Source organism: Streptomyces sp. NPDC088812 (genome assembly GCF_044750285.1).
Taxonomy (GTDB): Bacteria; Actinomycetota; Actinomycetes; order Streptomycetales; family Streptomycetaceae; genus Streptomyces.
Genome location: NZ_JBIVJP010000022.1, coordinates 1 through 56651, shown reverse-complemented (window position 1 = coordinate 56651; position 56651 = coordinate 1). Strand labels below are relative to the sequence as shown.

Annotated in this window: 44 protein-coding genes; 14 read left to right on the top strand and 30 right to left on the bottom strand. The window is 72.6% G+C overall.

Annotated features, from left to right (window positions below; genetic code table 11):
- Positions 1-461: 461 nt before the first annotated feature.
- The 4 genes from ACIP67_RS32405 to ACIP67_RS32390 form a co-directional block, all read right to left on the bottom strand.
- Positions 462-1142, bottom strand: a complete 681-nt coding sequence (locus ACIP67_RS32405) for an AAA family ATPase (protein WP_401696540.1) — start codon at positions 1140-1142, stop codon at positions 462-464.
- A 34-nt stretch (positions 1143-1176) separates the two neighbouring features.
- The gene (locus tag ACIP67_RS32400) at positions 1177-2001 is read right to left on the bottom strand and encodes an ABC transporter permease (protein WP_401696538.1); all 825 of its coding nucleotides are present in this window, start codon (positions 1999-2001) and stop codon (positions 1177-1179) included.
- A gap of 73 nt (positions 2002-2074) precedes the next feature.
- Positions 2075-3049: an ABC transporter ATP-binding protein gene (locus tag ACIP67_RS32395; RefSeq protein WP_401696698.1), complete on the bottom strand. Its 975-nt coding sequence runs from the start codon at positions 3047-3049 to the stop codon at positions 2075-2077.
- A 108-nt stretch (positions 3050-3157) separates the two neighbouring features.
- On the bottom strand, positions 3158-4387 hold the full coding sequence (locus ACIP67_RS32390) for an NYN domain-containing protein (RefSeq protein WP_401696536.1): 1230 nt from the start codon (positions 4385-4387) through the stop codon (positions 3158-3160).
- A 224-nt stretch (positions 4388-4611) separates the two neighbouring features.
- Between ACIP67_RS32390 and ACIP67_RS32385 the strand changes: the two genes are divergently transcribed.
- Positions 4612-4779: a hypothetical protein gene (locus tag ACIP67_RS32385; protein ID WP_401696534.1), complete on the top strand. Its 168-nt coding sequence runs from the start codon at positions 4612-4614 to the stop codon at positions 4777-4779.
- Positions 4780-4862: 83 nt separating this feature from the next.
- Here ACIP67_RS32385 and dnaE read toward each other — a convergent pair whose 3' ends face one another.
- Positions 4863-8402 carry a DNA polymerase III subunit alpha gene (gene dnaE / locus ACIP67_RS32380; protein ID WP_401696532.1) on the bottom strand — a complete coding sequence of 1180 codons (3540 nt, stop codon included), beginning with the start codon at positions 8400-8402 and terminating at the stop codon, positions 4863-4865.
- Positions 8403-8606: 204 nt separating this feature from the next.
- Here dnaE and ACIP67_RS32375 point away from each other — a divergent pair, with 204 nt between their 5' ends.
- From ACIP67_RS32375 to ACIP67_RS32360, 4 genes are all read left to right on the top strand, one after another.
- Complete coding sequence (locus ACIP67_RS32375; RefSeq protein WP_401696530.1) at positions 8607-9956, top strand: DUF2252 domain-containing protein; 1350 nt, start codon at positions 8607-8609, stop codon at positions 9954-9956.
- Between the two features lie 68 nt (positions 9957-10024).
- A complete protein-coding gene (locus ACIP67_RS32370; RefSeq protein WP_401696527.1) occupies positions 10025-10717 on the top strand; it encodes a hypothetical protein in 693 nt (230 codons plus the stop codon).
- Positions 10718-10827: 110 nt separating this feature from the next.
- Entirely contained in the window at positions 10828-11640 is an 813-nt protein-coding gene (locus ACIP67_RS32365; protein ID WP_401696525.1) for a thioredoxin domain-containing protein, read from the top strand.
- Between the two features lie 81 nt (positions 11641-11721).
- Positions 11722-13401 carry an alkaline phosphatase D family protein gene (locus ACIP67_RS32360; RefSeq protein ID WP_401696523.1) on the top strand — a complete coding sequence of 560 codons (1680 nt, stop codon included), beginning with the start codon at positions 11722-11724 and terminating at the stop codon, positions 13399-13401.
- Between the two features lie 10 nt (positions 13402-13411).
- Here the strand turns inward: ACIP67_RS32360 and ACIP67_RS32355 are convergent, their stop codons facing one another.
- Positions 13412-13981, bottom strand: coding sequence for a dienelactone hydrolase family protein (locus tag ACIP67_RS32355; RefSeq protein ID WP_401696521.1), 570 nt, complete (start codon positions 13979-13981; stop codon positions 13412-13414).
- Positions 13982-14103: 122 nt separating this feature from the next.
- Here ACIP67_RS32355 and ACIP67_RS32350 point away from each other — a divergent pair, with 122 nt between their 5' ends.
- Complete coding sequence (locus ACIP67_RS32350; RefSeq protein ID WP_401696520.1) at positions 14104-15225, top strand: mechanosensitive ion channel family protein; 1122 nt, start codon at positions 14104-14106, stop codon at positions 15223-15225.
- 226 nt (positions 15226-15451) lie between these two features.
- On the opposite strand, the gene ACIP67_RS32345 is transcribed toward ACIP67_RS32350, so the two are convergent.
- From ACIP67_RS32345 to ACIP67_RS32325, 5 genes are all read right to left on the bottom strand, one after another.
- On the bottom strand, positions 15452-17038 hold the full coding sequence (locus ACIP67_RS32345; RefSeq protein WP_401696519.1) for a Na+/H+ antiporter: 1587 nt from the start codon (positions 17036-17038) through the stop codon (positions 15452-15454).
- 162 nt (positions 17039-17200) lie between these two features.
- A complete protein-coding gene (locus ACIP67_RS32340) occupies positions 17201-17677 on the bottom strand; it encodes a GNAT family N-acetyltransferase (protein ID WP_401696517.1) in 477 nt (158 codons plus the stop codon).
- Positions 17674-18618: an RluA family pseudouridine synthase gene (locus ACIP67_RS32335; protein WP_389511571.1), complete on the bottom strand. Its 945-nt coding sequence runs from the start codon at positions 18616-18618 to the stop codon at positions 17674-17676. The genes ACIP67_RS32340 and ACIP67_RS32335 overlap by 4 nt, the downstream gene beginning before the upstream one ends.
- Before the next feature lie 154 nt (positions 18619-18772).
- Positions 18773-19432, bottom strand: a complete 660-nt coding sequence (lspA, locus tag ACIP67_RS32330; protein WP_401696516.1) for a signal peptidase II — start codon at positions 19430-19432, stop codon at positions 18773-18775.
- Positions 19433-19499: 67 nt separating this feature from the next.
- A complete protein-coding gene (locus ACIP67_RS32325; protein WP_401696514.1) occupies positions 19500-21014 on the bottom strand; it encodes a TraR/DksA C4-type zinc finger protein in 1515 nt (504 codons plus the stop codon).
- A 622-nt stretch (positions 21015-21636) separates the two neighbouring features.
- Between ACIP67_RS32325 and ileS the strand changes: the two genes are divergently transcribed.
- Positions 21637-24768: an isoleucine--tRNA ligase gene (gene ileS, locus ACIP67_RS32320; protein ID WP_401696513.1), complete on the top strand. Its 3132-nt coding sequence runs from the start codon at positions 21637-21639 to the stop codon at positions 24766-24768.
- A 464-nt stretch (positions 24769-25232) separates the two neighbouring features.
- Here the strand turns inward: ileS and ACIP67_RS32315 are convergent, their stop codons facing one another.
- The 16 genes from ACIP67_RS32315 to rsmH all read right to left on the bottom strand — a co-directional run bounded on the left by ACIP67_RS32315 (position 25233) and on the right by rsmH (position 43313).
- Positions 25233-26480: a DivIVA domain-containing protein gene (locus tag ACIP67_RS32315; RefSeq protein WP_401696512.1), complete on the bottom strand. Its 1248-nt coding sequence runs from the start codon at positions 26478-26480 to the stop codon at positions 25233-25235.
- Positions 26481-26533: 53 nt separating this feature from the next.
- A complete protein-coding gene (locus ACIP67_RS32310; RefSeq protein ID WP_020129925.1) occupies positions 26534-26818 on the bottom strand; it encodes a YggT family protein in 285 nt (94 codons plus the stop codon).
- A gap of 65 nt (positions 26819-26883) precedes the next feature.
- Complete coding sequence (locus ACIP67_RS32305) at positions 26884-27525, bottom strand: cell division protein SepF (protein WP_401696510.1); 642 nt, start codon at positions 27523-27525, stop codon at positions 26884-26886.
- Between the two features lie 128 nt (positions 27526-27653).
- Positions 27654-28373 carry a YggS family pyridoxal phosphate-dependent enzyme gene (locus ACIP67_RS32300; RefSeq protein WP_401696508.1) on the bottom strand — a complete coding sequence of 240 codons (720 nt, stop codon included), beginning with the start codon at positions 28371-28373 and terminating at the stop codon, positions 27654-27656.
- Between the two features lie 6 nt (positions 28374-28379).
- Complete coding sequence (gene pgeF / locus ACIP67_RS32295) at positions 28380-29108, bottom strand: peptidoglycan editing factor PgeF (RefSeq protein ID WP_401696507.1); 729 nt, start codon at positions 29106-29108, stop codon at positions 28380-28382.
- Positions 29105-30304, bottom strand: a complete 1200-nt coding sequence (ftsZ, locus tag ACIP67_RS32290; protein ID WP_401696505.1) for a cell division protein FtsZ — start codon at positions 30302-30304, stop codon at positions 29105-29107. Before ftsZ ends, pgeF begins: the two co-directional genes overlap by 4 nt.
- 278 nt (positions 30305-30582) lie before the next feature.
- The gene (locus ACIP67_RS32285; RefSeq protein WP_401696504.1) at positions 30583-31377 is read right to left on the bottom strand and encodes a cell division protein FtsQ/DivIB; all 795 of its coding nucleotides are present in this window, start codon (positions 31375-31377) and stop codon (positions 30583-30585) included.
- 39 nt (positions 31378-31416) lie between these two features.
- Positions 31417-32505: an undecaprenyldiphospho-muramoylpentapeptide beta-N-acetylglucosaminyltransferase gene (gene murG, locus ACIP67_RS32280; RefSeq protein ID WP_401696502.1), complete on the bottom strand. Its 1089-nt coding sequence runs from the start codon at positions 32503-32505 to the stop codon at positions 31417-31419.
- 6 nt (positions 32506-32511) lie between these two features.
- The gene (ftsW, locus tag ACIP67_RS32275) at positions 32512-33864 is read right to left on the bottom strand and encodes a putative lipid II flippase FtsW (protein ID WP_401696500.1); all 1353 of its coding nucleotides are present in this window, start codon (positions 33862-33864) and stop codon (positions 32512-32514) included.
- A 130-nt stretch (positions 33865-33994) separates the two neighbouring features.
- Positions 33995-35419, bottom strand: a complete 1425-nt coding sequence (gene murD / locus ACIP67_RS32270; protein WP_401696499.1) for a UDP-N-acetylmuramoyl-L-alanine--D-glutamate ligase — start codon at positions 35417-35419, stop codon at positions 33995-33997.
- Entirely contained in the window at positions 35401-36474 is a 1074-nt protein-coding gene (gene mraY, locus ACIP67_RS32265) for a phospho-N-acetylmuramoyl-pentapeptide-transferase (RefSeq protein ID WP_385078426.1), read from the bottom strand. The genes murD and mraY overlap by 19 nt, the downstream gene beginning before the upstream one ends.
- On the bottom strand, positions 36471-37886 hold the full coding sequence (gene murF, locus ACIP67_RS32260; RefSeq protein WP_401696497.1) for a UDP-N-acetylmuramoyl-tripeptide--D-alanyl-D-alanine ligase: 1416 nt from the start codon (positions 37884-37886) through the stop codon (positions 36471-36473). The genes mraY and murF overlap by 4 nt, the downstream gene beginning before the upstream one ends.
- A 4-nt stretch (positions 37887-37890) precedes the next feature.
- Positions 37891-39618, bottom strand: a complete 1728-nt coding sequence (locus ACIP67_RS32255) for a UDP-N-acetylmuramoyl-L-alanyl-D-glutamate--2,6-diaminopimelate ligase (protein WP_401696494.1) — start codon at positions 39616-39618, stop codon at positions 37891-37893.
- Positions 39619-39713: 95 nt separating this feature from the next.
- Positions 39714-41684: a peptidoglycan D,D-transpeptidase FtsI family protein gene (locus ACIP67_RS32250; protein ID WP_401696492.1), complete on the bottom strand. Its 1971-nt coding sequence runs from the start codon at positions 41682-41684 to the stop codon at positions 39714-39716.
- 5 nt (positions 41685-41689) lie between these two features.
- Positions 41690-42235, bottom strand: a complete 546-nt coding sequence (locus ACIP67_RS32245) for a septum formation initiator family protein (protein ID WP_401696490.1) — start codon at positions 42233-42235, stop codon at positions 41690-41692.
- Between the two features lie 73 nt (positions 42236-42308).
- Positions 42309-43313, bottom strand: a complete 1005-nt coding sequence (gene rsmH, locus ACIP67_RS32240) for a 16S rRNA (cytosine(1402)-N(4))-methyltransferase RsmH (protein WP_401696488.1) — start codon at positions 43311-43313, stop codon at positions 42309-42311.
- Between the two features lie 446 nt (positions 43314-43759).
- Here rsmH and ACIP67_RS32235 point away from each other — a divergent pair, with 446 nt between their 5' ends.
- The 4 genes from ACIP67_RS32235 to ACIP67_RS32220 all read left to right on the top strand — a co-directional run bounded on the left by ACIP67_RS32235 (position 43760) and on the right by ACIP67_RS32220 (position 49409).
- Positions 43760-44314: a beta-class carbonic anhydrase gene (locus ACIP67_RS32235; RefSeq protein ID WP_401696486.1), complete on the top strand. Its 555-nt coding sequence runs from the start codon at positions 43760-43762 to the stop codon at positions 44312-44314.
- Positions 44315-44482: 168 nt separating this feature from the next.
- Positions 44483-45520 (top strand): AAA family ATPase, encoded by a 1038-nt coding sequence (locus tag ACIP67_RS32230; RefSeq protein ID WP_401696485.1) that lies wholly within the window; start codon positions 44483-44485, stop codon positions 45518-45520.
- On the top strand, positions 45520-46896 hold the full coding sequence (locus ACIP67_RS32225; protein ID WP_401696484.1) for a DUF58 domain-containing protein: 1377 nt from the start codon (positions 45520-45522) through the stop codon (positions 46894-46896). The genes ACIP67_RS32230 and ACIP67_RS32225 overlap by 1 nt, the downstream gene beginning before the upstream one ends.
- A complete protein-coding gene (locus ACIP67_RS32220) occupies positions 46893-49409 on the top strand; it encodes a DUF3488 and DUF4129 domain-containing transglutaminase family protein (RefSeq protein ID WP_401696482.1) in 2517 nt (838 codons plus the stop codon). The genes ACIP67_RS32225 and ACIP67_RS32220 overlap by 4 nt, the downstream gene beginning before the upstream one ends.
- Before the next feature lie 582 nt (positions 49410-49991).
- Here the strand turns inward: ACIP67_RS32220 and ACIP67_RS32215 are convergent.
- The 3 genes from ACIP67_RS32215 to ACIP67_RS32205 form a co-directional block, all read right to left on the bottom strand.
- Positions 49992-50390 (bottom strand): DUF3040 domain-containing protein, encoded by a 399-nt coding sequence (locus ACIP67_RS32215; protein WP_385076169.1) that lies wholly within the window; start codon positions 50388-50390, stop codon positions 49992-49994.
- 277 nt (positions 50391-50667) lie between these two features.
- On the bottom strand, positions 50668-51438 hold the full coding sequence (locus ACIP67_RS32210) for a methyltransferase (RefSeq protein WP_401696480.1): 771 nt from the start codon (positions 51436-51438) through the stop codon (positions 50668-50670).
- A gap of 245 nt (positions 51439-51683) precedes the next feature.
- The gene (locus ACIP67_RS32205) at positions 51684-52274 is read right to left on the bottom strand and encodes an SAV_6107 family HEPN domain-containing protein (protein WP_401696479.1); all 591 of its coding nucleotides are present in this window, start codon (positions 52272-52274) and stop codon (positions 51684-51686) included.
- A gap of 173 nt (positions 52275-52447) precedes the next feature.
- On the opposite strand from ACIP67_RS32205, the gene ACIP67_RS32200 reads away from it, so the two are divergent.
- The 3 genes from ACIP67_RS32200 to ACIP67_RS32190 are packed head-to-tail and all read left to right on the top strand — an operon-like array spanning position 52448 to position 56053.
- Positions 52448-53320, top strand: coding sequence for an ATP-binding cassette domain-containing protein (locus ACIP67_RS32200; RefSeq protein ID WP_401696478.1), 873 nt, complete (start codon positions 52448-52450; stop codon positions 53318-53320).
- The gene (locus ACIP67_RS32195; RefSeq protein WP_401696477.1) at positions 53292-55376 is read left to right on the top strand and encodes a YhgE/Pip family protein; all 2085 of its coding nucleotides are present in this window, start codon (positions 53292-53294) and stop codon (positions 55374-55376) included. The genes ACIP67_RS32200 and ACIP67_RS32195 overlap by 29 nt, the downstream gene beginning before the upstream one ends.
- Positions 55377-55426: 50 nt before the next feature.
- The gene (locus ACIP67_RS32190; protein WP_385076155.1) at positions 55427-56053 is read left to right on the top strand and encodes a TetR/AcrR family transcriptional regulator; all 627 of its coding nucleotides are present in this window, start codon (positions 55427-55429) and stop codon (positions 56051-56053) included.
- Positions 56054-56651: the final 598 nt, after the last annotated feature.

The following is a 56651-nucleotide window of genomic DNA, read 5'->3' as shown; positions in this document are numbered from 1 at the left end:
CGGCGCGAGGCCCGGCTCCGGCGCGGGGCCCGGCTCCGGCGCGGGGCCCGGCTCCGGCTTAGGCCGGCCTCTGCGAACGCCCGCAGCGCACTGTCCGAGCGTCCGAGCGGGCTCGACGCCGGCCCGGCACGGGCTCGGCTCGCCCCGGCACCAGCCCGGCACGGGTCCAGCTCGGCGCCCGCAGGGGGCCCGGCTCGGCATGGCTGCCGGACGGTGGCCGCCGGCGTGGCGCCGGGTCCGCCCGTGTACCGCGGCAGCGGCCGCCGCTCAGCTCGTCGAGGACGAGCAGTGAGTCGTCCGCCCAGACAGCCGCGCCCCCGGGCGTCCCGGCCGGGCGGCCGGGGCTACCGGGCTACCCGGCTACCCGGCTACCCGGCTACCCGGCCGGCGTCCCCCGGGGCGTCCGCACACCGCGTCCCGCCGCCGAAGGTCCCCGGCTGCGCCCGGTCGGCGTCCGGTCCTTACGCGGACGGTCCCTGGTACGGCTTCGGGTGCGGCCCCTGTCCGTCGTAGGGCTCCGGGTCGCGCGGCCCGAACAGGGCCAAGAGGCCGAGGTGGACCAGCAGTGCGGCGACCGACCAGGTCAGAAGCGCGCTCTTCGCCGCCAGCTCGAGGGGGGCCGGGAAGGTCACGCCCTTGCCCGCCTCCTTCGCCTGGGCGAGGACGTCGTCGGCGGGGCCCAGCCAGACGCCCAGGCGCCAGGCCAGGAGCGAGCCGAGCAGACCGCCCAGGGCCAGCCCGACCACCAGCGGCACGCCGCCGCGCCGCCGCCACGCGAACACGGCCAGCGCGCTCACGGCGCCGCAGGCCAGCGCCAGCAGCGTGAACGTACCGTCCACGCCGACGGCCTGCTCGCCCTCGCTGTCCTTGAGGTAGACGACCCAGTCGCCGTCCACCACGTCCCCCACCAGCGGCACCCGCGGCGCGAGCCACACCCACAGCAGGCCGAGCAGCACACCGCCGAGCGCGACCAGCACCGTGACCACGGCGGCTTCCCGCACCTCGGTCCTCATCCCGGGCCCGTCCTGGCCGTACGCGGCGGGCGGCCCGGCCGTCCCCGGGTGGCCGCCGGGCGCCGGTGGCCAGGCCTGGTGCGGGGAGGGTTCGTGCGGGGGCGGCGGCGGGGTCAGCGGTGCGGTCACCCTGACATCGTGCCAGGCCCGCCCCGGCGGCGCGTCACCGGACGGCGGCCCGGCGGTAGGCCCAGGTGGCGACGGCCAGCGAGACGACGCCGACACCCGCGCAGACCGCGAGGTCGCCCAGGACGAACGCCCAGTCGGGGCTCGGCCGGAAGGTCCGCGCGAAGGCCTCGACGCCGTACGTCGACGGCAGCAGGTCACGGGTGAAGCGCACCGGCTCCGGCATCCGGTCGGGCGGCAGCACGCCGAGGAGCAGCGCCGCCGACATCCCCAGCTGCCCCAGCACGGTGGCCAGCTCCGGACGGGGCGCCAGCAGCCCGAAGGCCGCGCCGAGTCCGGACAGCGCGGCGCCCGCCAGCGGGATCACCGCCGCGAGCACCCACAGATGGGTCAGCGGCAGCCCGAACAGCACACACCCGAAGACGGCCGTCACCAGCGTCCCCGGCACGGTGAAGGAGGCGTACGCGCCGGCCGCGCCCAGCACCACGGCCGCGGGCGGCACGGGGAGCGTCGCGTAGTGGTCCAGCCCCCCGCTCGCCCGGAGCTGCCCGAAGTACTGCGCGAGCAGGTTCAGCGCGACGAAGGCGACGACGAGGACCGCCGAGCCGGCCACCACGGCCTCCGCCTCGCGCCCGCCGTCCACGACCCCCCGCATCATGATCAGGATGCCGACCGACTGGAACGTCGCCACGAACAGCAGCGGAATGCGTGCCACGCGCGCGCGGGACAGCTGCGCCCGGTACACGGCGACCAGCGACGGCCACAGCCGCGCACGCGGCGCGAGCTCGGCCGCCGCCCGGACCGGCTGCTCGTCCACGGCCCGGACGCCGCCCGGCAGAACCTCTGCGGGTACGACACTCACGTCGCGTTGCTCTCCCTCTCGGAGTTCACTCCGTCAGTCGTCCTGTTCGGTACGGATGCGATGGCCGCCGTGCTCACGCCCTCACCAGTCCCTGTCCCGCGGCGCCGCCCAGCGCCAGATAGACGTCCTCCAGGCTCGGCGTCGCCAGGGTGAAGTCGTCCAGCGCGGCGAAGGCGGCGCCGCCGGTGACGGTGGCGACGACCGCGCGGGCCTCCTCGGGGGCCAGCCGCAGTGTCCAGCGGCGCCCGGACTCCACGGCGCGTTCACGCAGCGCGGCGACCTCGGGCACGTCCAGCGGTGCCCGCTCCCGCCACACCAGCTCCACCCGTACCTCGCCCGCGACCTGTTCCTTGAGCCCGGCGGGCGTGTCACAGGCGATGACCCGGCCCCGGTCGAGGACGGCGACCCGGTCGAGGACGGTCTCGGCCTCGATGACGTTGTGGGTGACGAGCAGGACGGTCGTGCCGCGCTCGGCGCGCCGCCGGTCCACGGCGGACCACACCGCCCGCCGGGCGACGGGGTCCATGCCCGTGGTCGGCTCGTCCAGCACCAGCAGCGGCCGTTCCCCCACCAGGGCGGTCGCGAAGCAGGCCAGCCGCCGCTGGCCGCCGGACAGCTTGCGCAGCGGCCGCCCGGCGATCGGGGTCAGCCCGAGTTCGTCGAGCACCGCGTCCCGCTCCCGGCGCGCCTGCCGCACGTCGAGCCCGCGCAGACGTGCGGTGGTCTCGGCGGCGAGGGAGACGGTGAGCTCGTCGAGGGCGGTGGACTCCTGGCCGAGGTAGGCGAGGATGCGCGCGGCCCGCTCGGGGTGGCGCACGATGTCGTGCCCGAGGATCTCCACACTGCCCGTGTCGGGCCGCATCAGCCCGGTCATCTGCCGGACCAGGGTGGACTTGCCGGCCCCGTTCGGCCCGAGCAGCCCGAAGATCTCCCCGCGCCGGACCTCCAGCCGTACGTCGTCGGTGGCGCGTACCTCGGGGGTGGCGGGGGCGCCGCGCCGGGCCCGCACCGCCGGGTAGGTCTTGGTCAGACCGCGCACGGCACACACGACCTCGCCCCTGGGCCGGACTGCCGGTGCCGCGCGCGTACTCACAAAGGACGAGACTAAGGGGTCGGCGACCGCCGCTCGCGTCGGGGGGCGTCCCGAGTGCCCCGTTCAGTCCCCGGCGGGCGCGTGCTCGGCGGCCGTGCGCACGTCGACCTCCCGCCAGAAACCCGCCCGGATGGCGTAGCGGTCGTGCTCGTCGATCTGGTCGTCCTTGTGCGCGAGCAGGCCGAAGCGGGCCGCGTACCGCAGCAGCTCGCCGTCGATGCGGTGGGGGATGCGCGGATACATCCCGGAGAGCTTCTGGAGGTGGCTCTGGTCGCCGAGCCGCTCCATCCACCGCCGGGCGAAGACCTGTCCCACCTCGTACGGGTCGCCGCCGACAGTGGTGATGTCCTCCTCGCGGTCGGCCCACCGCTGCTCGGCGGTGGTGAGCTGGGCGAGGGTGGGCATCGAGGCGGCCTCGGAGGGTTCGGCGGCGACGCCGGGCCGGTCGACCCAGCCCTTGTCGGAGGACCAGCGCAGGGTGGCGGTCGCCGGGTGCTGGACGGCCTGCGGGCCGGGGGCGCGCAGCGCGGCGAGGTCCTTGGGGGTGGGGACGCCCTTGGGGGCGGGGACGCGTTCCTGCGGCGCGTCGGCGGGGGCCGCGGGTGCGTGGTCGCTCTCCTCGGACGGGCGGCCGTCGGCGTGGCGGCCGTCGGCGTGGCCGAGCCCGGAGTCGGGCAGCGGCGCGGAGAGGATCGCGGCGATCTCGGGGCGGGGCACGGGCGGCGGCGCGCAGATCCCGCCGAGGTCCTTGGCGCGGACGGCCTTGGTGATCCACGTACGGTCCAGGACGCGCCGCTCGTCGGCCTCGGCGACGAGGTCCTCGGACTGGTTGTAGTCGCCGTCGGCGGCCTGGACGGCCCACAGGTGGACGGCGACGCCGTGCTCCTTGGCAGCCATCATGCCGGGCAGCAGATCGCCGTCACCGGTGACGAGGACGACGTCGGAACAGGCGCGGTTGCGGGCCAGCTCGGTCAGTTCGGCGTGCATGGCGGCGTCGACGCCCTTCTGCGCCCAGCGGCCGTCGCTGCGGGTCAGGGCGCCCAGCCGGACGGTCACCCGGGGCATCACGCGCAGCCTGCGGTGCTCGGGCTGGGGGACGCGGTCGGGGGCGCCGTCGAACCAGTAGATGCGCAGCAGCGGCCGTTGTGTCTCGGACTCGGCCTGTTCGCGCAGTCCCTGGACGAGGGCGGCGTGGTCGACGGTGATCCGGGACCGCGACGGCTCTCCGGCGAGGAGACTCGCGGCGGCCCCCAGCAGATACCCGGCGTCCACCAGGACGATGCAGCGGTCCACACGACTCACCCTCTTCCTGGGAGGTTTGCTCAGGGCCTGCTTCGAGTCTGCCCGACGGCGCGGAGGTTAACGGTCCGAACTCGATCTTCGGCGTGGCGTTTCGGCGTCGTTCACCCCGACCACCCCTGTCACAGACGGTAATTATCCGACATGCGCGGTAAGTCGGGCTGTGTGAATCTGAATCCGGCCCTGGCCCCTAGACCCCCAACAGGAGGCAGATCCCCATGGCCAAGAACAAGAACCGTGACCGTAAGCAGCCGCAGCCCGAGCGCACCGGCCAGAGCGGCCAGCAGACCACGCTGGAGCCGCAGGACGAACAGCGCACCACCCAGGTGACCTCCGGTGACGTCACCCACGGCAAGGGGCGCGGCAAGCGCTTCGGTCACAACTAGCGTCTGAGTGACGGGCCTTGTGGCCGCCCGGATACCGAGGGGCGCACCCGGAGCCGGGTGCGCCCCTCGCGCGTGTCGTCCGCTCAGCCCGCCAGGCAGGACGGGCCGAGCAGCACCTTCAGGTCACCGAAGAGCGCCGGGTCGGGCTTGACCCGGTGCCGGTCCAGGCGCAGGACGGTCGTCCTGGTCGGGCCCTGGAGCTTGATCCGGACCTCGCTGTCGCCCTTGTGGTGGGTGAGGATCTCGCCGAGGCGGCTGACCATCGGCGGGGTGACCTTGACGGCCGGGATGGTGAGGATCACCGGCGCGTTGGTGCCCGCGGTGGACAGGTCCGGGACCATCAGTTCCATCGCGACGAGCCGCGGCACGTCCTCGCGCTTGTCCAGGCGGCCCTTGACGAACACCACGGCGTCCTCGACGAGTTGGGTGGACACCAGCTGGTAGGTCGCCGGGAAGAACATGCACTCGATGGAGCCGGCGAGGTCCTCGACGGTGGCGATCGCCCAGGCGTTGCCCTGCTTGGTCATCTTGCGCTGGAGGCCGGAGATGATGCCGCCGATGGTGACGACCGCGCCGTCGGCGTGCTCGCCCCCGGTGAGCTGGGCGATGCCCGCGTCGGCCTTGTCGGACAGCACGTGCTCCAGGCCGAACAGCGGGTGGTCGGAGACGTACAGGCCGAGCATCTCGCGCTCCTGCGCGAGGAGGTACGTCTTCTCCCACTCCTCGGTGGTGAACTCGACGTCGAGGCCGAAGCCGGGCTCGCTGCTCTCCTCCTCGCCCATGCCGCCGAAGAGGTCGAACTGGCCCTCGGCCTCCTTGCGCTTGACCGCCACCACGTTGTCGATCATCGGCTCGAAGTGCGCGGTGAGCCCCTTGCGGGTGTGCCCCAGGGTGTCGAACGCCCCCGCCTTGATCAGCGACTCCGTGGTGCGCTTGTTGCAGGCGACCGCCTCCACCTTGTCGAGGTAGTCGGGGAAGGAGGCGTACTTGCCCTTGGCCTTGCGGCTCTTGATGATCGACTCGACCACGTTCGTGCCGACGTTGCGCACGGCTTCGAGGCCGAAGAGGATCACGTCGTCGCCCTGCGCGGCGAAGTTGTGCACCGACTCGTTGACGTTCGGCGGGAGCACCTTGATGCCCATGCGGCGGCACTCGTTGAGGTAGACGGCCGACTTGTCCTTGTCGTCCTTGACCGAGGTGAGCAGCGCGGCCATGTACTCGGCGGGGTGGTTCGCCTTGAGGTACGCGGTCCAGTACGAGACCAGTCCGTACGCGGCCGAGTGCGCCTTGTTGAAGGCGTAGCCGGCGAACGGCACCAGCACGTCCCACAGGGCCTGGATCGCTTCGTCGCTGTAGCCGTTCTTCTGGGCGCCGGCCTGGAAGATGGTGAAGTTCTTCGCCAGTTCGTCGGGCTTCTTCTTGCCCATCACACGGCGGAGGATGTCGGCCTCGCCGAGCGAGTAGCCGGCGATGATCTGGGCGGCCTTCTGCACCTGCTCCTGGTAGACGATCAGGCCGTAGGTGACGGCCAGGACCTCTTCGAGGGGTTCCTCCAGCTCCTTGTGGATCGGGGTGATCTCCTGGAGCTTGTTCTTGCGGAGCGCGTAGTTGGTGTGCGAGTCCATGCCCATCGGGCCGGGACGGTAGAGCGCGGAGACGGCGGAGATGTCTTCGAAGTTGTCGGGCTTCATCAGGCGCAGCAGCGAGCGCATGGGACCGCCGTCGAACTGGAAGACGCCCAGGGTGTCGCCGCGCTGGAGCAGTTCGAAGGTCGTCGGATCGTCGAGCGGCAGGCTCAGCAGATCGATGTCGATGCCCTTGTTGGACTTCACCATCTTGACGGCGTCGTCCATGATCGTGAGGTTGCGCAGGCCGAGGAAGTCCATCTTCAGCAGGCCGAGCGACTCGCAGCTCGGATAGTCCCACTGCGTGATCGTCACGCCGTCGGTGTGCCTCACCCACACGGGCACGTGCTCGGTGATGGTCTCGCTGGACATGATCACGCCGGCGGCGTGCACACCCATCTGCCGGACCAGGCCCTCGACGCCCTTGGCGGTGTCGATGACCTTCTTCACGTCCGGTTCGTTCTCGTACATCCCCCGGACCTCGCCCGCCTCCGAGTAGCGGGGGTGGGACGGGTCCGTGATGCCGTTGAGGTCGATGCCCTTGCCCAGGACGTCGGCGGGCATCGCCTTGGTGATGCGGTCGCCCATCGCGTACGGGTAGCCCAGCACGCGCGCGGAGTCCTTGATCGCGTTCTTGGCCTTGATCTTGCCGTAGGTGCCGATCATGGCGACCTTGTCGGCGCCGTACTTCTCCGTCACGTACCTGATCACCTCGACGCGCCTGCGCTCGTCGAAGTCGATGTCGACGTCGGGCATGGAGACGCGCTCGGGGTTGAGGAACCGCTCGAAGATCAGGCCGTGCGGGATCGGGTCGAGGTCGGTGATGCCCATGGCGTAGGCGACGATCGAGCCGGCCGCGGAGCCTCGGCCGGGGCCGACCGCGATGCCGTTGTTCTTGGCCCACATGATGAAGTCGGCGACGACGAGGAAGTACCCCGGGAACCCCATCTGGATGATGACGTCCATCTCGTACTCGACCTGCTTCTGCCGGTCCTCGGGGATGCCGCCCGGGAAGCGGCGCTCCATGCCCCGGCGGACCTCCTCCTTGAACCAGGTGACCTCGGTGTAGCCCTCGGGGATGTCGAACTTCGGCATGAGGTTCCTGGCCTGGAACATGCCGGTGGTGTCGATCTGCTCGGCCACCAGGAGGGTGTTGCGGCAGCCCTCCTGCCAGGCGTCCGAGGAGTCGATGGCGTACATCTCGTCCGTGGACTTCAGGTAGTAGCCGGTGCCGTCGAACTTGAAGCGGTCGGGGTCGGAGAGGTTCTTGCCGGTCTGGATGCACAGCAGCGCGTCGTGGGCGGTCGCCTCGTGCGCGTAGGTGTAGTGCGAGTCGTTGGTCACCAGCGGCGGGATGCCGAGCTTCTTGCCGATCTCCAGCAGACCGTCGCGGACCCGGCGCTCGATCTCGATGCCGTGGTCCATCAGCTCCAGGAAGTAGCGGTCCTTGCCGAAGATGTCCTGGTAGTCGGCGGCCGCCTTCAGCGCCTCGTCGTACTGGCCGAGGCGCAGCCGGGTCTGGAGCTCGCCGGAGGGGCAGCCGGTGGAGGCGATCAGCCCCTCGGACCACTGGGAGATGGTCTCCTTGTCCATCCGGGGCCACTTCTGGAGCCAGCCCTCGGCGTACGCGTCGGAGGAGAGCCGGAAGAGGTTGTGCAGACCGGTGGCGTTCGCCGCCCAGATCGTCTTGTGGGTGTAGCCGCCGGAACCGGAGACGTCGTCCCGCTTCTGGTGCGGCTGGCCCCACTGGATCTTGCGCTTGTTCCGCCGCGACTCGGGCGCGACGTATGCCTCGATCCCGATGATCGGGGTGACTCCGGCCTTCTTCGCGGAGTGGAAGAAGTCGTACGCCCCGTGGAGGTTGCCGTGGTCGGACATGGCGATGTGGGTCATGCCCATCTCGTTGCACGCGTCGAACATGTCCTTCAGCCGCGCGGCACCGTCCAGCAGCGAGTACTGGGTGTGGACGTGCAGGTGCGTGAACGGCGGCTTCGACACGGCGGGGCCTCCCAGGGAAACAGACGACGACGGACCGGCGGACAGTCCGGGGGTCAGCGTCGAAGTCTATGCCTCGCCACTGACACCCCGAGGGCTCCCCCGCGTACCTTCACTGCGAGGGCCGTGGGCACTTTCACACATCCCGGCCCGTTGGATACGACAGAAACGCTGTCGTACATGTCATGCACCAGGAGGCACCCCGCGATGTCGGTCCCGCAGCTCAACGACGAGCCTCGCGGCGAGGAGATCCTCGCCGTCTTCGACACCGCCTTCGGCGCGCTCCTGGCCGCCGACCCGGCCGCGTTCCGCGTGAAGTTCCGGAAGATGGCGGCCTCGGCGTTCGCGTTCTACCGGGGCACGGCGGCGCTGTTCTACCACGACCTGGACCGGGAGGACACCGGGCGGGGCGCCGGGCAGGTGCTCAGCGGACCGTACCTCGACGAGCGCACCTCGCGCGTGTGGATCCACGGCGACCTGCACGCGGAGAACTTCGGCACCTACATGGACGCCACCGGCCGCCTGATCTTCAACGTCAACGACTTCGACGAGGCGTACGTCGGCCCCTTCACCTGGGACCTGAAGCGCTTCGCCGCCTCGATCGCCCTCATCGGGTACGCCAAGGCGCTCGGCGACGACCAGATCACCGACCTGGTGGAGGTGTACGCGGGCGCGTACCGCGAGCGGATCCGCGCGCTGGCCACCGGCGCCAAGGACGACGAGGTGCCGCCGTTCACCCTGGACACCGCCCAGGGCCCGCTGCTGGACGCCCTGCGCGACGCCCGCTCCCTGACCCGCTTCGGGCTGCTGGACTCCATGACCGAGATCCGCGACTTCGAGCGCCGCTTCGCGCCCGGGGGCGGCTCCATCGAGCTGGACGCGGCCACCCGCTACAAGGTCCTGGCCGCCTTCGACGGCTACCTGGAGACGCTGCCGGAGACATCGCTGGCCCGCCCGGACTCCTACCGGGTGAAGGACGTCGTCGGGCGCCGCGGCATCGGCATCGGCTCGGCCGGCCTGCCGTCGTACAACATCCTCCTGGAGGGCCACAGCGACGCCCTGGAGAACGACGTGGTGATCTACATCAAGCAGGCCCAGACCCCGGCCGTCTCCCGGCACGTCACCGATCCGGCGATCCGCGACTACTTCCGGCACGAGGGCCACCGCACGGTGATCTCCCAGCGCGCCCTCCAGGCGCACGCCGACCCGTGGCTGGGCTGGACCGAGCTGGACGGCGCGGGCCAGCTGGTCGCCGAGGTCTCGCCGTACGCCGTCGACCTGGACTGGGGCGACATCGACGACCCCGAGGAGATCGCGGCGGTCGTCGCCGACCTGGGCCGGGCCACGGCCGCGATGCACGCGGCGGCCGACGACACCTCCGGCGAGTCCCTGGTGCCGTTCTCCACCGAGCGGGCCATCGACGCGGCCATCGCCGCCGACGAGGACGGCTTCGCGCCCCTGCTGGTGGACTTCGCGCACTCCTACGGCGCACGCGCCCGTGCGGACCACCAGATCTTCGTCGACCTGTTCCGCAACGGACGGATTCCGGGTCTGTGACGGAAAGGGCTCTCACAGGGACCCTTTAGCGGTCCCTTACAGGAGCGCGTGACACACTCTCCTCCGCCATGGACATATCCGGGACCCGACTCAGAGCCGTACGCGCGGCGCTGTTCACGGCCTTCGTCGTGACGCTCAGCACCGCGTCGCACGTCCTGCTGTCCCGAGCCCCGCTGCCGCTCAACACGGTGGCCGCCGTCGCGGCCGCCGTGTTCGTCCTCGCGTACGCCCTCGCGGGCCGCGAGTGCGGCTTCGGGCGGATCGCCGGCCTGCTGATCCCGCTGGAACTGGCCGCCGACACCGTCTTCACCACCGGGCAGCACGTCTGCTACGGCCGTGCGGGCGGCCCGGTCGCCGGGCCGCTGGCCTCGGTCGGCTGGGACGTGCTGTGCGGTGACGGCACCCGGGTCGGGACCCCGCTGGCGCAGGTCACCGGCACCGACCCGGACCGGCTGGTCGGGGTGCTCGCGCACGCCGACCCCGCCACCGCCTGGCTGCTGCTCGCCGCGCACATCACCGTCGGCCTGACCGCGGCCGCCTGGCTGCGCCGGGGCGAGCGGGCGCTGGGCCGGCTGCTGGAAGCGGCGGCGGCGACCACGTTCCGTCCGCTGCTGCTGGCCGTCTCCGCCGTGACCGTACGGCGTGCCCCGGCGGCCCGCCGTCCGCCGCGGCCCACGCCCCGTACGGCCACCTCCCGCGCCCGGATCCTCGTGCACTCCCTGGGACGGCGGGGACCGCCGCGCTCGGTCGCCTTCGTCTGAACGACCCCGCTGCCCGCCGCCACGCCCGTGGCCGCGGCAGCCGAGCACGACAGTCCCCTCACACGTTTCCCGCGCACCTCCCGTGCGCGTCCCACAGGGAGAACACCGACATGAGCAAGCGGAACACCCAGGCGGCGAAGACGGCGGCCCGGGAGCGGCTGCGCCTCGAACGTGAGCGCCAGGCCAAGCGGGCCAAGATCAAGCGGCAGGTCGTCGTGGCCTGCTCGGTCGTCGGCGTGCTGGCGATCGCCGGCGGCATAGGTTACGCCGTCGTCCAGGCCAACAAGCCCACCTACTGGGAAGAGGCCAAGAACGACAAGCTGGTCAAGCCGGCCAACACCAGCGGCAAGAACGGCACCACGGTCGTCATCGGCAAGAGCACCGCCGAGAAGACGCTCACGATGTACGAGGACCCGCGCTGCCCGATCTGCGCCCAGTTCGAGCAGACCGTCGGCGCGACGGTGAAGTCGGACTACGACGCCGGCAAGTACAAGATCCAGTACGTCGGGGCCACCTTCCTCGACAACAGCCTGACCGGCGAGGGCTCCAAGAACGCGCTGAGCGCCCTGGGCGCCGCGCTGAACGTCAGCCCCGAGGCGTTCCTCGAGTACAAGACCGCGCTGTACTCGTCGAAGTACCACCCCGAGGAGACCGACGACAAGTTCAAGGACGACAGCTACCTGATCAAGGTGGCGAACACGGTCTCCGCCCTGAAGGGCAACACCAAGTTCCAGAACGCCGTGAAGAACGGCACCTACGACAAGTGGGCCCTGGAGATGTCCGCGACGTTCGACGACAGCGGCGTGTCGGGCACCCCGACGCTGAAGATGGACGGCAAGACGCTGACCGGCTCCGACGGGCAGAACGCGCCGATGACGGTGGCCGACTTCACCACCGCGATCGAGGCGGCCCTCACGGCCTGATCCGACGCGCGGCCGAAGAGCGGGCGAACTCTTGCCGGTTCGCCCGCTCTTCCGTCGTACTGGTCAGTAATCTCATCGCCCGTGACCAGACGACACAGCTCGACAGAGGGTTCCGAGGTACTGCCCGTACGCGCCGGCCCGCCCGCGCCGCGCCGCCGTTCGGTCGTCAAGGCCGCCGCCGCCACCGCGGCCCTGGCCGGCCCGCTCGCCGCCGCGCCGTCGGCCCGCGCCGCCGAGGCCCCCGTCTTCCTGCACGGCCTCGCCTCCGGCGACCCGCTGCCCGACGGCGTCCTGTTGTGGACCCGGGTGACGCCCACCGCGGAGGCGATACCCGGCTCCGGGCTCGGCCCGGACACCGAGGTCGAGTGGCTCGTGGCGCGGGACAAGGCGCTGACCAGCGTCGTGGCGAAGGGCTCCGTCACCGCGACCGCCGCCTCCGACCACACCGTCAAGGCCGACGTACGCGGTCTGGAACCGGCCACCGACTACTGGTTCCGCTTCTCGGCCGGCGGGACCGACTCCCCGGTGGCGCGCACCCGCACCGCGCCGGCGGCGGACGCGTCCGTGGCGGGTCTCCGCTTCGGCGTGGTCTCCTGCGCCAACTGGGAGGCCGGCTACTTCTCCCCCTACCGCCACCTCGCCGCCCGCGGCGACCTCGACGCCTGGCTGCACCTCGGCGACTACATCTACGAGTACGGCACCGGCGAGTACGGCACGCGCGGCACGGTCGTACGGCAGCACGCGCCGGCGCACGAGATCCTCACCCTCGCCGACTACCGGACCCGGCACGGCAGGTACAAGACCGACCCGGACCTCCAGTCCCTGCACGCCGCGGCTCCCGTCGTGGCGATCTGGGACGACCACGAGATCGCCAACGACGCCTGGTCCGGCGGCGCCGAGAACCACACCGAGGGCACCGAGGGCACCTGGGCGACCCGTCAGGCGGCCGCCAAGCAGGCCTACTTCGAGTGGATGCCGGTCCGCCCGGCGCTGGCGGGCACCACCTACCGCCGCCTGCGCTTCGGCAGGCTCGCCGACCTGTCCCTGCTGGACCTGCGCTCCTTCCGCTCCCAGCAGGTCTCCGCCGGCGACGGCGGCGTCGACGACCCGGACCGCACGCTCACCGGCCGCGCCCAACTCGACTGGCTCAAGGCCGGGCTGACCGCCTCCGACACCACCTGGCGGCTGGTCGGCAACTCGGTGATGATCTCGCCGTTCGCCGTCGGCTCGCTCTCCGCGGACCTGCTCGCGCCGCTCGCCGAGCTGCTCGGCCTGCCCCGGGAGGGCCTGGCCCTCAACACCGACCAGTGGGACGGCTACACCGACGACCGCCGGGAGCTCCTCGCCCACCTGCGCGCGAACGCCGTCCGCAACACCGTCTTCCTGACCGGCGACATCCACATGGCGTGGGCCAACGACGTGCCCGTGGACGCCGGGACCTACCCGCTGTCCGCCTCGGCCGCCACCGAGTTCGTCGTCACCTCGGTGACCTCCGACAACCTCGACGACCTCGTGGACGTCCCCGAGGGCACCGTCTCCGCGATCGCCGCGCCGGTCATCAGGGCCGCCAACCGCCACGTCCACTGGGTCGACACCGACCGGCACGGCTACGGCGTCCTGGACGTCACCGGCGAGCGCGCGCAGATGGACTACTACGTGGTCTCCAGCCGCACGCGGGCGGACGCCGGCTCGTCCTGGACCCGCTCCTACCGCACCCGCAGCGGCACGCAGCAGGTCGAGCGGACGTACGACCCGGTGTAGCCGACGCGGACTACAGGCCGGCGAGGAACCCGAGCGCCACCCGCCAGGTGGCCTCGGCCGCCTCCTCGTCGTAGTCGGGCAGGCCGGGGTCGGTGTACAGGTGGCCGGCCCCGGCGTACCGGTAGACCTCCACGTCGGCGCCCGCTCTGCGCATCTGGAGGTACCAGGCGTTCAGCCAGTCGTCCGTCTCGAACGGGTCCGGTTCGGCCACGTGCAGCTGGACCGGCAGCTCGTCCACCGAGACGTTCGGCGCGAGGTCGGACGTGCCGTGCAGGAGGAGCAGTCCCCGGGCCTTGTCGTCACCGAGGGCGAGGGTCTGGGCGATCGACGCGCCCAGCGAGAACCCGGCGTAGACCAGCCCCCGCTCCGAGTAGGGCGCCGCGGCCAGGACGGCTCTCCTCAGCAGCTCGTCCTTGCCGGTCTCCTCCTTGTGGGCCATGCCCTCCTCGACCGTGTCGAACGTGCGGCCCGCGAAGAGGTCCGGCGTCCACACCTCGTGGCCGGCGGCGCGCAGCCGGTCCGCCGCCGCACGCACCGCGGGACGCAGTCCATAGGTCGAATGGAAGAGCATGATGTTCATGAGGCCATGGTGCCAGCCGGCACCGACAGCACCGCACGGGCCGCCTGCCGTCACACGGTCCGTGTGCCTCTTCACACGAACCGCATGTTCACGACCCCGCCCTGCCGGTTACGTTCGAAGGCATGGAGAACCTGCTCCGCCCACTGATCGTGGTCGGCGGTTCGGTCCTGGTGACGCTGTTCATCGGCTGGGCCACCGACCTACTGCTGTCCAAGGCCGACCGACGCCATCCCGAGACGCCCCTGTGGGGGCTGCTGCGCCGTGGCCGCATCCCTTATCAGCTCGTGCTGTGCGCCGCGCTGTTGAGAGGGTCCTACGACGAGGCCGAGCTGCTCCAGGAGCACCGGGTCGCCATCGGCCGGACGCTCACCCTGGTCCTGATCGGATCCGCCGCGTGGCTGGCGATCCGTATGGCCGCCGCGGTCGTGGAGACCTCGTACAGCCGTTACGCGCGCGTCCACCGCGACGCGGCCCGGGTGCGGCGCGTCCGCACCCAGGTGTCGCTGATCATGCGGGTCGTCTCGGCGGTCGTCGGTGTGGTGGCGGTGGCGGCGATGCTGCTGACATTCCCGGCGTTCCGCGCCGCGGGCGCCTCGCTGCTGGCCTCCGCCGGCATCGTCGGCATCGTCGCCGGTGTCGCCGCCCAGTCGACGCTGAGCAACATGTTCGCCGGCTTCCAGATCGCCTTCGGCGACATGGTGCGCATCGGCGACACGGTCGTCGTCGACGGGGAGTGGGGCACCGTCGAGGAGATCACCCTGACCTTCCTGACCGTGCGGACCTGGGACGAGCGCCGGATCACGATGCCCGTCTCGTACTTCACGTCCAAGCCGTTCGAGAACTGGTCGCGGGGCACGCCCCAGATGACCGGCACCGTGTACTGGCACCTCGACCACTCGGCCCCGCTGGACGCCATGCGGGAGAAGCTGCGGGACGTCCTGCGCGAGTGCCCGGCCTGGGACGGCCGCGCCTACGGCCTCGACGTCACGGACACCACCCCGAACACCTTGCAGGTCAGGGCCCTGGTGACGGCCAAGGACGCCGACGACGTCTGGACGGTGCGGGTCACCGTCCGGGAGCGGATGATCCGCTGGCTGTGCGAGGAGCACCCCTACGCGCTGCCCCGCGTCAACACGGCGGACGCGACGCTGCCGCCGGGCCGTTCGAACGGGCTGGCGTTCCCCGACGGCGCGACCGCGCCACGCCAGCGCCGCGTCCACGAGTCGCCGCGCGTGGACCGCTGACCGACGCGGCCTCCCCGCCCGCCCACCCGCCCGGTCCTGCGGAGGTTCCGCAACGGGCGGGGGCGGACCGGGAGGCCGCCGCCCCCGCCCCCTCACCACAGAGGCCCCCTCACCGCAGGCGCCCGCTCACCACAGGGGCCCCCTCACCACAGAGACCCCTTAACGCAGGCGCCCGCTCACCGCAGGCGCCCGCTCACCACAGGCGCCCGCTCACCACAGGGGCCCCTCACCGCAGGCTGCGCACGTCGAGGTGGCGCAGCACCCGGTCCACGATCTCCGGGTCCGCGCCCGGCTCGCTCCGCGCCGCCACCACCTCGTGCCGCGCGGCGCTCAGCATCTCCCCCTGGATGCGCCGTACCCGTTTCAGCCGGCGCGCCCGCTGCTCGTGCGCCTCCCGCCGCTCGTCCTCCCCCAGGTCCGGGCTGATCCGCAGGCCGATGTCGAACGCCCGCCGCACCATCTGCTCGGACAGCTCCTCCGGCAGCTCCTCCTCGGCCTCGATCTCCTTCAGCCTGCGCTTGGCCGCCCGCGCCGCCCGCACGGCCAGTTCCCTCTCGAACTCCTTCTCCCGGTCGGTGTCCGCCCGCACCCCGAGCCGTTTGACGAGCCACGGCAGGGTCAGCCCCTGCAACACCAGCGTGCCCATGATCACCCCGAACGCGATGAACACGATCTCGTCCCGGTCGGGGAAGGCGTCCCCCGCCTCGGTCTGCAACGGGACCGCGAGCGCCAGCGCCACCGAGGCCACCCCGCGCATCCCCGCCCACCACATGACGACGGTCTCCCGCCAGCTCATCGGGATCTCCTCGTCGCGGTCCCGCCTGCGGTGCAGGCGCTGGGTGAGCCAGGTGGCCGGCAGCAGCCACAGCAGCCGTACCAGCACCACGACCCCGAGCACCGCGCCCGCCCAGCCGAGCATCTCGCCCCACCGTCCGGACGCGGTCCGGACGGCGTTGTGCAGCTCCAGCCCGATCAGCCCGAACGCGACGCCCGTGACCAGCGTGTCGACGATGTCCCAGAAGGTGTGCCCGGCGAGCCGGGTCATCACGTCGTCGGGATCGGTGGCGTACTCGGCGAGGAACAGCGCGGTGGTGAGCACGGCGAGCACCCCGGACCCGTGGAACTCCTCCGCCAGCACGTACGACGCGTACGGCACCAGCAGCGTCAGCCCGATCTGGAGCGTCGCGTCCCCGAGCAGGTCCATCAGCTTGTTCGCGCCCCACCCGAGCGCGAGTCCGACCGCCACCGCCACCACCGCGGACAGCACCAGGTCCAGACCGGCCCGCCACGGCGAAAAGGTGCCGCTCACGGCGGCGGTGATCGCCACGTGGTACAGGACGATGGCCGTGACGTCGTTGAACAGCCCCTCGCCCTCCAGGATGGACACCAGCCTGCGGGGCAGCCCGAGCTGCCCGGCCACGGCGGTGGCGGCGACCGGGTCGGGCGGCGCGACGAGCGCCCCGAGCGCGACGGCCGCGGCGATCGGCAGCCCCGGCACGATCGTGTGGGCGACGGCGGCCACGCACATCGTCGTGACGAACACCAGCGCCACGGCCAGCAGGAAGATCGGCCGTTTGTTCGCCGCGAACTGCCGCCAGGAGGTCCGCCGGACCGCCGCGTACAGCAGGGGCGGCAGCAGCAGCGGCAGGATCAGGTCGGGCGGGACGTCCACGTCGGGCACGAAGTCCGCGAGCGCCAGCCCGATCCCCAGCAGCGTCATCAGCACCGGCGCGGGCAGCCCCCACCGGTCCCCGAGCGGGACGCTCACCACGGCCCCGAGCAACAGGACGAACAGCAGGGCCAACTGATCCACGGTCAGTGCTCCGGGGGTCGGGACGTCACAGGGCTGCCTTCCAGCCTGCCACGCCACGCCCGTCACCAGCCCGTTCGGCACCGGGGGCACGGCCTCCGGTCCCCGGGCGGCGCCCGAAAGCCACGTCCTGCCGCCAGGCGGGCGCGCGTCCGCGGCCGGGACCTACGGCCGCAGGGCCCGCCGCATCGCCCGGTGCGGGATGCCGGCGTCCGGGAACTTTGGCCCGTAGGCCGCGTACCCCAGCCGTTCGTAGAAGCCCAGCGCGTGGGTCTGCGCGTGCAGGTCGACGGCGGCCAGCCCCCGCGCGCGTGCCGCCTCCTCCAGGGCGCGCACGAGCGCGGCCCCGACGCCCAGCCCGCGCGCCTCCTTCGCGACCGCGAGCCTGCCCAGCGACCCGGCCGAGGGATCGCCGCCGGTCTTCGCCGCGGCCGCCGCGCCGTACAGCAGCCGACCGGTCCCCAGGGGGACGCCGTCCTCGCGGACCGCCAGCACGTGCACCGCGTCGGCGTCGTAGGCGTCGTACTCGATGTCCTCGGGGACCCCCTGCTCGCCGACGAAGACCTCCTTGCGGAGCGCGAAGCAGGCCTCGCGGTCGGCGGGGTCCTCCACGACCCGCACCCCGTACGCGCGCGTGCTCATCCGTAGGTCTCCTCGCGGACCTGGTCCAGGGCGCTCTGCAGGTCGTCCGGGTAGTCGCAGGCGAACTCGGCCCACCGGCCGTCGCCGGGGTGCTCGAAGCCCAGCCGCACCGCGTGCAGCCACTGCCGGGTCAGCCGCAGCCGCTTGGCGAGCGTCGGGTCGGCGCCGTACGTCAGGTCGCCGACGCAGGGGTGGCGGTGGGCGGACATGTGGACGCGGATCTGGTGCGTGCGGCCGGTCTCCAGCTTGACGTCGAGGAGCGAGGCCGCGCGGAACGCCTCGATGAGGTCGTAGTGGGTGACGGACGGCTTGCCGTCGGCGGTGACCGCCCACTTGTAGTCGTGCTGGGGGTGCCGTCCGATGGGGGCGTCGATGGTGCCGCTGGTCGGATCGGGGTGGCCCTGGACGAGCGTGTGGTAGCGCTTGTCGACCGTGCGCTCCTTGAACTGGCGCTTCAGCGACGTGTACGCGTACTCGGACTTGGCGACCACCATCAGGCCGGAGGTGCCCACGTCGAGCCGGTGCACGATGCCCTGGCGCTCGGCGGCGCCGGAGGTGGAGATGCGGTAGCCGGCGGCGGCGAGACCGCCGATGACGGTCGGCCCGGTCCAGCCGGGCGACGGGTGGGCGGCCACCCCGACCGGCTTGACGATGACGACCACGTCGTCGTCGTCGTGGACGATCTCCATGCCCTCGACCGGTTCGGCCACCACCTGCACCGGTGCGGGCGCCTGCGGCATCTCGACCTCGAGCCAGGCGCCGCCGCGCACCCGCTCGGACTTCCCGACGACCGACCCGTCGACCGCGACCTTCCCCGCGGCGGCGAGTTCGGCCGCCTTGGTGCGGGAGAAGCCGAACATGCGGGAGATGGCGGCGTCGACGCGCTCGCCCTCCAGGCCGTCGGGCACGGGCAGGGTACGGATCTCGGGAAGGGTGCTCACCCGTCGAGTATGCCGGACGGGTGCGACAGGCCCGTACGGAGCCTGTGGACGACCGTGGACCACCGCCGGCGGGCCCACTGCCCGCGGACCCCGGCATTGGGCACCCGGGGCGCCTGGGACCCGGGCCCCTGGGACCCGGTCCTCGCTCGCGGAGTCAGTCCCGGTGGACGGTGCCGTCCGGGTCGAGTCCCCTGAACGACAGCAGCACGATCAGGATGCCGCCGCACACGATGGCGGAGTCGGCGAGGTTGAAGACCGCGAAGTGCTTCGGCGCGATGAAGTCCACCACCGCGCCCTCGAAGACGCCCGGCGAGCGGAAGATCCGGTCGGTGAGGTTGCCGAGCGCGCCGCCGAGCAGCAGACCGAGCGCGATCGCCCAGGGCAGGCTGCGCAGCTTGCGCGCGAGGCGGGCGATCACCACGATCACCGCCGCCGCGATGACCGTGAAGATCACCGTGAAGGCCTCGCCGAACCCGAAGGCGGCGCCCGCGTTGCGGATAGCCTCGAACCTCAGCCAGTCGCCGATGATCTCGATCGGCGGCTGGTGCTCCAGCTTCTCGACCACGATCATCTTGCTGACCAGGTCGAGGGCGTACGCGAACGCGGCGACCGCGAACAGCACGGCGACCCGGCGCTTGCCGCGCGGCCGATCGGCTGCGTCCTCGGCCCCGTCCTCGGCTCCCGCCGCCGGCTCGTGCGCACCGGACGACCCGTCCGGCGCCGCCTTCCCGGCGGTCCCGTCGGACGGCTCCCGCGCGGCTCCCGCCGCCTCGGGGGTGTCCGGCGTACCGATGATGCGCTCCGCCTCTGCCACGTGAGTCCCTCGACCTAGGTACCTGACTGAGGACGAGGGTACGGCACACCCCCCGGCGGCCGGGTGATCAGTACCGGCGCTCCTGCTTCTGCTTGCACTCGACGCACAGCGTGGCCCGGGGGAAGGCCTGCATACGCGCCTTGCCGATGGGGTTGCCGCAGTTCTCGCACAGGCCGTAGGTGCCGGCGTCCAGCCGCTCCAGGGCGTGCTCCGTCTGGATCAGCATCTCGCGCGCGTTGGCGGCCAGCGCCAGCTCGTGCTCCCGCGTGATGTTCTTGGTCCCGGTGTCCGCCTGGTCGTCTCCGGCGCCGTCCCCCGAGTCACGCATCAGACCCGCCAGGGCCGCCTCGGACGCGGCGAGCTCCGTGCGCAGCCGTTCCTTCTCGGACTGCAGTTCGGTGCGGGCCTCGTCGGCCTCCTCCGGGGTCCAGGGTTCCTCGCCGGGGCGCACCGCCAGCTCGCCCGGCTCCGCGGCGGCGAACCGCGCCTTGGGAACGGCCGTCTTCGCCGCCGTGGCCGTGCCAGGAGTCTTCTTCGCAACCACCGTCGTGGCTCCCGTCTGCTCCGCGGCCGAGGCCGCGCCCACCTTCTTGGCCGTGCTCTTCCCGGCGGTGCGCTTCCCTGCCGTGCCCCCGCCCTCCGTGGGCTCTCCGGCCACCGCACCGCCCTTGCCGCCGGCCCCCTCCGAACCGGCGGTCACCTCGCTGCCGACGTTCTCCGCCACCGCGGCCTCCTCCGGGGCCACGGCCTTCCTCGCCCCCGCCCTCTTCCCGGCGCCCGCTTTATCCCGGCCGCCCTCCCGCGCGACCGCCCTCCCTGCCGCCCCGACCGCCTTCCCGGCCCGTCCGGCCGCCTTCCCGGCCGGTCCGGCCGCCTTCCCGGCCGGTCCGGCGGCCTTCCTCGTCGGGCCGGCGCTCTCCTCCGACGCTGCGGTGTCCTCCAAGTCGGGGTCCTCCACCTCGGGGTCCTCGACCGCCGCGTGCCCGGCGGGTGCCGTCCTCACCGGTCCCTTCTCGGCGGGCGCCTTCCTCGAAGGCGCCTTCTCGGCGGGCACCTTCTTCTCCGCACGCTCCACCGCCTTCTCCGAAACGGCCCCGGGCCGCTCCACCGCCTTCTCCGAGGAAGCGTTCCCCGTGGCCGTCTTCCGCGCGGACACCCGCTTCGCCGCGACCCGCCCGCCGGACGCCTGCTTGCCGGACGCCTGCTTGCCGGACGACTTCGGCGTGGCGGCCTCCGTCCCGGCCGCGGTCGGGTCGGCGCCCGCGGGCCCGGCGGCGGCCTTCCCACCGGCCGTCCTCCTGGCGGTGGTCTTCCCGGCCACCGCCCTCTTCCCCTCCCCCTCCTCCTCGGCGACCGACTTCTTCCCCACCGGCGCCCGGTCAACCCCCGACTTCGGGGTCCCCTCGCCGACAGCCGCCCCCACCGCCTTACCGGCACCCTTGCCGACGATCTCCTTGCCGTCCCTGCCGTCCTTGTCGAGGTCCTCGCCGAGGCTCTTGCCGACGTGCCTTGCCGCACCGCCAGGGGCACCCGTGGGCCTGCCGGACGCCGACTGCTGTACGGCGGTCTTCTTCGCCACCATGGCCGCGGCCCCTTCACATATTGTGCTTTGCGCGCAAATCGTGCTGGGACGATAAATCGACTTGGGTCCCGCGGCAACGGGGCACACCGCCCGATTCGCCCGCCTCGCGCATGCCGCGCGGCAAGCCTGCATCCGTTGTGCCCAGCTCCCCGGCGGGTAATCCGCCGAGCCGGCCGTCCCGGAACCCGCGGCCCGCGCACCTCACCGTTCGGGTCATCCCCGATCCGCCCGTGCCCCGCGCCCGCCCGCCCGCCCCGAAAACCGGTCGGCCGCTGTCGTCGCGGCGCCGTACACTGGGCGCAGCGAAAAGCGTGGATGGGGACGAGTAGCGGCGTACGCAGCCCAGAGCGACCCGGGGACGGTGGAAGCCCGGGGGCGAGCGCGACGTGAAGATCACCCCGGAGCCGCCGGAAGAACGCCTTGGACGATGGGCCTCGCCCACCGCCCGCACAGGGTCAGTAGAGCCGGCATCGCGACCCCAATGAGGGGGCTCACCGGAGCGTACGGCGCACCGGAGGGCCAAGGAGGGTGGTACCGCGGGAGCGCGCCGCACACGGCGTAGACAGGAAAGAACGCTCTCGTCCCTCCGACGGAAGGCAGAAAGTCCGCCGGAGGAAGATCGATGACGACGTACCGCCAGGTGCCCGCCCAGGTCGACCTGCCCGCCCTCGAGCACGCGGTGCTCGACTTCTGGCGCGAGCAGAAGATCTTTGCCAAGAGCCTGGAGCAGTCCGAGGGCCGCCCCGAGTGGGTGTTCTACGAGGGCCCGCCCACCGCCAACGGCATGCCGGGCGCCCACCACATCGAGGCGCGCGTCTTCAAGGACGTCTTCCCCCGCTTCCGCACCATGCGCGGCTACCACGTGGCCCGCAAGGCCGGCTGGGACTGCCACGGCCTGCCGGTGGAGCTGGCGGTCGAGAAGGAGCTCGGCTTCAGCGGCAAGCAGGACATCGAGGCGTACGGCATCGCCGAGTTCAACGCCAAGTGCCGCGAGTCCGTGACCCGCCACACCGACGCCTTCACCGAGCTGACGACCCGCATGGGCTACTGGGTCGACCTCGACGACGCCTACCGGACCATGGACCCGGAGTACGTCGACTCGGTCTGGTGGTCGCTGAAGGAGATCTTCGCCAAGGGCCTGCTGGTCCAGGACCACCGCGTCGCCCCCTGGTGCCCGCGCTGCGGCACCGGCCTCTCCGACCACGAGCTGGCCCAGGGCTACGAGACGGTCGTCGACCCGTCCGTGTACGTCCGCTTCCCGCTCACCTCCGGTCCGCTCGCCGGCCGGGCCGCGCTCCTGGTGTGGACGACGACCCCCTGGACGCTCGTCTCCAACACGGCCGTCGCCGCCCACCCCGAGGTCACCTACGTCGTCGCCACCGACGGCGAGGAGCAGCTCGTCGTCGCCGAGCCGCTCGTCGCCAAGGCGCTCGGCGAGGGCTGGGAGACCACCGGCGAGACCTTCACCGGCGCCGACATGGAGCGCTGGACCTACCAGCGCCCCTTCGAGCTGGTCGAGTTCCCCGCCGAGGCCCACTTCGTCGTCAACGCCGACTACGTCACCACCGAGGACGGCACGGGCCTGGTCCACCAGTCCCCCGCCTTCGGTGAGGACGACCTCAAGGTCTGCCGGTCCTACGGCCTGCCGCTGGTGAACCCGGTCCGCCAGGACGGCACGTTCGCCGAGGACGTCCCCCTGGTCGGCGGCGTCTTCTTCAAGAAGGCGGACGAAAAGCTCACCGAGGACCTCCAGCAGCGCGGCCTCCTCTTCCGGCACATCCCGTACGAGCACAGCTACCCGCACTGCTGGCGCTGCCACACCGCGCTCCTCTACTACGCGCAGCCGTCCTGGTACATCCGCACCACGGCCGTCAAGGACCGCCTCCTCCAGGAGAACGAGAAGACCAACTGGTTCCCCGAGACGGTCAAGCACGGCCGCTTCGGCGACTGGCTGAACAACAACATCGACTGGGCCCTGTCCCGCAGCCGCTACTGGGGCACCCCGCTGCCGATCTGGCGCTGCGAGGACGACCACCTCACCGTCGTCGGCTCCCGCGCCGAGCTCACCGAGCTCACCGGCACCGACCAGTCCGGGCTGGACCCGCACCGCCCGTACATCGACGCCGTCACGTTCGCCTGCCCCCAGTGCGAGAAGACGGCCACGCGCGTGCCGGAGGTCATCGACGCCTGGTACGACTCGGGATCGATGCCGTTCGCGCAGTGGGGCTACCCGTACAAGAACAAGGAACTGTTCGAGTCCCGCTACCCGGCGCAGTTCATCAGCGAGGCCATCGACCAGACCCGCGGCTGGTTCTACACGCTGATGGCGGTCGGCACGCTGGTCTTCGACAAGTCGTCGTACGAGAACGTCGTCTGCCTCGGCCACATCCTCGCCGAGGACGGCCGCAAGATGTCCAAGCACCTCGGCAACATCCTCCAGCCGATCCCGCTCATGGACCAGCACGGCGCGGACGCGGTCCGCTGGTTCATGGCGGCCGGCGGCTCCCCGTGGGCGGCCCGCCGCGTCGGCCACGGCACCATCCAGGAAGTCGTCCGCAAGACGCTCCTCACGTACTGGAACACGGTCGCCTTCCAGGCCCTGTACGCCCGTACGGCCGGCTGGGCGCCGTCCGGGGCCGACCCGGCCCCCGCCGACCGCCCGGTCCTGGACCGGTGGCTGCTGTCCGAACTCCACGCGCTCACCGACCAGGTGACCCAGTCCCTGGAGGCCTACGACACCCAGCGCGCCGGCAAGCTGCTCTCGGCGTTCGTCGACGACCTGTCCAACTGGTACGTCCGCCGTTCCCGTCGCCGCTTCTGGCAGGGCGACAAGGCCGCGCTGCGCACCCTGCACGAGGTCGTGGAGACGGTCACCAAGCTGATGGCCCCGCTGACCCCGTTCATCACCGAGCGGGTCTGGCAGGACCTGGTCGTCCCGGTCACCCCGGGCGCCCCGGACTCCGTCCACCTGGCCGCCTGGCCGGAGGCGGACCTCTCCGCCATCGACCCCGAGCTGTCGCGGCAGATGGTCCTGGTCCGCCGCCTGGTCGAGCTCGGCCGCGCCACCCGCGCGGAGTCCGGCGTGAAGACCCGCCAGCCGCTGCGGCGCGCCCTGATCGCGGCGACCGGGTTCGACGCCCTCTCCCCCGAACTGCACACGCAGATCACGGAGGAGCTGAACGTCGAGTCCCTGGCCTCCCTCTCCGAGGTCGGCGGCAGCCTGGTCGACACCACCGCCAAGGCCAACTTCCGGGCCCTGGGCAAGCGGTTCGGCAAGCGGGTCCAGGACGTGGCGAAGGCCGTCGCGAACGCCGACGCGGCCGCGCTCTCCCTCGCCCTGCGCGAGGGCACGGCGTCGGTCGAGGTCGACGGCGAGACCATCACCCTCGCCCCGGACGAGGTGATCATCACGGAGACTCCGCGCGAGGGCTGGTCGGTGGCGTCCGACTCGGGCGCGACGGTCGCCCTCGACCTGGAGATCACGGAGGAGCTGCGCCGCGCCGGCCTGGCCCGTGACGCGATCCGCCTGATCCAGGAGGCCCGCAAGAACAGCGGCCTCGACGTCGCCGACCGGATCGCGCTCCGCTGGACCGCGACCGACCCGGCCACCGTCGACGCCCTGACCGGTCACACCGGACTGATCGCCGACGAGGTCCTCGCCACGGACTTCGCCCAGGGCGAGGCGGACGACACCTACGGCACCCCGTTCACGGACGAGGGCCTGACCCTGACGTTCCGGCTCCGCAAGGCGTAAGCCCTCCCGGCCGTCGGCGGCTGTCCCCGGGATCCGCCCGGCGGACAGCCGCCGTATCGTCCCGGCGGGCAGTCACCCCTGTCGCCCCGGCGGACAGCCGCCGTATCGTCCCGGCGGGCAGTCACCGTATCGTCCCGGCGGGCAGTCACCGTATCGTCCCGGCGGGCAGTCACCGTATCGTCCCGGTGGGCAGTCGCCGTATCGTCCCGGTGGGCAGTCACCGTGTCGCCCCGGTGGGCAGTCACCGTCTCGTCCCGGCGGGCCACCGCCGTTCCACCCCGGGGCTTCGCCCGGCCGCGAGCCGCCGACGGCTGGGCGCGCGGTTCTCCGCGCCCCCGAGGTCGGCACCGCCGGCGTCGGTTCCCTCGTCAACCGGGGAGCAGGAACAGGGCGGGGCCCCGGATCAGAAATCCGGGGCCCCGCCCTGTTGAACGCTGCCGACGCCTAAGGCGTACTACTGGCCGTCAGTTGTCGTCCTCGTCGATCAGGAAGCCACGCATCGGCGAGGGAGCCTGGCCCATCGGCGACGGGCCCTGCGGCCGGACCGGAGCCATCGGCTGGGTCATCGCCGGGGACATCTGCTGCTGGCCGCCGTAGGACGGACCGGCCGGGCTCGGCGCGCCCATGCCCTGGTTGCCACCGTAGGCCGGGGCACTCGCGCCGGCCGGGGCCATGGAGGGCGCCGGGGACGGCGGGAGGGAGGCAGCGGCCGGGGTGCGCGGCGGGGCGAGGGAGTCGTCGGCCTGGGTCTCCAGCTGACGCAGCTGCGACTCCAGGTACGACTTCAGACGCGTGCGGTACTCGCGCTCGAAGCCGCGCAGGTCCTCGACCTTGCGCTCCAGCGTGGCGCGGGCGGACTCCAGGGAGCCCATCGCGACACGGTGCTTCTCCTGCGCGTCCCGCTCCAGGGCGTCGGCCTTGGCACGGGCGTCACGCTCGAGACCCTCGGCCCGCGAACGCGCCTCACCGACGATCTTGTTGGCCTCGGAACGGGCCTCCGCGATCGCCTGGTCGGCGGTCTGCTGGGCCAGCGACAGGACACGGGCGGCGCTGTCGCCACCGGGGCCCTGACCGGGGCCGCCCATCGGACCGCCCATGGGGCCGCCCATCGGACCGCCCATCTGCTGCTGCATGGGCGGCTGACCACCCATCGGTCCCTGGCCCATGGGACCCTGGCCCATGGGACCCTGGCCCATCGGACCGGGGCCCTGCGGACCCTGGCCACCGGGACCGGCAGGCAGCTGCGGGGCACCGCTCGGCAGCTGGGGCGGACCACCCATGGGGCCACCCATCTGCTGCTGCGGCGGGCCCGATATCCCGGCGGGTACCGGTGCGCCCGGACCTCGCATGCCCTGCTGCGGCATCCCCTGCTGCTGGGGCATCCCCTGCTGCGGCATTCCCTGCTGCTGCGGCGGCATGCCGCCCTGCTGCTGGGGCATCCCCTGCTGCGGCATCCCCTGCTGCTGCGGCGGCATGCCGCCCTGCTGCTGGTCCTGCTGCTCCGGAGGCTTGCGCATGTTCTGCTGGTTCTGGGCAGCAGCGCGCGTGGCCGCGGCCAGTTTGGCCCGCAGGTCCTCGTTCTCGCGCAGCAGACGGGTCAGCTCGGCTTCGACCTCGTCGAGGAAGGCATCGACCTCGTCCTCGTCATAGCCTTCTCGGAGGCGGACGGTCGTGAACTGCTTGTTCCGCACGTCCTCGGGGGTCAACGGCATCTCTTCACCTCAACGTAGTCGTCGGCATTCGGCAAGACGGTAGTTCACATCGCTCACAGCCGGCTCACGATCGAGATCAGGATGTAGACGATGATCATCAGTACGAAGAAGGACAGGTCGAGCGCCACGCCCCCGAGACGCAGCGGCGGGATCACCCGCCGCAGAAGCTTGAGCGGTGGATCGGTGACAGTGTAGGTGGCCTCCAGAACGACCACCATCGCCTTGCCGGGCTGCCATGAGCGGGCGAACTGGAAGACGTAGTCCATGACCAACCGGAAGATGAGCACGATGAGGAAGACCATCAGCGCGATGTAGACGACATCAAGGACCACGCTCATGTTCGGTGCTTCCCTCTCCCCTGCTTGCGCGCTCTTCGTGTACTGCTGTTTCCCGGTGGTGCGTCTCAGCTCTGGTTGAAGAACCCGCCCTCTGCGATGCGGGCCTTGTCCTCCGCCGTGACATCGACGTTAGCAGGAGACAACAGGAACACCTTCTGCGTCACCCGCTCGATGCTGCCGTGGAGGCCGAACACCAGACCGGCCGCGAAGTCGACAAGTCGCTTCGCGTCCGTGTCGTCCATCTCGGTCAGATTCATGATCACCGGGGTTCCCTCGCGGAAGTGTTCCCCGATGGTACGGGCCTCGTTGTAGGTCCGGGGGTGGAGCGTGGTGATCCGGTACGGCTCTCGTTCCGACACGACCTTGGGCATGATCACCGGTGCGTTCTTCTCCAGGGACTGACGTTCTTGTGTGATGGATGCCACGGGCGCGATGCGCGCCGGGCGTCCGGATTCCGCGACCGGCGAAGCGGCCCGGGCGACCGGCTCGCGCGGCGCGGGCGGTTGCACGATACGCACCTCTTCATCCCTTTGGGACTGATGTGCGCCGTGTGACGGATGCGACGGCTCGTGCCGTCGGTGGTCACGCTCGGGCTCCGGGTCGAGCTCGGGTTCGAAGTCGTCATCGGGGTCGAAACCCCGGCCGTCGTACCCATCGTCCTCCACGAGGCCGAGGTAGACCGCCATCTTGCGCATCGCGCCGGCCATGCTCTGAGTCCTCCGCTCTGTGGTGGATCGGCTTCCGACTGCCAAGTCCCGCGATCCACGTGGCCCTTGTGCCCGCCTTTCGGCGGTAATGACCATATTTTCTGCTGTGGTCCGACTTCTTGGCGACGTTACCCGAGCCTGGGGCGGACTCCGAGTACCGCGGTGCCGACGCGCACATGTGTCGCCCCGGCCGCCACAGCCTCCTCGAGGTCCGCACTCATCCCTGCCGAGACCATGTTCGCAGCCGGATGGGCTCTGCGCAGGTCAGTCGACAAATCCATCAACCGCTCGAACGCCGCCCGTTGCCGTCCGGCGTACTCCCCGGTCAGGGGTGCGACGGTCATCAGTCCGTCGAGCCGCAGCCCCGGGGAGGCGGCGACGAGTCCGGCCAACTCCTCGATGCCCGCCGGGGCGACGCCGCCCCGCTCGCCGCGCGCGCTCTCGCCGGCGTCGAGCGCGACCTGAAGGAGGCAGCCGAGCTCGCGCCCGGCCCGTACGGCCTCCTTCGACAGGGCGGTCACCAGCCGGGACCGGTCGACGGACTGCACGACAGTGGCGTAATCGACCACGGAGCGGACCTTGTTGGTCTGCAACTGGCCCACGAAATGCCAGGAAAGGGGCAGATCCGAGCAGGCCGCGGCCTTCGGCGCCGCGTCCTGGTCACGGTTCTCGGCGACGTGGCGCACGCCGAGTTCCGACAGCAGTCGCACGTCCTGCGCCGGGTAGGTCTTGGTGACCACGATCAGGGTCACCTCCTCCCGATCGCGGCCGGCGGCCGCGCACGCGGCGGCGATGCGCTCCTCCACCTTCGCCAGGTTGGCGGCGAGTTCGGTCTTACGGTCCGTCATCCCTCATCAGTCCAACCAGACATATCCCGCGAGTCGCCCCGTGGCGCGGTCGCGGCGGTACGAGAAGTGGTCCTGCGACTCCCGCGTGCACACCGGCGACCGCTCCCGGTCGTGCACACCGAGCCGCTCGAGCTGCGCGTGCACCCCGGCGGTCACGTCGACCGCCGGCGTACCCCAGCTCGTCTCGGCGTACGCCGCCGGCTCCACGGCGGCCACCTCGGCGCGCATCGCCTCCGGCACCTCGTAGCACCGGCCGCAGACGGCGGGCCCGGTGCGGGCGACGATCCGCGCCGGTTCGGCGCCGAGCTCCACCATGGCCCGTACGGCGGCGGGAACGACCCCGGCGACCATGCCGGGCCGGCCCGCGTGGGCCGCGGCGGCGACCCCGGCGACCGGGTCGGCGAGCAGGACGGGCGTGCAGTCGGCGGTCAGGACGGCGAGGGCGAGACCCCGCCGGGCCGTGACGAGCGCGTCGGCCTCGGGCACCGGGCGCTCGCCCCACGGCCCGTCGGCCTCGGCCACGTCCGTGCCGTGCACCTGGTTCATCCAGACGACCGAGGCGGGGTCCAGCCTTAGGGACTTGGCGGCCAGGTCGCGGTTGGTGCGGACGGCGCCGGGGTCGTCGCCGACCGCCCCGCCCAGGTTGAGCTGCTCATACGGAGCGGCGCTCACCCCGCCCCACCGGTCGGTGAAGGCGAAGTGCGCGCCGCTCACGTGTCCGCGCTGTCCTATCACTTCAGGAAGTCCGGCACGTCCAGTTCCTCGGCCGCGCTGTCCGAGTAGGTCCGCGACGGCGGAACCGGCGGGGAGACCGGCAGCTCGGCCACCGGCTCGGGCGCCGGCTCCGGCTCCTCCTTCGGCGTGACGCTGCCGAGCGAGCCGAAGGTCGGCCGGCTCTCCGGCTGCCGTACCGGGGCCGGCTCCTCACGGCGGGCCGGAGCGGCGGAGGCCGTGCCGAGGACGTTGTCCCGGCGGGCCGGGGGCTGGCCGCCGTCGAAACCGGCTGCGATCACGGTGACCCGGACCTCGTCGCCGAGGGCGTCGTCGATGACCGCGCCGAAGATGATGTTGGCCTCGGGGTGAGCGGCCTCGCTGACCAGCTGGGCGGCCTCGTTGATCTCGAACAGGCCGAGGTCGGAGCCGCCGGAGATGGAGAGCAGCACGCCCCGGGCGCCGTCGATGGAGGCCTCCAGGAGCGGCGAGGAGATCGCCATCTCGGCGGCGGCCACCGCGCGGTCGTCACCGCGGGCCGAGCCGATGCCCATGAGGGCCGAGCCGGCCTCGGACATGACCGACTTGACGTCGGCGAAGTCGAGGTTGATCAGGCCCGGGGTGGTGATCAGGTCGGTGATGCCCTGGACACCGGAGAGCAGGACCTGGTCGGCCGACTTGAAGGCGTCGAGGACCGAGACCTGGCGGTCCGAGATGGACAGCAGCCGGTCGTTCGGGATGACGATGAGGGTGTCGACCTCTTCGCGGAGCTCGGCGATGCCGTCCTCGGCCTGGTTCGCGCGGCGCCGTCCCTCGAAGGTGAACGGGCGGGTGACCACGCCGATGGTGAGGGCGCCCAGGGAGCGTGCGATGTTGGCCACGACGGGCGCGCCGCCGGTGCCGGTGCCGCCGCCTTCACCGGCCGTCACGAAGACCATGTCGGCCCCCTTGAGGACCTCCTCGATCTCCTCGCGGTGGTCCTCGGCGGCCTTGCGGCCGACGGCCGGGTTGGCTCCGGCGCCGAGTCCGCGGGTGAGTTCGCGGCCGACGTCGAGCTTGACGTCGGCGTCGCTCATCAACAGCGCCTGCGCGTCGGTGTTGATGGCGATGAACTCGACGCCCTTGAGACCGACCTCGATCATCCGGTTGATGGCATTGACACCACCGCCGCCGACACCGATGACTTTGATGACTGCGAGGTAGTTCTGCGGTGCTGCCACGTCGAAGGCCTCTCGCCTCGAGTTACGGGTCGCCGTCTCGCGGTGATCCGCGCTCCGGTGACTGATGCCGAATGGGACGGTCCGTTTCGCCGACCCGAACCCTAACCCTGAAGTTTAGGGTTACCAGTGTGTCTGTTCCTTGGAGTCTTCTGAACAGGACACTAAGTCGACAAGTGGCGCCCGTTCAACGAACACGCCGAACCTCCCGTTTTTCTTTTCACCCTATGTGATCAGCCAAGTCGCTGCCCAACCAGGGTGCTGGCCTGCTCTGATGTGCGTCAACTCGCCGCTGACGCAGGGGCCGTGGGCACGCTGACGTCGAACTGCCCGGCGTCCGGGGAGGCTTTCATCAGAGCACTGAGGGTACGGGCCTTCGCGGCACCCTTCTCCGCACTCCCCCACACCACCGTGCGGTCACCGCTCAGCTCCAGCGAGATGTCGTCGTAGGAACGCACCTTGACGACCCGGGTGTCCCGCGCGACGGCGGCCGGAAGGGCGCCGGCGACCTTCACCGCCTCGCGCACCAGCCGGTCCGCCCCGAAGCGGCGCAGACTGGCGGCGGCCGAACCCGACGTCGAGGTTTCCACGTCGAGCAGCGGCACATCCCGAGGGGCTTCGGAAACGGTGGCGAAGCGGACGCCTTTCTTGTCCACTTCCACAAACCTCTGCCCTTTTTGAACCAGCAGGACCGGCTTGCGTTCGGTCACTTTCAGGTCGATTCCATGCGGCCAGGAGCGCTCCACCTCGATCGAGTCGATCCGGGGCAGCGCGGCGCGCAGCCGTGCCTCGATCGCGCCGGTGTCGACGGAGACCAGGGGGTCCCCGACGGGGACGTCGGCGGCCTCGCGCACCTGCTGCGGGGTCAGCACACTCGTCCCCGCGACGGAGACGTGGTCCACCCGCAGCCACCGCGAGCCGTACAACACCCAGACGACGCCCGCCCCGACGAGCACGACCGCCACCGCGAGGATGATGATCGTACGGAGCCGGCGCGGGCCCAGCCTGCGGGCCAGGGGCGGGCCGGACGTCTCCTGCTGGCGTGCACCGCGCTCGGCGGTGGTGGGTCCGGCCACGCTCCCTGCCCTTCGCTCCCAGAGCCTTGCCCGCCGCGCCTAACGGCGCGCGGCGATCGCCTCGTACACCATGCGGACGAGCAGGTCGTCCGCGTCCCGGCGGCCGAACTCGCCTGCGGCGCGGGACATCTCGTACAGCCGGTGCGGGTCGGCGAGCACCGGCAGGACGTTCTCCCGCACCCACTCCGGGGTCAGTTCCGCGTCGTCGACCAGCAGACCGCCGCCGGCCTTGACCAGCGGCTGGGCGTTCAGCCGCTGTTCGCCGTTGCCGATGGGCAGCGGGACGTAGACGGCCGGAAGTCCGACGGCGGAGAGTTCGGCGACGGTCATCGCGCCCGCGCGGCAGAGCATCATGTCGGCTGCGGCGTACGCGAGATCCATCCGGTCCACATAACTTACCGGGATGTAGGGGGGCATTCCCGGCATCTGCTGGACCTGCGGCAGTTCGTTCTTCGGGCCGACCGCGTGCAGGATCTGGATCCCGGCCTGCTGGAGCCACGGGGCGACCTGCTGCACGACCTCGTTGAGGCGGCGGGCGCCCTGGGAACCGCCGGAGACGAGCAGCGTCGGCAGGTTCGGGTCGAGGCCGAACGCCGCGCGGGCCTCGGGGCGCACGGCGGCGCGGTCCAGGGTGGCGATGGAGCGGCGCAGCGGGATGCCGATGTACCGCGCGTTGCGGAGCTTGCTGTCCGGGGTGGAGACGGCGACCTGGGCGGCGTACCGGGAGCCGATCTTGTTGGCCAGGCCGGGGCGGGCGTTGGCCTCGTGGATGACGATCGGCACCCCCAGGCGCTTGGCGGCGAGGTAGCCGGGCAGGGCCACGTAACCGCCGAAGCCGACGACGGCGTCCGCCTTGGTGCGCTCCAGGATCTGCTCGGTCGCCTTGATCGTGCCGCGCAGCCGGCCCGGGACGGTGATCAGCTCCGGCGTGGGCTTGCGCGGCAGCGGCACCGCGGGGATCAGCGCGAGCTCGTAGCCCCGCTGGGGAACGAGCGTGGTCTCCAGGCCGCGCTCGGTGCCCAGGGCCGTGATGCCCACGGTCGGGTCCTGCCTGCGCAGGGCGTCCGCGAGGGCGAGCGCGGGCTCGATGTGGCCGGCGGTCCCCCCACCAGCGAGTACGACATGCACCGAAATTCACCGCTCTCCGGACGAGCGCGCCGCCGAGGCGCGCCGTCGCATCGTGTTCCATCTCCGGGGCCCCGTGAGACCCCCGGCCCCCCGCTTTCTACCAAAGCGGGGATGCCGCATCGCAAGCGCCGCCCGCGCAGCGGGCTCGTCGCGTGCGAAGGCGATCAGCAGCCCGATGGCGAACATGGTCGGCAGCAGGGCGGAGCCCCCGTAGGAGAACAGCGGGAGGGGGACGCCGGCGATCGGCAGCAGGCCGAGCACCGCACCGATGTTGATCACGGCCTGCGCCGTGATCCAGGTGGTCACACCTCCCGCGGCATACCTCACGAAGGGGTCCTCCGTGCGTCCGGCCACGCGGATACCCGCATAGCCTAGAGCCGCGAACAGGGCGAGTACCGACAGCGTCCCCGCGAGGCCCAGTTCCTCACCGGTGACGGCGAAGATGAAGTCGGTGTGGGCTTCGGGGAGTTGTCCCCATTTCTCCACGCTCGCACCGAGCCCGGAACCGAAGATCCCGCCGGAGGCGAGGGCGTAGATGCCGTGCACGGCCTGCCAGCAGGCGTCGCCCGGGCCGGGATCGGTCGCGCCGATGCACTGGAGCCGGGCCATGCGGTTCGGGCTGGTCTTGATGAGGATCACACCGATCGTGGCGGCGATCGACAGCACGCCCACGAAGAGCCGGGTGGGGGCGCCCGCCAGCCACAGCAGGCCGAACAGGATCGCCGTCAGGATGATCGCCGTACCCATGTCGCCGCCGAGCATGATCAGGCCCAGCAGCATGAACGCGACCGGCACGAGCGGCACCAGCATGTGCTTCCACTGCGCCAGCAGCTTCTTGTCGTGCTTGCGGGCGAGCAGGTCGGCGCCCCACAGGACCAGCGCGAGCTTGCCGAACTCGCTGGGCTGGATCTGGAAGGAGCCGCCGAGCGAGATCCAGTTCTGGTTGCCGTTGACGGCCATCCCTATCCCCGGCACCTGCACCAGGGCCATCAGGCAGACGGCCCCGGCGAGGATCGGGTAGGCCAGCGCCCGGAGCAGTTTCGCCGGCATCCGGGAGGCGGCCAGCAGCAGCACCCCGCCGATGGCGGCCGCCAGGAACTGCTTGCGGAAGAAGAACGAGCCCGGCAGCGACATCTGCAAGGCGGTGATCTGCGAGGCGGAGTAGACCATCACCAGTCCCAGCACGGTGATCAGCAGACTGCCGCCGAGGATCAGGTAGTACGCGGTCAGCGGCCGGTCCCAGGCCTTGCGCGCCCGGGTGGCGAACCGCAGCACGGGGTTGTCGCGCGGTGACCGGGCGGCGGGCCGCCGCGCGGCCCGCTGAACGGGCGGCCGGCCGCCGGTTCGGCTACCGGGCATCGGCGCTCACCGCCCCGCCGTCCGGCCCGGCGCCGTGACCGGCGGTGAACCGCCGACGAGAACCCAGCCACATCCGAGTCACGCGTCCCTCCAAGGGTCCCGGAGCAACCGCCGCGGCCGGAACCCGCCGTCAGGCGCCCGCGCCGAGTCCGCGGACCGCTTCCGCGAACGCGTCACCGCGCTGGTTGTAGTTGGCGAACATGTCCATGGAGGCGCAGGCCGGGGCGAGCAGCACCGTGTCGCCTTCGACGGCGAGGCGCCGGGCCTCCTGGACAGCCGCGAGCATCGCCCCAGTGTCGGTCCGGTCGAGGTCGACGACGGGTACCTCCGGGGCGTGTCGCGCGAGGGCCTCGCGGATCAGCGCCCGATCGGCACCGATGAGGACGACCCCGCGCAGCCGCCCGGCGGACCGGGCGACCAGCTCGTCGAAGACGGCGCCCTTGGCGAGTCCGCCCGCGATCCACACGATCGACCCGTACGCCGCCAACGAGGCTTGTGCCGCGTGGGTGTTGGTGGCCTTGGAGTCGTCGACGTAGGCGACGCCGTCCACGTCCGCCACGTGGGCGATGCGGTGGGCGTCGGGGGTGAAGGCCCGCAGGCCGTCCCGTACGGCCCTGGCGGGCACCCCGAAGGCGCGCGCGAGGGCCGCCGCCGCAAGGGCGTTGGCGATGTTGTGCGGGGCCGGCGGGTTCACGTCGGAGACCTCGGCGAGCTCCTGGGCGTTCTTCTGCCGGTTCTCGACGAAGGCACGGTCGACCAGGATGCCCTCCACGACACCGAGTTGGGAGGGTCCGGGCGTGCCGAGCGTGAACCCGACGGCGCGGCAGCCCTCCTCGACGTCCGCCTCGCGCACCAGGTCCTCGGTGGCCTTGTCGGCGGCGTTGTAGACGCAGGCGATCCGGTTGCCCTCGTAGATGCGGCCCTTGTCCCTGGCGTACGCCTCCATGGAGCCGTGCCAGTCGAGGTGGTCGGGGGCCAGGTTGAGGACGGCGGCCGAGTGGGCGCGCAGGGAGGGCGCCCAGTGCAGCTGGTAGCTGGAGAGCTCCACGGCGAGGACGTCGTACTCCTCCTCGCCGAGGACCGCCTCCAGCAGCGAGACGCCGATGTTGCCGACGGCCGCCGTGCGCAGGCCCGCCGCCCGGAGGATGGAGGCGAGCATCTGGACGGTGGTGGTCTTGCCGTTGGTGCCGGTGACGGCGAGCCAGGGGGCCGCGTCGGGGCCGCGCAGGCGCCAGGCGAGCTCGACGTCGCCCCAGACCGGCACCCCGGCCTCGTCCGCCGCCGCGAAGAGCGGCTTGTCCGGCTTCCAGCCGGGCGCGGTGACGATCAGTTCGGTGCCCTCGGGCAGGGTGGCCCCGTCGCCGAGGCGCACGGTGACACCGAGCGACTCCAGTTCGGCCGCCTGGGCACGCGCGCGTGCGTCGTCGCCGTCGTTGACGACGGTGACCCGCGCGCCGAGCCCGTGCAGCACCTTGGCCGCCGGGACGCCGGAGACGCCCAGCCCGGCCACGGTGACGTGCTTCCCCTGCCAGTCGGTCACTTTTCTGCTGCCCATCCCGCGTAGAAGAGGCCCAGTCCGACGATGACGCAGATGCCCTGGATGATCCAGAAGCGGACCACGACAAGGACTTCGGACCAGCCCTTGAGTTCGAAGTGGTGCTGGAGCGGTGCCATGCGGAAGACGCGCTTGCCGGTCAGGCGGAAGGAGCCGACCTGGATGACCACCGACATGGTGATGAGGACGAACAGACCGCCCAGGATGGCGAGCAGCAGCTCGGTGCGGGAGCAGATCGCGAGCCCGGCGAGGACACCGCCGAGCGCCAGCGAACCGGTGTCGCCCATGAAGATCTTGGCCGGCGAGGTGTTCCACCACAGGAAGCCCAGGCAGGCGCCCATCAGCGCGGAGGAGACGACCGCGAGGTCCAGCGGGTCGCGCACCTCGAAGCAGGCGTTGGGGTTGGTCAGGGTCTCGCCGTTGGCGCAGGACTCCTGGAACTGCCAGACGCCGATGAACGTGTAGGCGCCGAAGACGAGTACGGAGGCGCCGGTGGCGAGGCCGTCCAGACCGTCGGTGAGGTTCACGCCGTTCGACATGGCGAGGATCATGAACAGCGCCCAGACGACGAACAGCACCGGGCCGATCGTCCAGCCGAAGTCCGTGATGAACGACAGCTTGGTGGAGGCGGGGGTGATGTCGCGGGCGTCGGCGAACTGGAGCGAGAGCACCGCGAAGGCGATGCCGACGATCAGCTGGCCGGCCATCTTCGCCTTGGCCCGCAGACCCAGCGACCGCCGCTTGACGATCTTGATGTAGTCGTCGAGGAAGCCGACCAGGCCCATGCCGACCATCAGGCCGAGCACCAGCAGACCCGAGTAGGTCGGCGTCTGGCCGGTGATGACCTTGGACAGGAAGTACGCGGCCACGGTCGCCAGGATGAAGGCGATACCGCCCATGGTCGGCGTACCGCGCTTGCTGGCGTGCTCGCGCGGGCCGTCGTCACGGATGTACTGGCCGTATCCCTTGCGCGCGAGCAGCTTGATCAGCAGCGGCGTGCCGACCAAGGTCAGGAAGAGACCGATGACACCCGAGAACAGGATCTGCTTCATCATCGGGCAGCGACCTCACCCTCGGCACCGGTCGCGAGCAGCGCCTGCGCGACGCTCTCGAGGCCGACCGAACGGGACGCCTTCACGAGTACGACGTCTCCCGGGCGCAACTCGCTGCGCAACAGGTCGACCGCCGCCTGTGCGTCGGACACGTGCACCGACTCCTCACCCCACGAACCCTCGTTATATGCGCCCAGTTGCAGCCAGCCGGCTTCCCTGCCCCCGACCGCGACGAGCTTGCTGACGTTGAGCCGGACGGCGAGCCGTCCGACCGCGTCGTGCTCGGCGAGCGCCTCGTCCCCGAGCTCGGCCATCTTGCCGAGCACCGCCCACGTACGGCGCCCCCTGCCCATGGCCGCCAGCGCACGCAGCGCGGCCTTCATGGACTCGGGGTTCGCGTTGTAGGCGTCGTTGACGATCGTCACGCCGTCCGGGCGCTCGGTGACCTCCATCCGCCAGCGGGAGAGGGAGCCCGCCTCGGAGAGCGCGGTGGCGATCTCTTCCGCGGACATGCCCAGCTCATGGGCGACGGCGGCCGCGGCGAGCGCGTTCGACACGTGGTGCTCACCGTACAGGCGCATGGTCACATCGCTTGCACCGGAGGGTGTGTGAAGCCTGAAGCAGGGCTGTCCGCTGTCCGTGAGTCGTACGTTCTCGGCGCGTACGTCCGCTTCGTCTGACTCCCCGAAAAGGGTCACCTTCGCGGTCGTACGGGAGGCCATGGCCCGGACCAGGGGGTCGTCCGCGTTGAGGACGGCGATGCCGCCGTCGTCCGCCGCGGGCAGGGACTCGACCAGTTCGCCCTTCGCCTGCGCGATCTGCTCGCGGCCGCCGAACTCGCCGATGTGGGCGCTGCCGACGTTGAGCACGAGCCCGATCCTCGGGGGCGTCAGGCCGGTCAGGTAGCGGATGTGGCCGATGCCGCGGGCGCCCATCTCCAGCACGAGGAACTTCGTCTCCTCGGTGGCGGACAGGGCGGTCAGCGGCAGCCCGATCTCGTTGTTGAGCGAGCCGGGCGTCCACACCGTCGGCGCCTTGTGCTGGAGCACCTGCGCGATGAGGTCCTTGGTGCTGGTCTTGCCGGCCGAGCCGGTGAGGGCGACGAGCGTCGTGCCGAGCGTGCGCACGACGTGCCGGGCGAGGGCGCCGAGCGCCGCCTGGACGTCGTCCACGACGATCGCGGGCACGCCGACGGGGCGCGACGCCAGAACGGCCGCCGCGCCCGCCTCCACGACCGCGCGGGCGAAGTCGTGGCCGTCCACGCGTTCGCCGACGAAGGCGACGAAGAGGCTGCCGGGCTCCACCTCGCGGGAGTCCCGGACGACCGGCCCGGTGACGCGCGCGGTCGGATCCGGTATGTCGTGCGTCTGCCCGCCGACGACTGCTGCGATCTCGGCGAGGGAGAGGGCGATCACAAGTTCATCCCTGGGTCTTCTGGATAGCTTCGCGAAGCACCTGGCGGTCGTCGAAGGGACGGACCACACCGGCGATGTCCTGGCCCTGCTCGTGGCCCTTGCCCGCGACCAGCACGGTGTCGCCGGGCCGGGCGCGGCCGACGGCGGCGGCGATCGCGGCGGCCCGGTCCTCGAAGAGCTGGACCTCGCCGCGCTCGTGGGCCGGCACGGAGGCGGCGCCCTGGAGCATGGCCGCGAGGATCGCGAGGGGGTCCTCGGAGCGGGGGTTGTCGGAGGTGAGTACGGCCGTGTCGGCGAGCCGGGCCGCGGCGGCGCCCATCGGCGCGCGCTTGGTGGTGTCGCGGTCGCCGCCGCAGCCGAGCACGATGTGCAGCCGGCCCTTGGTGACCTTGCGCAGCGCCCTGAGGACGGACTCGACGGCGTCCGTCTTGTGCGCGTAGTCGACGACCGCGAGGTAGGGCTGCCCGGCGTCCACCCGCTCCAGCCGGCCCGGCACGCCCGGTACGGCGGCGACGCCGTCGGCGGCGGCCTGCGGGTCGAGGCCGGCCACGGAGAGGGCGACGATCGCGGCGAGGGTGTTGGCCACGTTGAAGGGGCCGGGCAGCGGCGACCTGGCGGCGATGCGCTCACCGCGGGGGCCGACGGCGGTGAACGTCGAGTCCATGGGTCCGATCCGGACGTCCTCGGCGCGCCAGTCGGCGTCGGGGTGCCCTTCGGCGGAGAAGGTGACGACCGGGACCTCGGCCTCCCCGGCGGCGAGCCTGCGGCCGTACGCGTCGTCGAGGTTGACCACGCCGAGTCTGCTGCGTTCACGTGTGAACAGCTGCGCCTTGGCCCGGAAGTAGTCCTCCATGTCGGAGTGGAACTCCATGTGCTCCGGGCTGAGGTTGTTGAACACGGCGATGTCGAAGACGCAGCCGTCGACCCGGCCGAGGACCAGGGCGTGGCTGGAGACCTCCATCGCCACGGCGTCGACTCCGCGTTCGCGCATGACCGCGAAGAGGGCCTGGAGGTCGGTGGCCTCGGGGGTGGTGCGCTCGGACTTGATCCGCTCGTCGCCGACGCGCATCTCGACGGTGCCGATGAGTCCGACCCGTCGCCCGCCGCCGTCCTGGGCCGGCGGCGCTCCGTGCCGGCCCTCCTCCGCCGTGCCGCGGGTGGCCTTCAGGCCGCCCTCGACGAGGTACGCCGTCGTGGTCTTGCCGGAGGTGCCGGTGATGCCGATCTGGAGCAGGTCGCGGCCGGGGTGGCCGTAGATCGTGGCCGCCAGTTCGCCCATGCGCCCGCGCGGGTCGTCGACGACCAGCACCGGCAGACCGGTCGCGGCGGCGCGCTCGGCGCCGGTCGGGTCGGTCAGGACGGCGACCGCACCGAGGCCCGCGGCCTGGGTGACGAAGTCGGCGCCGTGCAGACGGGCGCCCGGGAGGGCGGCGTACAGGTCGCCGGGGCGGACGGCGCGGGAGTCGTGGGTGATGCCCGTGACCTCGGCGGCGCCCTGCGGCATGGCGGCACCCAGCTGATCGGCGAGCTCCGCGAGGGGTGTGGCGGAGACCTGAACCGGTCGCGGCGGCCCCGGATACGTCACGGAAGCGCCCTTCTGGGTGGTTTGGGACTGATCAGCGTGTGGCACGGCGGTGAGCGTACCGGGCGTACCCGCCTGCGGGCGAAGTGAGGGCCGGGGCGGGGGCCCGGTCGGGGCGTGGTTCCCGGGATCGGGGGTGATCATGGTCACGGGCTGTTTTCCTGGCTGGTTCGGCGCTGAACACGGGCGGGCGGACGGGTGAGGGGCTCACGGGTCGGGGGCGGGACGGGGGCGCCCGGGAGGGCTCAGGGGGTGAAGGAGACCGGGAGGTTCGCGGCCTTCGCCCCGGTCGGGGGCACCTGCAGGGACTTCAGGGTGAACTCCATGACCTGCTTGAAGACGGGACCGCAGATCTGGCCGCCGAAGTAGCTGCCCTCGGTGGCGTTCTGGATCGCGCAGTAGACGGTGACGCGGGGGTTGTCGGCGGGCGCGAACCCGGCGAAGGACGAGGTGTAGCCGTTGTACTTGCCGGTGGCCGGATCCACACGGTTGGCGGTGCCGGTCTTGCCCGCCACGCGGTAGCCGGGGATGCGCGCCTTGGCGCCGGTTCCCTCCTCGTCGTCCACGACCGACTCCAGCATCTGGGCGAGGGTCTTGGCCGTCTTCTCGCTGACCACCCGGGTCTTCTGCGGGGCCTCGGCCGCGGTGAAGCGTCCGTCGGGCCCCTTGGTGCCGCGTACCAGGGTCGGCTCGACGCGGACCCCGCCGTTGGCGATCGTCGAGTAGACGGAGGCCGCCTGGACGGCGTTGACGGAGACGCCCTGGCCGAAAGGAATCGTGTACTGCTGCGAGGTGGACCAGTCGTCGGGCGCCGCGAGGATGCCCTTGGTCTCGCCGGGGAAGCCGAGCCCGGTGTAGCTGCCGATGCCGAACTTGCGCAGGTAGGAGTAGAGGACCTCGTTCGCCTCGGCCTGCGTCCCGCCCAGCTGGCCGGTCGCCAGGATGGTGCCGATGTTGCTGGACTTGGCGAGCACGCCGTTGAGCGTGAGGTACCAGGTCGGGTGGTCGATGTCGTCCTGGAAGAGCCGGTCGCCGCGGTGCAGCCGGTTGGGCACGGTGACGTGTGTCAGGGGGGTGGCGGCGTTCTCCTCCAGCACCGCGGCCATCGACATGACCTTGGCGGTGGAGCCGGGCTCGTAGGCGTCCTGGAGGGCCGCGTTGCCGAGCGCCGCGGGGTCGGCGTCGGACAGGTCGTTGGGGTCGAAGCCGGGCGAGTTGGCCATGGCGAGGATCTCGCCGGTGCGGGTGTCCTGGACGACGACGTAGCCGCGGTCCGCCTTCGACTCCTCCACCTGCTCGGTGATGGCGTTCTGCGCGGCCCACTGGATGTCGCGGTCGATCGTCAGCTCGACGTCGGAACCGGGCACGGCGGGCGTCTCGGTGGAGCCCGCGGTGGGTACCTGGCGGCCGCCGGACTGGGCGTAGCGGATCTTGCCGTCCTTGCCGGTCAGGGTCGTGTTCAGCTGCTGCTCGACGCCTCCGCCGCCCTTGCCGTCGGCGTTGACCCAGCCCAGTATTCCGGCGGCGATGTCGCCGTTGGGGTACACGCGCTTGCTGCTGGGGACGGAGAAGACGCCGGCGAGGACGTTGACCGTGGAGCCGTCCGTCTCCGCCTTGGTGGCGAGCGCGGACTTCAGGTCCTTGATCTGCTTCCAGACCTGCGGGGTCTGGCGGCCGGCCAGCTTGGCGTAGCGGGCGTCCTCGTCCTCCGGCCGCAGCTTCGCGACGAGGTCGGACTGCTCCTGGCCGAGGATCGGCGCGAGGAGCGCGGCCGCCTGCTCGGGACCGTCGTCGATCTTCAGCTGCTTGCGCGCGAACATCGTCGGGTCGGCGGTGATGTCGTAGGCGTCCTCGCTGGTCGCCAGGGCCACGCCGGAGCGGTCGGTGATCTCACCGCGCTCGGCGGCCAGCACCTGTCCGACGTACCGGTTCTGCTCCGCGGCGGCGGCGTACGTGCTCGCGTCGACGGCCTGCACCTGGAGCAGCCGCACGACGAAGGCGGTCAGCACCAGCGTCAGCGCGAGGCCCACCATCCGCAGGCGCGGCCGGGGGCTGCCGAGCCGGATGACACGGGGGGCCGCGGGCCGCGGCGCGGCCGGCCGGCGGGCCGGGCGGGCACCGGGCCCGGGGCGGCGCCGGGCCGCGGCGGGGCGCGAGGGCCGGGCGGGCCGGGCGGGGCCGGGCACGCGCCGGCGCGGCGGTTGCCTGTCGGACACTTCCGTCACCTGCCGGGGGTCGGGGGAAGGACTGGGGTGGGCGCTGCCGTCGGGGCGGGGGCCGCCGGGTAGGGGCCGGCCGCGGCCGCTGGGGACGGGGCGTCGGAGGCGGAGGTCACCGCGGACAGGCCGGTGGCGATCACCTCGGGGGGCCGTACGGCCCTGGCGGTGTCTGCCGAGGACCGCGGGGCGGCGGAGGGCACGCCCTTCACGGTGCCGTCCGGGTCGAGGAAGGCGGGGTCTCCGCCGGGCACCATGCCCAGTTCACGGGCGCGGCGCTGGAGCGCGTCCGGGGCCGAGTAGGAGTCGATGTCCCGCTGGAGCGCCTGTTCCTCGTCGGTGAGGGCCTTGGTCTCCTTCTCCAGGTCGTCCTTCCTGAACGACCCCTCGCTGAGTGCGGAGTTCAGCACCAGCAGACCGATGAGGCCGCCGCCGAGGAGCAGCACGACGAGCAGCACGAAGGGGGTGCGGGCGGCCTGACGCGGGCGGCCCGCCGGGAAGAGACGCGCAAGCCGGGCCGCCCTCCCCCTCAGTTCGGGTTTCCCGCTCACTCGCCCTCCCCTGGGTCGGAGTCACGAACCCACTCGGGCCGGGGTGTCCCCCGGCGTGCCCGCCTCACACCCGTCACTCAACGGCCTCCCTGATGCGCTCGGCCCCGCGCAGCCGGGCCGGAGCCGCCCGCCGGTTCTCGGCGATCTCTTCCTCGGTGGGAAGTTCGGCACCGCGCGTGAGCAGCTTGAGCCGCGGCTGGTAGCGCTCGGGCACGACCGGCAGTCCGGGCGGCGCGGTGGAGGCGGCTCCGGCCGCGAACACCTGCTTGACCATCCGGTCCTCCAGCGAGTGGTACGACAGCACGGCGATCCGCCCGCCGACGGCGAGGGCGCCGACCGCGCCCGGGATCGCGCGCTCCAGCACGGCGAGCTCACCGTTGACCTCGATGCGCAGGGCCTGGAAGGTGCGCTTGGCGGGGTTGCCGCCGGTCCGCTTGGCGGCCTGCGGCAGCGCGTCACGGATCAGCTCGACGAGCCGGGCGCTGTGCGTGAACGGCTCCTTCTCCCGTTCCCGCACGATCGCGGAGACGATCCGCTTGGCCTGCTTCTCCTCGCCGTAGGCCCGCAGGATGCGCACCAGTTCACCGGGCGGGTAGGTGTTGAGGACCTCGGCGGCGCTGATGCCGGTCGTCTGGTCCATGCGCATGTCGAGCGGGGCGTCCTGGGCGTAGGCGAACCCCCGCCCGGCCTCATCGAGTTGCATGGAGGAGACCCCGAGGTCGAACAGCACGCCCTGCACGCGCGGGCTGCCGAGGCGCTCCAGCACCTCGGGCAGTTCGTCGTACACGGCGTGCACGAGGGTGGCGCGGTCGCCGTAGGGCGCCAGCCGCTCGCCGGACAGGCGCAGTGCCTCGGTGTCGCGGTCGAGGGCGACGAGCCGGACGTCGGGGAACCGGGTGAGCAGGGCCTCGCTGTGCCCGCCGAGCCCGAGGGTGCAGTCGACGACGACGGCTCCGGGCCGCTCCAGGGCGGGGGCCAGCAGGTCCAGGCACCGCCGGAGCATCACCGGGACGTGCCGGGTCCGTCCCTCCGGTCGTGCGCCTTCGCCGTCGTTCGCATGCGCTTCGCGCCCCTCCACCTCTTGGGCCCTCTCAGATCCGGCGGGCCCGTCCGCACCGCCGGGTCCCCACGCTCCCCGGCGGACGCGGGGGTACCCCCGGTGACGGGAGGCCCGCCGGCGCCTCAGGCGTCAGCCGGCCGGGAGCGGGAGGAGGCCGAGCCGTACGTACGCGCCGCGCACGCGGGGAGATCTCCGGCTGCCGCGCCGGGGTCTCACGGGGAATTCACCAGCGGGAAGATCGTCGCCTCCCGCTTCGCGCCACTTTAGTCCACCCTGTCTCGCGGTCAATCAACCGGCCTGCGCGTCGCGGGCCCGCCGGGGCGCCAAGCGGTGTGCGGGCGGATTTCACCCGGTCGGCCGCGGCACGCTCCCTCCTGTGGCTTACCTCACAGGCGCAAGGTGATGACGGCTTTTTCCCTTCTCACGAGAGGCCCGGAACGCCGGTGACCAGTAACGTCATGGCTATGACGACTTCTGCATCCGTACCCGTCGAGTCCGAAGGCGCCATAGGCGGCGGCACCGTCACCGACCGTCTGGTCGAGGCGAACGAGCGGTACGCCGCCCAGTTCGCCGACCCCGGCATGGACGCCCGCCCCGTGCTGCGGGTGGCCGTCGTGGCCTGCATGGACGCCCGCCTCGACCTGCACGCCGCCCTCGGCCTGGAACTCGGCGACTGTCACACCATCCGCAACGCGGGCGGCGTCGTCACCGACGACGTGATCCGCTCCCTCACCATCAGCCAGCGCAAGCTCGGCACCCGCAGCATCGTGCTCATCCACCACACCGGTTGCGGCCTTGAGTCGATCACCGAGGATTTCCGTAACGAACTGGAGATGGAGGTCGGTCAGCGTCCCGCCTGGGCCGTGGAGGCGTTCCGGGACGTCGACCAGGACGTACGGCAGTCGATGCAGCGGGTGCGCACCTCACCGTTCCTGCAGCACACCGACGACGTGCGCGGTTTCGTCTTCGACGTGAAGACCGGCCTGCTGCGCGAGATCGACCCGGGACAACCGGCCTGAGACCTGACATATCGCTGTCAGTTGTCCACGGGCGAGTGACACGAATCGGTAACGGCGGCAAGAATGCGGGAGTGGTGTCACGCGGGGTTCTCCCCGCGTGACGCCCGTGTTTCGGGGTGGGCCGGTCCGCGCAGCGTCGGCCCGGAGGAACGGGCCGAGGAGGGCCGGGTGACGACCTATGACGATCGAGCGAGCCTCACTGATCTGACCGCGACTGTGGAGCGTGTCCGCAGTTCGGTGGAGGGAGTGATCGAGGGCAAGCCCGAGGTCGTACGGCTTTCGCTGACCGTGCTGCTCGCCGAGGGCCATCTTCTGATCGAGGACGTCCCCGGCGTGGGCAAGACGATGCTCGCGAAGGCGCTGGCCCGTTCCATCGACTGTTCGGTGCGGCGCATCCAGTTCACGCCCGACCTGCTGCCGTCGGACATCACCGGCGTGTCGATCTGGGACCAGCAGCGCCGCGACTTCGAGTTCAAGCCGGGCGCGATCTTCGCGCAGATCGTGATCGGCGACGAGATCAACCGCGCCTCGCCCAAGACCCAGTCCGCGCTGCTGGAGTCCCTGGAGGAGCGCCAGGTCACCATCGACGGGCAGTCCTACGAGCTGCCCAGCCCGTTCATGGTGGTGGCCACGCAGAACCCGATCGAGATGGAGGGCACCTACCCGCTGCCCGAGGCCCAGCGCGACCGCTTCATGGCGCGCGTCTCCATCGGCTACCCGAGCCCCGAGGCCGAGTTGCAGATGCTCGACGTGCACGGCGGGGTGAGCCCGCTGGACGACCTCCAGCCGGTGGCGCACGCGCATGAGATCGTCAAGCTGATCGACGCCGTCCGCGGGGTGCACGTCGCCGAGGCGGTCCGCAGGTACGCCGTCGACCTGGTCGCCGCCACCCGCACCCACCCCGACCTCAGACTCGGCGCCTCGCCGCGCGCGACGCTGCACCTGCTGCGCGCGGCGAAGGCGTCCGCCGCGCTCTGCGGCCGGGACTACGCGCTGCCGGACGACGTGCAGCAGCTCGCCGTGGCCGTCCTGGCCCACCGTCTGCTGCCCACCGCACAGGCCCAGCTCAACCGCCGTACGGCCGAGCAGGTCGTCGAGGAGATCCTCCAGCGCACACCGGTGCCCGCGGTTTCCGGGCAGCAGCGCGGCCACGGCTTCGGGGCCGGCGCGCAGGCCTTCGACCAGCAGCCGCCGCGGAGGCTGTGATGGCCTCCGGCGGGACCGGGCGGGGCGAGGCCGAACGCGACGAGCGGGGCGGCGCCCGCACCGCGCTGGCCGGCCTCACCACCCGCGGCCGCTCCTTCCTGGCCGCCGGCATCGCGGCCGCCGTCTGCGCCTACGTGCTCGGGCAGCCGGACCTGCTGCGGGTGGGGCTGCTGCTGGCCGCGCTGCCCCTGGTCTGCGCGGCCGTGGTCTACCGCACCCGCTACCGGGTCTCCGGCAGCCGCCGGCTGGCGCCCGCGCGGGTGCCCGCCGGCAGCGAGGCGCGGGTCCACCTGCGCATGGACAACGTCTCCCGGCTGCCCACGGGCCTGCTGATGCTCCAGGACCGGGTGCCCTACGTGCTCGGGCCGCGCCCCCGTTTCGTGCTCGACCGGGTGGAGCCGGGCGGCCGCCGCGAGGTGTCCTACCGGGTCCGCTCCGACCTGCGCGGCCGCTACCCGCTGGGCCCCCTCCAGCTGCGGCTGAACGACCCGTTCGGGATGTGCGAGCTGACCCGCTCCTTCTCGACGTACGACACCCTGACGGTGGTCCCGCGCGTGGAGCCGCTGCCGCCGGTGCCGCTCAGCGGTGACGCCAAGGGGTACGGCGACGGGCGGCAGCGCTCCCTGGCGCTGGCCGGCGAGGACGACGTGATCCCGCGCGGCTACCGCTACGGCGACGACCTGCGGCGCGTTCACTGGCGTTCCACGGCCCGCTACGGCGAGCTGATGGTGCGCCGCGAGGAGCAGCCCCGGCGCGCGCGCTGCACCGTGCTCCTCGACACCCGCGCGCTCGCCTTCCGGGGCGCGGGCCCCGACTCGGCCTTCGAGTGGGCGGTCTCGGCCGCCGCGTCCGTGCTGGTGCACATGCTGGAGCGGGGCTTCTCCGTGCGGCTGCTGACCGACACGGGCAGCTCGGTGCCCGGCGAGGGCGCCGACGGGTTCGCCGGGGCGAGCCAGGGGTCGGCGGACGCGGCCGGGCTGATGATGGACACCCTCGCCGTGATCGACCACTCCGACGGCACCGGTCTGTCGCCGGCCTACGACGTGCTGCGCGGCGGCGACGAGGGGCTGCTGGTGGCGTTCCTCGGGGAGCTCGACGAGGAGCAGGCCGCGGTGGCCGCGAGGATGCGGCGGCGCAGCGGGGGTGCCGTCGCCTTCCTGCTGGACGGCGACGGCTGGGGGCGTGAACCGAATGCCGGGCCCGATCCGATGAACAGGACACAGGAGCGGCTGCGCATGCTGCGCGAGGCGGGGTGGACGGCCCTGAGCGTGCCGCGGGGCGCCGCGCTGGGCGAGCTGTGGCGCCGGGCGGACGGCGAGCGCTCCGGCGTGGTGACGGCGGGCGGCGGGACGAGCGGCAGGGGGGCGGGATCATGAGCGGGCGGGCGCGGCTCACCCTGTGTTCGGCGGCGGCCACGCTGGCGGCGTCGAGCGCCCTGCTGCCCCTGGTCGACCGGCTGGTCTGGGTCGTGCAGGCCGCGTTCCTGCTGGCCGTCCAGTCCCTGGCGGGCGCGGCGGTGCGGCGGGCCCCGCTGGCCCGGCCGCTGACCGTCCTGGCCCAGGCGCTGGTCACGCTGGTGCTGCTCACCGTGGTGTTCGCCCGGGAGTACGCCCTCGTCGGGCTGGTCCCCGGCCCGGAGGCGTTCCAGCACTTCGCCGACCTGCTGCGGGCCGGCGCGGACGACGTGGGGCGATACGCGATCCCGGCCCCGCTGTCCGACGGCATCCGGCTGATGCTGGTCGGCGGGGTGCTGGTGATCGGTCTGGTGGTGGACAGCCTCGCGGTGACCTACCGCAACGCGGCTCCGGCCGGCCTGCCGCTGCTCGCCCTGTACTCGATCGCCGCGGGCCTGTCCGACGGAGCGGCCGACTGGGTGTGGTTCCTGGTCGCCGCCGCGGGATACCTGACGATGCTGCTGGCCGAGGGCCGGGAGCGGCTCTCGCAGTGGGGCCGGGTCTTCGGCGGCGGCCCGCGCGCCGCGGGGGGACCGTCCGCCCCGGCGGCCCCGGTGGCCCCGGTGCGCACCGGGCGGCGGATCGGCGCGGTCGCCCTGGGCGTGGCCCTGGTGGTGCCGCTGCTGCCGCTGCCCGCGATCGACGGCGGCCTGCTGGACGGCGCCGGCACCGGAGTGGGGGCGGGCAGCGGCGGCGGGGGCACGATCTCCGCGGTCAACCCGCTGGTGTCCCTGCGCGACAGCCTGAACGTGGACGAGGACCGCACGGTTCTGACCCTGCGCACCAGCTCCGCCGACGTCTCGGGGCTGTACCTGCGGATCGTCTCCCTGGACGACTTCGACGGCACCACGTGGAAGCCGTCGAAGCGGACCATCGTCGCCGTGCCGGACGAGCTGCCCACGCCCACCGGCCTGAGCCCGGACGTCCAGCGCTCGCGGATCACCACCCGGGTCTCGGCCGCCGGCTGGTACGCCCAGGACTGGCTGCCGATGCCGTACCCGCCGAGCGGTGTCCGGATCGACGGCAACTGGCGGTACGAACCGGTCGGCATGGCCCTCGTCGGCGACCACGGCGAGACCACGCGCGGCAAGACGTACCAGGTCGACAGCCTCGACGTGCGGCCGACGGCACAGCAGCTGGCCTCGGCGCCGGAGGCCCCCGGGGCGATCCGCGGCGAGTACACCGAGGTGCCGGACTCGCTTCCGGCGGTGGTGGAGCGCACGGCCCGCGCGGTGACCGAGGGGGCGGCGAACGACTACGAGCGTGCGGTGGCGCTGCAGGACTGGTTCGCGGTGACGGGCGGCTTCGAGTACGACACCGAGGTGGAGGTCGGCGGCGGCACGAACGCGATCGCCCGGTTCCTCCGCGACAAGCAGGGCTTCTGCGTGCACTTCTCGTTCGCGATGGCGGCGATGGCGCGCACGCTGGGCATCCCGGCCCGGGTCGCGGTGGGCTTCGCGCCCGGCTCGCCGCAGGCGGACGGTTCGGTGGTGGTGGGCCTGAAGGACGCGCACGCCTGGCCGGAACTGTACTTCGAGGGGGTGGGCTGGACCCGCTTCGAGCCGACCCCGACGCGGGGCACGACGCCCTCGTACACCGTCCCGGAGGTGTCGGGCGACGCCGTCCCGGAGCTGCCGCAGGCGTCGGCCCCGGCGGACGCGTCCCCGTCGGCGGAGCCGTCGGAGAGCACGAGCTGCTCGGCGGTCGACCGGCAGCTCGACGGCTGCGCCGGCGCGCTGCCGCAGGACCCGGCGGAGCAGGGCGGCGGGGGCACCCCGTGGTACCGGACCGCCGGCTGGACCCTGCTGGGGGTTGCGGCCCTGATGGTTCCGCTGCTCCCGATGCTGTGGCGGCGCAGACGCCGCGCGGTGCGGCTGGCGTCGGCCCGGCACACCGGGTCCGCCGGAACCGGCCCGGGAGCGGGCGCCCGCGGGACCGGCGGCGGGCACGGTCCGGGCGCCGGCGCCGGTCCGGCGGTGCTGCCGGACGTGCCGTCGCACGAGGCCGCGGAGGCGGCCGTCGGGCATGTGCTGGCGGTGTGGCGGGAGCTCACCGACACGGCCTGGGACTACGGCATCGCCCCCGACGAGGCGCTGACGCCCCGCCGGGCGGCCGAGCGGATCGTCCGGCTCGGTGAGCTGGACGAGGCGGCGGCCCGCTCGGTGCACCGGGTCGCGGGCGCCGTGGAGCAGGTGCTGTACGCGCCTAAGCCACGTGCCGAAGCAGGCTTGGCCGACGAGGTGCGCGGGGTGGGGGCGGCCCTGCGCGCGCGGGCCGGCCGGCGTGCGCGGCTGCGTGCGGTGCTGGCACCGCGTTCGGCCGTCCGTGCGGTCTGGGAGCTCACGGACCGGTGGACGGCCCTGCGGGCGGCCGGGGCGGCCCGGTGGGCGGCCCTGACCCGCCGCGCGTCACCGTCCGGACACGAGGACGGCTGACAGCGCCCGGCGCGTGCCGGGAGGAACGGCGGGCGGCGGGGCGCGCTCTGAGTCCCGCGGGCGGAGGAACCGGGGGGCGGCGGGTGCTCCGAGCCCCGCGGGCCCGGAGGAACGGGGGGCGGCGGGTGCTCCGAGCCCCGCGGGCCCGGAGGAACGGGGGGCGGCGGGTGCTCCGAGCCCCGCGGGCCGGTGGGAGGCGGTGAGCTTCCTGAGCCCCTCGGGCCGGTCCGAGCGGTCGGCCGGTGGCAGCGGCGGTGGCCTCGCGGCGCGGGGCCACGGGGAGCGCTGCGTTCGGCCCCCGTCCCGGGAGTGATCCAGGACCGGGGGCCCCCGAACGCTGGGGGATGCGATGCTCCCGGAGGCCGTTCGCTGTGGGGCGGGCGGGGCCGGCTGGGCCGCCGGGTCCGCCGGGTCCGCCGGGCGGGCAACGGGGGCCGCGCAAGGCTGGGCGAGACCGGCTGGGCCGGGCGGTGGCGGCGGGTGGCGCATGCGTGAGGGGGGTGACCACCCGACCGGGTGGTCACCCCCCTCACCGAAGTCGTGGCACGAGCTGTACGGCCCTGCCGGACGCCGGGGCAGAATTCAGTGGCCGTGGCCACCCTGCTCGTCACGGCGGCGCTGCCAGCGCTGCTCGATCCGGTCCATCATGGAGCGCTTCGCCCGTCCCTGACCGCGGGCGTGCGGGGCTCCCGTCGGCTGTTCACCGGGTTTGGGGGCCTTGCGCCAGCCGGTCACGGCGAGAACCGCGCACCCCAGCATGACGAGGAATCCCACCACGCTGAGCCAGACCTGCTTGGCGACCATGCCGGCCATGAGGAGCGCGATACCCACCAGGAAGCCCGCGACTGCCTGGTAGACCCGCCGCCGGGTGTACGTACGCAGCCCGCTTCCCTCGAGCGCCGACGCGAACTTGGGATCTTCGGCGTACAGCGCTCGCTCCATCTGCTCGAGCATGCGCTGCTCGTGCTCCGAGAGCGGCACGGAGTCCTCCTCATCGTGCAGTCGCCGGGGCGACCCGGGGGGTCCCTTCAGGATAGGCAGGGAATCGCCCCCGTGAAACCCGCCCCTCTGCGCCAATTGGCCAACCGGAGCCCGTCATGGACGTCCCGGTCCGCTGACATCTCCATTCCCCAGCGGCCGACCCGTCATGCCGGGCGGTCTCCCTCGATCATACGGCGCACAGCGCTCGAACGGGGGGCCTGTGGCGTACTCCATGTGCGGCCAAGTCGCTGATCAGCGGCGCGTCCCGGGAGGGCGCTCAGGTACCGTCCGTCGCCCGCGTCTCACCGAGCACGTGGAGCTGCGTGGCCACGGAGTGGAAGGCGGGCAGCTCGGCCGCCGCCTCCTCCAGCTTCAGCAGGGCTTCCAGGGCGCCGGGCTCGGTGTCCACGAGCACGCCGGGGACGAGGTCGGCGAAGACGCGCACGCCGTGCACGGCGGCGACCCTGAGTCCGGCGCCCTCGACCAGTCCGGTCAGCTGCTCGGCGGTGAAGCGGTGGGGCACGGGGTCGCCCTCGCCCCAGCGGCCGTCCGGGTCGGCGAGGGCCTGGCGGGCCTCCTTGAAGTGGCCGGCGAGGGCCCGGGCGAGGACGGCTCCGCCGAGGCCGGCGGCGAGCAGGCTGAGGACGCCCTCGGAGCGCAGCGCGGCCACCGCGTTGCGGACGCCCTCGGCCGGGTCGTCGACGTACTCCAGGACGCCGTGGCACAGGACGGCGTCGTAGCCGCCGCGCTCGGCGACGTCGAAGAGGCCGTGGGCGTCGCCCTGCACACCGCGCACCCGGTCGGCGACGCCGGCCTCGGCGGCGCGGCGCTCCAGGGCGAACAGCGCGTTGGGGCTGGGGTCGACGACGGTGACCCGGTGCCCGAGGCGGGCGGCGGGCACGGCGAAGTTGCCGCTGCCGCCTCCCGTGTCGAGGACGTCCAGCGACTCACGCCCCGTTGCCTTGACCCGGCGGTCGAGGGCGTCCCGGAGGACCTCCCAGACCACGGCGGTACGGAGAGAGGCGCGGGGGCGCATCGGGTCCGGCACGGCAGTTGACTCCTCGGCGCGGCACCGCCTCTTGCGCGGCGGAGCGAACGGGGTACCTTCCCGGCCCCGGGCTGCGGGGGGAGGGAAGGTCTCAGGCGTCTTCCACCCTATTGCCTTCCGTACCGCGCCTGGTCACTGCGGTGCGCACGGGTCGCGGGGGCGGGCGCCACCGGCGGGGCGCGGTCCGGCGTCCGGTGCACCGGCGCAGGGGGCGGGCCGTACGCACGGCGCGGATCACGTCCTCCTCACCCCGCGTCCGGCATGCCCCGGCCCGGCTCCGGGCCGTCCGGTCCGCCCCCGGCGCCCGGCGTATCCGGTTCCTCGCTCTCCCGGCGGGGCGGGGGCAGAACCGGCTGGAGGACCAGCAGGCGCTCCACCAGACCGAGGAACATCGCCACGTCGCGTATCAGGTCGTCGGCGTCGCGGCGGCTGGCCGCGCCCCGGATGCCGGCCTCGGCCCGGGCGCGGCGCCCGGCGCCGGAGGCGAACAGGGCGCTCCACTCGGTGAGTTCGGGCGCGATCTCGGGGAGCACTTCCCAGGCGCTCCGGATGCGGGCGCGGCGCCTGGGTGTGGTCTCGGGCCGTCCGCGCGCGGCGAGCACGGCGGCGGCGGTGCGCAGGGCCGCGAGGTGGGCCGTGGCGTACCGCTCGTTGGGGGTCTCGAGGACGGTCGCCTCGTCCAGTCCGGCGCGGGCCTGGGCGAGCAGGTCGAGGGCGGCGGGCGGGGCCGTGGTCCGGCGCAGCACGGGGTGCACATCGCTCGCCGGGCCGGTCAGTGAGGGGGCAGGGCCGGTACCGCGGTGCCGACGGGCGGCTGCTGCGTGGTGGCTGGCCATGACGAACCTCCTGTCGTCTGGGTGACGGCACACCTACTACGGGTGCCGTATGTGCCCATCGTGCGGTATGCCACTGACAATCCGTTCTGACCTGGGCTTTTGCTTCGACCGAAGGTTCGGGCTAGTTTTTGCACTGACCAGTCAGTTCAAAATGAGTCTCGACAGGGGGAAGCGTGACCGGGGACGGAGACGGAGTCCGCGTCACGGCCGAGGGCTTCGGACTGCGCGGCCCGCGCGGGTGGGCGTTCCGGGACGTCGGTCTCGACGCGGAGCCCGGCTCGCTGATCGTGATCGAGGGCGCTTCCGGCTCCGGCCGGACCAGCCTGCTGCTGGCGCTCACCGGCCGGATGAGGGCGACGGAGGGCACCGCGACCGTGGGCACCGCACGGCTGCCGGGGCACCTGGCGGCGGTGCGCCGGATCAGCGCCCTGGCCCACGTCGCCGGAGTCACCGACCTCGACCCGGCCCTGACCGTCGGCGAGCACCTGCGCGAACGGGCGCTGCTGGAGCGGCGGTTCACCGGGTCCGTACGGGAGCTGCTGCGGCCGCGCGCGGAGAAGGCGGCCGGGACGAAGCGGTGCGTGGACGCCGCGCTGGCCGCGGCCGGGCTCGACCCGGAGGCCCTGTCCAAGGGCTCCCGGACCGCCGTGCGCGATCTGGAGCGGCTGGAGGCCCTGCGGCTCTCCGTGGCGCTGGCGCTCGTCGGCCGGCCGCGGCTGCTCGGTGTCGACGACGCCGACCTGAAGCTGTCCGAGGCCGAACGGGCCGACGTGCACGCGCTGTTCGCGTCCCTCACCGAGGCCGGCACGACGGTGCTCGCGGTCTGCGGGGAGGCTTCCGAGGGCGCCGTCACGGTCGCCACCCGCGGCCCCCGCCACGCACCGGCGGACGACCACGCCGACCGGGACGCGCCTGACGAGCCCGACCGGCCCGACGACGCAGCCGGGACAGGCGGCACGAGCTGCACGAACTGCATGAAGGGCACGACCGGCACGGACGACAAGGAGGACCCGGCGGATGCGCTCGCCGAAACTGGCCGCGCTTGAGCTGCGCCGCTTCGGCCGGGGGAGGCTCCCCCGGGCCGCGCTGGTGGCGCTCCTGCTGCTGCCCCTGCTCTACGGCGCGCTGTACCTGTGGTCCTTCTGGGACCCCTACGGCCGCCTCGACCGCATCCCCGTGGCCCTGGTGAACGACGACGAGGGCGCGACCGCCGACGGCCGCAGGATCACCGCCGGGGACGACATCACCGAAGAGCTGCGCGACAGCGAGGTCTTCGACTGGCACCAGGTGAGCGCGGCGCGGGCACGCGCGGGTGTGGAGGACGGGACGTACTACCTGTCGCTGACCATGCCCGCCGACTTCAGCCGGCGGATCGCCTCCGGCGCGGGCGACTCCCCCGAGACCGGCGCCCTGCGGGTGCGCACCAACGACGCGAACAACTACATCGTCGGGCAGATCTCGCGGACGGTCTTCAGCGAGGTGCGCTCGGCCGCGTCGACGAAGGCGTCGCGCTCCTTCCTGGACCGGATCTTCATTTCGTTCTCCGACATCCACGGCCGGACGGTGGAGGCGGCCGACGGCGCCGACCAGCTCGAGGGAGGCCTCGGCAAGGCGGAACAGGGCTCCCAGGACCTCGCCGACGGGCTGAAGGACGCCAAGACCGGCAGCGGCAAGCTGTCCAAGGGCCTGACGAAGCTCGACAAGGGCGCCGGTGACCTGGAGGACGGCGCGCAGAAGGTCGCGGACGGCACCAAGGCCCTCGCCGACAAGGTCAACGCGGCCTACGCCAAGGCCGGGCCGTTCCTCGAGGACAACGAGAAGACCATCGGGGACACCGCCCAACTGGTCGCCGACTCCGCCCAGGTGATCCGCGGTCACCTCGCCACCCTGGTCAAGACGGCCCCCGCCGCCGCCGAGAGCGCCCACACCGCCTCCGACACCCTGGCCGGTGTCTACCGCACGCGGTGCGAGACCCCGGTGCTGCCCGACGCCGCCTGCGCCGACCTGGAGAAGGCGAGGGACGCGGCCGCCGACGTCGCGCTGGTCGCCGACGACGTCGACACGCTCGTCGCCGACCAGGACGGCGATCTGGAGGCGCTCCGCACCGACCTCGGCACGCTCCAGGAGCAGGCCCAGGCACTCGCCGACCGCGCCCCGCACCTCTCGGAGGACATCGCCGACGCCGTGTCCCGGATCAACGCGCTCGACAAGGGGGCCGCCGAGGTCGCCGCGGGCGCCGAGAAGCTCCACACCGGCCTCGGCACCGCCGGGACCGGGGCCGCGGACCTCGACGAGGGCGTCGGCAAGCTCAAGACCGGCGCCGAGGACCTCGACGACGGCTTGTACAAGCTGGTCGACGGCTCCGTGAAGCTCGCCGGCGGGCTGCGCGACGGCGCCGCGCAGATCCCCGACTACGACGAGCAGGACCGCGACGCGCGCACGGCCGTCATGGCGGACCCCGTGCAGCTCGCGACGCAGGACCTGCACAAGGCGCCCAACTACGGCACCGGATTCGCCCCGTACTTCATCCCGTTGTCGCTGTGGGTGGGCGCGATGGTGGCGTACATGCTGATCCCGCCGTTGAACCGGCGCGCGCTCGCGGCGGGCGCCTCGGCCTGGCGGATCGCACTGGCGGGCTGGCTGCCGGTGGTGGCGGTCGGAGTGCTGCAGACGGCGGCCCTGATGGCGGTGCTGCACTGGGCGATCGGCCTGGACATGGCACGGGCGGCCGGCACGGTGGGCTTCCTGTTCCTGGTGACGTCCTGCTTCGCGGCCCTGGTGCAGTGGCTCAACGCCCGCTTCGGCGCGGCGGGCCGCATCCTCGTCCTCGCCCTGCTGATGCTCCAGCTGACCTCGGCGGGCGGCACCTACCCGGTGCAGACGAGCCCCGGCTTCTTCACCGCGCTCCACCCCTTCCTGCCGATGAGCTACGTGGTCGAGGCGCTGCGCCGGCTCATCACGGGCGGTGGTCTGCAACCGGTGTGGCACGCGTGCGTGGTGCTGACCGCCTTCACCGCGGGCGCCCTCGCGCTGACCGCCGTGTCCGCGCGCCGCCGCCAGGTGTGGACACTGGACCGGCTGCACCCGGAGCTCACGCTGTGACCACGCGGGCGGGGCTCCCGGGCGGCCGGGCACCTGTGAGAATCGGGGGCATGGACAGCACCACCACGCCGGGCGGCCGCACCCGCCGCGAGGCCACCCGGCAGAAGCTCTACGAGGCGGCCGTCACCCTCATCGCCGAGCAGGGCTTCTCCGCCACCACGGTGGACGAGATCGCCGAGCGGGCCGGCGTCGCGAAGGGCACGGTCTACTACAACTTCGCGAGCAAGTCGGTCCTCTTCGAGGAACTCCTGCGCCACGGCGTGGGCCTCCTCACCGCCTCGCTGAGGGAGGCGGCCGAGCGCACGGCGCGCGAGGGCGGCAGCCGGGTCGACGCCCTGGACGCGATGATCCGCGCGGGCCTGGTGTTCATCGACCGCTATCCGGCGTTCACCCAGCTGTACGTGGCCGAGCTGTGGCGCACCAACCGGGCCTGGCAGTCCACCCTGCTGGTGGTGCGGCAGGAGGCGGTCGCCGTCGTGGAGGGTGTCCTGCGCGAGGGCATCGAGCAGGGTGAGTTCAGCGACGAGATCGACGTGCCGCTGACGGCGGCCGCGCTGGTCGGCATGGTGCTGGTGGCCGCCCTGGACTGGCAGGCCTTCCAGCCGGAGCGCTCCCTGGACGACGTCCACGCGGCGCTGTCACGGCTGTTGCAGGGGCGCGTCAGCGGCCACCGCTAGAGACACGGAAGGCTCCGGGCTCCGGGCTCCGGGCTCCGGGCTCCGGGCTCCGGGCTCCGGCACGATGAAAGCGCCGGTGCGTGGCGGCCGCGTCCCCCGCGGGCCACCACGCACCGGCGCTCCCCGTGCTCCCCCGTATCCCCATCCCCCGTCCCCCGTCCTCCCGATTCCCCGGGGTTTACCCCGGTTCCTCCCCCGTCCGGTCGTTCCCCGCTCCCCCGATCCCCGCTCCCCGTGCCTCGCTTCCGCCGACGGGGCCGGCGGAAGGAGCGGTCGAGGGCCGGCGCCGTTCCGCCGCCCCGTGCCGGCGGTGCCGGAGCCGAGCCCCTTCCCGTGCCTCCACTCTCCCGTCCGCGCAGGTGGCGCCCCATCCGCGGGCGTACTCATCTCCGCACCTGAGTAGCCGTACTCAGACCTGCGTCCTCACCCCCACGGCGGGGCGCGGCCGCCTGGTGACGGGAGCGCCCGTGCCGGTACCCACGCCGTCGGCCCGGTGCGCACCGGGGCCACCGCGTCACCGGCGGTGGTGGGCGCTAAAGTAGCGGGCAATGCACGGATTGCGGTGATCGGCGCCCGGATGGGCGCCCACGCGGGCGCC

Excerpts from the sequence above, each read along its gene's own strand:
- ACIP67_RS32385 (WP_401696534.1), top strand. The coding sequence starts at position 4,612 with ATGGCCAAGAACAAGAACCGTGACCGTAAGCAGCCGCAGCCCGAGCGC.
- ACIP67_RS32375 (WP_401696530.1), top strand. The coding sequence starts at position 8,607 with ATGTCGGTCCCGCAGCTCAACGACGAGCCTCGCGGCGAGGAGATCCTC.
- ACIP67_RS32370 (WP_401696527.1), top strand. The coding sequence starts at position 10,025 with ATGGACATATCCGGGACCCGACTCAGAGCCGTACGCGCGGCGCTGTTC.
- ACIP67_RS32365 (WP_401696525.1), top strand. The coding sequence starts at position 10,828 with ATGAGCAAGCGGAACACCCAGGCGGCGAAGACGGCGGCCCGGGAGCGG.
- ACIP67_RS32355 (WP_401696521.1), bottom strand. The coding sequence starts at position 13,981 with ATGAACATCATGCTCTTCCATTCGACCTATGGACTGCGTCCCGCGGTG.
- ACIP67_RS32350 (WP_401696520.1), top strand. The coding sequence starts at position 14,104 with ATGGAGAACCTGCTCCGCCCACTGATCGTGGTCGGCGGTTCGGTCCTG.
- ACIP67_RS32340 (WP_401696517.1), bottom strand. The coding sequence starts at position 17,677 with ATGAGCACGCGCGCGTACGGGGTGCGGGTCGTGGAGGACCCCGCCGAC.
- ACIP67_RS32325 (WP_401696514.1), bottom strand. The coding sequence starts at position 21,014 with ATGGTGGCGAAGAAGACCGCCGTACAGCAGTCGGCGTCCGGCAGGCCC.
- ileS (WP_401696513.1), top strand. The coding sequence starts at position 21,637 with ATGACGACGTACCGCCAGGTGCCCGCCCAGGTCGACCTGCCCGCCCTC.
- ACIP67_RS32315 (WP_401696512.1), bottom strand. The coding sequence starts at position 26,480 with ATGCCGTTGACCCCCGAGGACGTGCGGAACAAGCAGTTCACGACCGTC.
- ACIP67_RS32310 (WP_020129925.1), bottom strand. The coding sequence starts at position 26,818 with ATGAGCGTGGTCCTTGATGTCGTCTACATCGCGCTGATGGTCTTCCTC.
- ACIP67_RS32305 (WP_401696510.1), bottom strand. The coding sequence starts at position 27,525 with ATGGCCGGCGCGATGCGCAAGATGGCGGTCTACCTCGGCCTCGTGGAG.
- ACIP67_RS32300 (WP_401696508.1), bottom strand. The coding sequence starts at position 28,373 with ATGACGGACCGTAAGACCGAACTCGCCGCCAACCTGGCGAAGGTGGAG.
- ftsW (WP_401696500.1), bottom strand. The coding sequence starts at position 33,864 with ATGCCCGGTAGCCGAACCGGCGGCCGGCCGCCCGTTCAGCGGGCCGCG.
- murD (WP_401696499.1), bottom strand. The coding sequence starts at position 35,419 with ATGGGCAGCAGAAAAGTGACCGACTGGCAGGGGAAGCACGTCACCGTG.
- mraY (WP_385078426.1), bottom strand. The coding sequence starts at position 36,474 with ATGATGAAGCAGATCCTGTTCTCGGGTGTCATCGGTCTCTTCCTGACC.
- ACIP67_RS32235 (WP_401696486.1), top strand. The coding sequence starts at position 43,760 with ATGACGACTTCTGCATCCGTACCCGTCGAGTCCGAAGGCGCCATAGGC.
- ACIP67_RS32225 (WP_401696484.1), top strand. The coding sequence starts at position 45,520 with ATGGCCTCCGGCGGGACCGGGCGGGGCGAGGCCGAACGCGACGAGCGG.
- ACIP67_RS32220 (WP_401696482.1), top strand. The coding sequence starts at position 46,893 with ATGAGCGGGCGGGCGCGGCTCACCCTGTGTTCGGCGGCGGCCACGCTG.
- ACIP67_RS32205 (WP_401696479.1), bottom strand. The coding sequence starts at position 52,274 with ATGGCCAGCCACCACGCAGCAGCCGCCCGTCGGCACCGCGGTACCGGC.
- ACIP67_RS32195 (WP_401696477.1), top strand. The coding sequence starts at position 53,292 with ATGCGCTCGCCGAAACTGGCCGCGCTTGAGCTGCGCCGCTTCGGCCGG.
- ACIP67_RS32190 (WP_385076155.1), top strand. The coding sequence starts at position 55,427 with ATGGACAGCACCACCACGCCGGGCGGCCGCACCCGCCGCGAGGCCACC.